The 57,671-nt window shown below is 43.7% G+C and carries 52 protein-coding genes (2 of these 52 only partly in view); 19 read left to right on the top strand and 33 right to left on the bottom strand.

Annotated elements, in window-relative coordinates; translation table 11 throughout:
* Positions 1–1,272, bottom strand: the 5' portion of a protein-coding gene (locus tag A5886_RS16150; RefSeq protein ID WP_086273799.1) for a metal ABC transporter permease subunit. Its footprint begins 489 nt before the window's first position; the window shows 1,272 of its 1,761 coding nt (coding positions 1–1,272); its start codon is at positions 1,270–1,272; its stop codon lies beyond the left edge, outside the window.
* 1 nt (position 1,273) lies between these two features.
* The gene (locus A5886_RS04300) at positions 1,274–1,996 is read right to left on the bottom strand and encodes a metal ABC transporter ATP-binding protein (protein ID WP_086273798.1); all 723 of its coding nucleotides are present in this window, start codon (positions 1,994–1,996) and stop codon (positions 1,274–1,276) included.
* Between the two features lie 227 nt (positions 1,997–2,223).
* Here A5886_RS04300 and A5886_RS04295 point away from each other — a divergent pair, with 227 nt between their 5' ends.
* Positions 2,224–3,741, top strand: a complete 1,518-nt coding sequence (locus A5886_RS04295) for a flavocytochrome c (RefSeq protein WP_086273797.1) — start codon at positions 2,224–2,226, stop codon at positions 3,739–3,741.
* 83 nt (positions 3,742–3,824) lie between these two features.
* Here the strand turns inward: A5886_RS04295 and A5886_RS04290 are convergent, their stop codons facing one another.
* From A5886_RS04290 to A5886_RS04225, 14 genes are all read right to left on the bottom strand, one after another.
* Positions 3,825–4,787, bottom strand: a complete 963-nt coding sequence (locus tag A5886_RS04290) for a D-2-hydroxyacid dehydrogenase (protein WP_086273796.1) — start codon at positions 4,785–4,787, stop codon at positions 3,825–3,827.
* Positions 4,784–6,103 (bottom strand): APC family permease, encoded by a 1,320-nt coding sequence (locus tag A5886_RS04285; RefSeq protein WP_086273795.1) that lies wholly within the window; start codon positions 6,101–6,103, stop codon positions 4,784–4,786. Before A5886_RS04285 ends, A5886_RS04290 begins: the two co-directional genes overlap by 4 nt.
* A 121-nt stretch (positions 6,104–6,224) precedes the next feature.
* A complete protein-coding gene (locus tag A5886_RS04280; protein WP_086273794.1) occupies positions 6,225–7,439 on the bottom strand; it encodes an MFS transporter in 1,215 nt (404 codons plus the stop codon).
* A gap of 209 nt (positions 7,440–7,648) precedes the next feature.
* Positions 7,649–8,248 (bottom strand): YczE/YyaS/YitT family protein, encoded by a 600-nt coding sequence (locus A5886_RS04275; protein ID WP_086275988.1) that lies wholly within the window; start codon positions 8,246–8,248, stop codon positions 7,649–7,651.
* A 119-nt stretch (positions 8,249–8,367) separates the two neighbouring features.
* Positions 8,368–9,852 carry a response regulator transcription factor gene (locus tag A5886_RS04270; protein WP_256926141.1) on the bottom strand — a complete coding sequence of 495 codons (1,485 nt, stop codon included), beginning with the start codon at positions 9,850–9,852 and terminating at the stop codon, positions 8,368–8,370.
* Entirely contained in the window at positions 9,842–11,587 is a 1,746-nt protein-coding gene (locus A5886_RS04265) for a sensor histidine kinase (protein ID WP_086273793.1), read from the bottom strand. The genes A5886_RS04270 and A5886_RS04265 overlap by 11 nt, the downstream gene beginning before the upstream one ends.
* Positions 11,580–12,200, bottom strand: coding sequence for a YesL family protein (locus A5886_RS04260; protein ID WP_086273792.1), 621 nt, complete (start codon positions 12,198–12,200; stop codon positions 11,580–11,582). The genes A5886_RS04265 and A5886_RS04260 overlap by 8 nt, the downstream gene beginning before the upstream one ends.
* Positions 12,201–12,455: 255 nt before the next feature.
* Positions 12,456–13,925 carry an ABC transporter substrate-binding protein gene (locus A5886_RS04255; RefSeq protein WP_086273791.1) on the bottom strand — a complete coding sequence of 490 codons (1,470 nt, stop codon included), beginning with the start codon at positions 13,923–13,925 and terminating at the stop codon, positions 12,456–12,458.
* Between the two features lie 23 nt (positions 13,926–13,948).
* Complete coding sequence (locus tag A5886_RS04250; RefSeq protein WP_086273790.1) at positions 13,949–14,869, bottom strand: carbohydrate ABC transporter permease; 921 nt, start codon at positions 14,867–14,869, stop codon at positions 13,949–13,951.
* Between the two features lie 13 nt (positions 14,870–14,882).
* Positions 14,883–15,764, bottom strand: a complete 882-nt coding sequence (locus A5886_RS04245) for an ABC transporter permease (protein WP_086275986.1) — start codon at positions 15,762–15,764, stop codon at positions 14,883–14,885.
* Between the two features lie 211 nt (positions 15,765–15,975).
* A complete protein-coding gene (gmuD, locus tag A5886_RS04240) occupies positions 15,976–17,364 on the bottom strand; it encodes a 6-phospho-beta-glucosidase GmuD (protein ID WP_086273789.1) in 1,389 nt (462 codons plus the stop codon).
* On the bottom strand, positions 17,361–18,230 hold the full coding sequence (locus tag A5886_RS04235) for an ROK family protein (RefSeq protein ID WP_086273788.1): 870 nt from the start codon (positions 18,228–18,230) through the stop codon (positions 17,361–17,363). Before A5886_RS04235 ends, gmuD begins: the two co-directional genes overlap by 4 nt.
* A gap of 4 nt (positions 18,231–18,234) precedes the next feature.
* Complete coding sequence (locus A5886_RS04230; RefSeq protein ID WP_086273787.1) at positions 18,235–20,916, bottom strand: alpha-mannosidase; 2,682 nt, start codon at positions 20,914–20,916, stop codon at positions 18,235–18,237.
* A 22-nt stretch (positions 20,917–20,938) separates the two neighbouring features.
* A complete protein-coding gene (locus A5886_RS04225; RefSeq protein ID WP_086273786.1) occupies positions 20,939–22,228 on the bottom strand; it encodes a glycoside hydrolase family 125 protein in 1,290 nt (429 codons plus the stop codon).
* Positions 22,229–22,384: 156 nt separating this feature from the next.
* Between A5886_RS04225 and A5886_RS04220 the strand changes: the two genes are divergently transcribed.
* Positions 22,385–23,446, top strand: a complete 1,062-nt coding sequence (locus A5886_RS04220) for a GntR family transcriptional regulator (RefSeq protein ID WP_086273785.1) — start codon at positions 22,385–22,387, stop codon at positions 23,444–23,446.
* Between the two features lie 5 nt (positions 23,447–23,451).
* A complete protein-coding gene (locus A5886_RS04215) occupies positions 23,452–25,599 on the top strand; it encodes a GH92 family glycosyl hydrolase (protein ID WP_086273784.1) in 2,148 nt (715 codons plus the stop codon).
* A gap of 47 nt (positions 25,600–25,646) precedes the next feature.
* Here the strand turns inward: A5886_RS04215 and A5886_RS04210 are convergent, their stop codons facing one another.
* Entirely contained in the window at positions 25,647–26,447 is an 801-nt protein-coding gene (locus tag A5886_RS04210) for an HAD-IIB family hydrolase (protein WP_086273783.1), read from the bottom strand.
* 153 nt (positions 26,448–26,600) lie between these two features.
* On the opposite strand from A5886_RS04210, the gene A5886_RS04205 reads away from it, so the two are divergent.
* From A5886_RS04205 to A5886_RS04185, 5 genes are all read left to right on the top strand, one after another.
* Positions 26,601–27,590: an ROK family protein gene (locus A5886_RS04205; RefSeq protein WP_086273782.1), complete on the top strand. Its 990-nt coding sequence runs from the start codon at positions 26,601–26,603 to the stop codon at positions 27,588–27,590.
* A 53-nt stretch (positions 27,591–27,643) separates the two neighbouring features.
* The gene (locus A5886_RS04200) at positions 27,644–29,470 is read left to right on the top strand and encodes an FAD/NAD(P)-binding protein (RefSeq protein WP_256926248.1); all 1,827 of its coding nucleotides are present in this window, start codon (positions 27,644–27,646) and stop codon (positions 29,468–29,470) included.
* A gap of 82 nt (positions 29,471–29,552) precedes the next feature.
* Positions 29,553–30,491: an AAA family ATPase gene (locus A5886_RS04195; protein ID WP_086273780.1), complete on the top strand. Its 939-nt coding sequence runs from the start codon at positions 29,553–29,555 to the stop codon at positions 30,489–30,491.
* Positions 30,492–30,493: 2 nt separating this feature from the next.
* Complete coding sequence (locus A5886_RS04190; RefSeq protein WP_086273779.1) at positions 30,494–31,528, top strand: DUF58 domain-containing protein; 1,035 nt, start codon at positions 30,494–30,496, stop codon at positions 31,526–31,528.
* On the top strand, positions 31,525–33,675 hold the full coding sequence (locus A5886_RS04185) for a DUF4129 domain-containing transglutaminase family protein (protein ID WP_086273778.1): 2,151 nt from the start codon (positions 31,525–31,527) through the stop codon (positions 33,673–33,675). The genes A5886_RS04190 and A5886_RS04185 overlap by 4 nt, the downstream gene beginning before the upstream one ends.
* 90 nt (positions 33,676–33,765) lie before the next feature.
* Here A5886_RS04185 and A5886_RS04180 read toward each other — a convergent pair whose 3' ends face one another.
* Positions 33,766–36,423 (bottom strand): cation-translocating P-type ATPase, encoded by a 2,658-nt coding sequence (locus tag A5886_RS04180; protein WP_306297894.1) that lies wholly within the window; start codon positions 36,421–36,423, stop codon positions 33,766–33,768.
* A gap of 338 nt (positions 36,424–36,761) precedes the next feature.
* Between A5886_RS04180 and A5886_RS04175 the strand changes: the two genes are divergently transcribed.
* Positions 36,762–37,505, top strand: coding sequence for an NADPH-dependent oxidoreductase (locus tag A5886_RS04175; protein ID WP_086273777.1), 744 nt, complete (start codon positions 36,762–36,764; stop codon positions 37,503–37,505).
* 68 nt (positions 37,506–37,573) lie between these two features.
* Here A5886_RS04175 and A5886_RS04170 read toward each other — a convergent pair whose 3' ends face one another.
* A complete protein-coding gene (locus A5886_RS04170) occupies positions 37,574–37,903 on the bottom strand; it encodes a hypothetical protein (RefSeq protein WP_086273776.1) in 330 nt (109 codons plus the stop codon).
* Positions 37,904–38,073: 170 nt separating this feature from the next.
* Between A5886_RS04170 and A5886_RS04165 the strand changes: the two genes are divergently transcribed.
* Positions 38,074–38,382 (top strand): DUF5960 family protein, encoded by a 309-nt coding sequence (locus A5886_RS04165; RefSeq protein WP_086273775.1) that lies wholly within the window; start codon positions 38,074–38,076, stop codon positions 38,380–38,382.
* Positions 38,383–38,495: 113 nt separating this feature from the next.
* Here A5886_RS04165 and A5886_RS04160 read toward each other — a convergent pair whose 3' ends face one another.
* The 4 genes from A5886_RS04160 to pepV all read right to left on the bottom strand — a co-directional run bounded on the left by A5886_RS04160 (position 38,496) and on the right by pepV (position 41,952).
* Positions 38,496–39,170 carry a hypothetical protein gene (locus tag A5886_RS04160; RefSeq protein WP_086273774.1) on the bottom strand — a complete coding sequence of 225 codons (675 nt, stop codon included), beginning with the start codon at positions 39,168–39,170 and terminating at the stop codon, positions 38,496–38,498.
* Positions 39,171–39,447: 277 nt separating this feature from the next.
* Positions 39,448–39,888, bottom strand: coding sequence for a GNAT family N-acetyltransferase (locus A5886_RS04155; protein WP_086273773.1), 441 nt, complete (start codon positions 39,886–39,888; stop codon positions 39,448–39,450).
* Positions 39,889–40,067: 179 nt separating this feature from the next.
* Positions 40,068–40,319 (bottom strand): DUF5316 family protein, encoded by a 252-nt coding sequence (locus tag A5886_RS04150; protein ID WP_086273772.1) that lies wholly within the window; start codon positions 40,317–40,319, stop codon positions 40,068–40,070.
* Between the two features lie 208 nt (positions 40,320–40,527).
* The gene (gene pepV / locus A5886_RS04145; RefSeq protein ID WP_086273771.1) at positions 40,528–41,952 is read right to left on the bottom strand and encodes a dipeptidase PepV; all 1,425 of its coding nucleotides are present in this window, start codon (positions 41,950–41,952) and stop codon (positions 40,528–40,530) included.
* A 157-nt stretch (positions 41,953–42,109) separates the two neighbouring features.
* Here pepV and A5886_RS04140 point away from each other — a divergent pair, with 157 nt between their 5' ends.
* The gene (locus A5886_RS04140) at positions 42,110–42,937 is read left to right on the top strand and encodes an NAD(P)H-hydrate dehydratase (RefSeq protein WP_086273770.1); all 828 of its coding nucleotides are present in this window, start codon (positions 42,110–42,112) and stop codon (positions 42,935–42,937) included.
* Between the two features lie 48 nt (positions 42,938–42,985).
* Here the strand turns inward: A5886_RS04140 and A5886_RS04135 are convergent, their stop codons facing one another.
* The 4 genes from A5886_RS04135 to A5886_RS04120 form a co-directional block, all read right to left on the bottom strand.
* On the bottom strand, positions 42,986–43,576 hold the full coding sequence (locus A5886_RS04135) for a hypothetical protein (RefSeq protein ID WP_086273769.1): 591 nt from the start codon (positions 43,574–43,576) through the stop codon (positions 42,986–42,988).
* Positions 43,573–44,427, bottom strand: coding sequence for a carbohydrate ABC transporter permease (locus A5886_RS04130; protein WP_086273768.1), 855 nt, complete (start codon positions 44,425–44,427; stop codon positions 43,573–43,575). The genes A5886_RS04135 and A5886_RS04130 overlap by 4 nt, the downstream gene beginning before the upstream one ends.
* The gene (locus A5886_RS04125) at positions 44,427–45,338 is read right to left on the bottom strand and encodes a carbohydrate ABC transporter permease (RefSeq protein WP_086273767.1); all 912 of its coding nucleotides are present in this window, start codon (positions 45,336–45,338) and stop codon (positions 44,427–44,429) included. Before A5886_RS04125 ends, A5886_RS04130 begins: the two co-directional genes overlap by 1 nt.
* A gap of 124 nt (positions 45,339–45,462) precedes the next feature.
* Positions 45,463–46,776: an ABC transporter substrate-binding protein gene (locus tag A5886_RS04120; RefSeq protein ID WP_086273766.1), complete on the bottom strand. Its 1,314-nt coding sequence runs from the start codon at positions 46,774–46,776 to the stop codon at positions 45,463–45,465.
* A gap of 216 nt (positions 46,777–46,992) precedes the next feature.
* Here A5886_RS04120 and A5886_RS04115 point away from each other — a divergent pair, with 216 nt between their 5' ends.
* Entirely contained in the window at positions 46,993–47,526 is a 534-nt protein-coding gene (locus A5886_RS04115) for a cysteine hydrolase family protein (RefSeq protein ID WP_086273765.1), read from the top strand.
* Positions 47,527–47,540: 14 nt separating this feature from the next.
* On the opposite strand, the gene A5886_RS04110 is transcribed toward A5886_RS04115, so the two are convergent.
* Positions 47,541–47,816 (bottom strand): hypothetical protein, encoded by a 276-nt coding sequence (locus A5886_RS04110; protein WP_086273764.1) that lies wholly within the window; start codon positions 47,814–47,816, stop codon positions 47,541–47,543.
* A gap of 290 nt (positions 47,817–48,106) precedes the next feature.
* Between A5886_RS04110 and A5886_RS04105 the strand changes: the two genes are divergently transcribed.
* The 4 genes from A5886_RS04105 to A5886_RS04090 all read left to right on the top strand — a co-directional run bounded on the left by A5886_RS04105 (position 48,107) and on the right by A5886_RS04090 (position 50,835).
* Entirely contained in the window at positions 48,107–49,240 is a 1,134-nt protein-coding gene (locus A5886_RS04105) for an alcohol dehydrogenase catalytic domain-containing protein (RefSeq protein WP_086273763.1), read from the top strand.
* Between the two features lie 25 nt (positions 49,241–49,265).
* Positions 49,266–49,601, top strand: coding sequence for a YrhK family protein (locus A5886_RS04100; RefSeq protein ID WP_086273762.1), 336 nt, complete (start codon positions 49,266–49,268; stop codon positions 49,599–49,601).
* A gap of 39 nt (positions 49,602–49,640) precedes the next feature.
* Positions 49,641–49,856, top strand: coding sequence for a DUF378 domain-containing protein (locus A5886_RS04095; RefSeq protein WP_086273761.1), 216 nt, complete (start codon positions 49,641–49,643; stop codon positions 49,854–49,856).
* A 133-nt stretch (positions 49,857–49,989) separates the two neighbouring features.
* A complete protein-coding gene (locus A5886_RS04090; RefSeq protein WP_086273760.1) occupies positions 49,990–50,835 on the top strand; it encodes a hypothetical protein in 846 nt (281 codons plus the stop codon).
* 73 nt (positions 50,836–50,908) lie between these two features.
* Here A5886_RS04090 and A5886_RS04085 read toward each other — a convergent pair whose 3' ends face one another.
* The 3 genes from A5886_RS04085 to A5886_RS04075 all read right to left on the bottom strand — a co-directional run bounded on the left by A5886_RS04085 (position 50,909) and on the right by A5886_RS04075 (position 53,248).
* Positions 50,909–51,685, bottom strand: a complete 777-nt coding sequence (locus A5886_RS04085) for a sulfite exporter TauE/SafE family protein (protein ID WP_086273759.1) — start codon at positions 51,683–51,685, stop codon at positions 50,909–50,911.
* Positions 51,686–51,806: 121 nt separating this feature from the next.
* Positions 51,807–52,538 carry an ABC transporter permease gene (locus A5886_RS04080; protein WP_086273758.1) on the bottom strand — a complete coding sequence of 244 codons (732 nt, stop codon included), beginning with the start codon at positions 52,536–52,538 and terminating at the stop codon, positions 51,807–51,809.
* Positions 52,535–53,248 carry an ABC transporter ATP-binding protein gene (locus tag A5886_RS04075; RefSeq protein WP_086273757.1) on the bottom strand — a complete coding sequence of 238 codons (714 nt, stop codon included), beginning with the start codon at positions 53,246–53,248 and terminating at the stop codon, positions 52,535–52,537. The genes A5886_RS04080 and A5886_RS04075 overlap by 4 nt, the downstream gene beginning before the upstream one ends.
* Positions 53,249–53,343: 95 nt before the next feature.
* Here A5886_RS04075 and A5886_RS04070 point away from each other — a divergent pair, with 95 nt between their 5' ends.
* Entirely contained in the window at positions 53,344–54,081 is a 738-nt protein-coding gene (locus A5886_RS04070) for a polysaccharide deacetylase family protein (RefSeq protein WP_086273756.1), read from the top strand.
* 10 nt (positions 54,082–54,091) lie between these two features.
* Entirely contained in the window at positions 54,092–55,066 is a 975-nt protein-coding gene (locus tag A5886_RS04065; protein ID WP_086273755.1) for an ABC transporter substrate-binding protein, read from the top strand.
* A gap of 378 nt (positions 55,067–55,444) precedes the next feature.
* On the opposite strand, the gene A5886_RS04060 is transcribed toward A5886_RS04065, so the two are convergent.
* Entirely contained in the window at positions 55,445–56,695 is a 1,251-nt protein-coding gene (locus A5886_RS04060; protein ID WP_179189964.1) for a PTS sugar transporter subunit IIC, read from the bottom strand.
* A gap of 91 nt (positions 56,696–56,786) precedes the next feature.
* Entirely contained in the window at positions 56,787–57,470 is a 684-nt protein-coding gene (locus A5886_RS04055) for a YczE/YyaS/YitT family protein (protein WP_086273754.1), read from the bottom strand.
* Positions 57,471–57,557: 87 nt separating this feature from the next.
* On the opposite strand from A5886_RS04055, the gene A5886_RS04050 reads away from it, so the two are divergent.
* Positions 57,558–57,671: the start of a cyclic nucleotide-binding domain-containing protein gene (locus tag A5886_RS04050; RefSeq protein WP_086273753.1), read on the top strand. 558 nt of this gene lie beyond the right edge of the window; only the first 114 of its 672 coding nucleotides appear in the window; it begins with the start codon at positions 57,558–57,560; the stop codon falls past the right edge of the window.

The following is a 57,671-nucleotide window of genomic DNA, read 5'->3' as shown; positions in this document are numbered from 1 at the left end:
CATCCCGTTTTCTAAATTCAACCACGCATGAGGATCGGCTTTAGTATGATCTTCATCATCTGAAAGGTACAATACATCCACGCCATCACTGACTGCATAATAGTCTTGATCGGCTACTTTATTGGCATTGTCCATCAATTTAGTGAACCAGCCATTGCCGCCAGTTTCCAAGTTCAGTCCATTATAGAAGAGCACGTCTGCATCTGTGGCCAACCGTACATCTTCTGCTAAAGGTTCGTACTCATGAGGGTCTCGTCCTACTGGTACGATACTGTGAAGATCGATTTTGTCGCCAGCAATATTTTTGGTGATATCAGCAATGATCGAATTGGTAACAACAACGGACAACTTGCCCTCGGTTTGACTTGCTGGACTGTTTTGCTGTGCCAAAAAGACACCGCCAACAATAGCAACTGTCGCCAAAGCCGCAGTCACGGACCAGCGTTTCACTGTACTTGTTTTTTGTTTTGGTGAAAATAGGAAACCAAGAACAAAGAAGGCCCCTGCTGTGAGGACAATACTTGAACCCGCAGCGATATTAAAGGTGTAGCCGATAAACAAGCCGACGAATGAAGCCAAACCACCTAATACGCCCGCAATCACCATCATTTTTTTCAACTCTTTGGTAAACAGATAGGCAGTTGCTGCTGGTGTCACCAACAAGGCAACGATCAAAATCGTTCCCACACTTTGCATCGCTGTTACAGCAACCAACGTTAATAGAAACATCAGCAAGTAATGGTATCGCTGTACTTTCATGCCAAAGGCTTTGGCCATCATTGGATCAAATGAAGTAATCAATAATGGCCGGAAGAATACAACGATCACAGCAATCACCACCAACGCAATCACGATGGTCAACCACTTGTCACTATCTTGCACGGCCAGAACATTCCCAAATAGAATATGAAATAGGTCCGTGGAGCTATTGGCCACACCGATCAAAATAACGCCTAGTGCTAAAAACGAACTGAAGGTGATCCCAATCGCGGTATCGCTTTTGATCAAACTATTATTTGAAATATAGGTAATGATCACGGATGCCAATAAGCCGAATAGGATGGCCCCCACAAAAAAGTGGATTCCAAAAATATATGACAATGCGACACCAGGCAAGACAGCATGGGATATGGCATCCCCCATCAAGGACATGCCCCGTAAAATGATAAAGCAGCCAATCACCCCTGCCACAATCCCAATCGCTACGGCTGTAATCAAAGCATTTTGCAAGAAGTGATACGTACCTAAACTCGTAAAGAATGTTGTGATCATCTTACAATCCCCCTTTCACAATGATTGCATCACCAAATGTTGCTTTGAGATTGGCATCTGTGAATACGTTACCTACCGAACCATAGGCAACCAGCCGTTGATTCAGCATCACCAATGCGTCAAAGTATTCAGTGATTTTTCCTAAATCGTGATGGACAATGAAAATCGTTTTGCCTTCATCACGGAGTTGTCTGAGTAAAGTGACAATGATCGCTTCGCTTGCGGCATCGATCCCGGCAAATGGTTCATCTAAGAAAATGAAATCTGCATGTTGCACCAATGTTCGTGCAATCAAGACCCGCTGGAATTGTCCTCCCGACAATTCGCCGATTTGACGATCACCAAAATCCTTCATCTCCACTGCAGCCAATGCGGCATCCACTTGCTGCCATTCTTTCGGACGAATGCGCTGCAGCAGCCGCATACTAGGATAAAGACCAAGGGAAACTACTTCTTTGACCGTAATCGGAAAGGTATAATCGATGGCCGCCTTTTGTTCGACATAGGCAATTCTTTTTTGAAATGTGCCCAATGCTTGACCGTCGGCTGTGACAGATCCAGACGCTGGTATCACTTGCAATGCTGCTTTGATAAATGTTGATTTCCCTGCACCATTTGGTCCGACAATCCCGACGATAGCGGGGTTTTCTGTGACAAAAGAAACATCCTCCACTGCGTGATGAACCCCATCATAGGTGGCCGTTATATTTGAAAAAGTAATCATATTCTCACTCCATTTCTATAGTTAAGGTTTATTTATTTTAATTTTTAGGCTTACCTAACTTATTTCCATTATACAAAACTGAACTGTTTTTGCAAGTAGGTTTTACTCATTCATTGAGTGAAACTAAAAAATTTCTCATTTTCATGTGATTTATTGAACAAAAACTAAAAATAACCGTCGTAATATGTTACCCTATTCTTTGGAAAAAAGTTTTAGGAGGAATAGAAATGAAGAAATTGGGCAAAACTTTGGCAGTATTAAGTACATTGGCGCTATTAAGCGCTTGTGGTGCTGATTCACAAACAAGTACTAGTGCAAGCAGCACGACTGCCAGCAGTGAAGAAACAGATGCGAATTCAGCTGCATCTGGGCAAGAATACACGGATCCTAGCACGTTGGCAGACAGCTATGATGTCGTGATCGTTGGTGCTGGTGGTGCTGGGATGGCGGCAGCGATTCAAGCAAAAGATGCCGGTGCCAATCCAGTCATTTTAGAAAAAATGCCAATCGCTGGAGGCAATACATTGAAATCTTCAGCCGGCATGAACGCATCAGAAACCAAATTCCAAGAAGCTGAAGGCATTGAAGACTCGAACGATTTGTTTTATGAAGAAACATTAGCTGGTGGCAAAGGCACCAACGACAAAGAATTGTTGCGTTATTTCGTGGATCATTCAGCCGAAGCCATCGATTGGTTGGACTCAATGGGCATCACTTTGGATAACCTTACCGTAACAGGCGGTATGAGCGAAAAAAGAACCCACCGACCAACAGATGGTTCGGCTGTGGGTGAATATCTAGTGGATGGCTTGATGCGCAATATCCATGATATGGAGATTCCAATTTTCGTGAATGCCGATGTGAAAGCAATCAATGAAACCGACGGTCAAGTCAATGGCGTAACGGTCAACGTCGAAGGCAGCGAAAAAACGATCGATGCCAAAGCTGTTGTTGTGACAACAGGCGGATTTGGTGCCAATATGGAGATGATCGAGGAATACAATCCCGCATTAGAAGGCTATGTAACAACAAACCAAGAAGGTTCTACTGGTGACGGAATCAAAATGATCGAAGCATTGGGTGGTCAAACCGTTGATTTGGACAAAATCCAAATCCACCCTACTGTTGATCAATCCAAATCATTGTTGATCACAGAAGCCGTTCGTGGAGAAGGAGCAATTCTTGTCAATGACGAGGGGGAACGTTTCTACAATGAAATGGATACCCGTGATAACGTGTCCGCTGCCATCATCGCATTACCTGAAAAATCAGCTACGTTGATTTTGGATGCCGGTGTGAAAGAGCGAGTTACAGCAATTGACTTTTATGAATCTCAAGGTCTAGTCAAATCCGCGGACACCATTGAAGGATTAGCGAAAGAATTGTCGATGCCAGAAGAGGCCTTAGCAGAAACAGTTGCGACTTGGAATGACAGTGTATCTGCTGGCAAGGATGCTGCTTTCGGTAGAGAAACTGGTATGGACCATGATCTTTCAACGGGTCCTTACTATGCAATCTCGATTGCCCCTGGGATCCACCATACAATGGGCGGTGTCAAAATCAACACCAATACAGAAGTCATCTCGACAGATGACAAAACGATCCCTGGCTTATTTGCAGCGGGTGAAGTGACTGGCGGCTTGCACGGCGACAATCGAATCGGCGGAAATGCAGTCGCTGATATCATTATCTTCGGTCGTCAAGCAGGAAACAAATCTGCAGCGTACGCGTCTGGACAAGAGTAAAAAAACAAAGACAGATACATTTCCGATCAATCAGAAATGTATCTGTCTTTTCATCTATTTGATTGGCATTTCGATGTCAAACTTTAGGAAACCACATTTCGCGGTGCATCATCAATGAACGCTACTAGATTGCCAACTGCGATTTCCATCAAGCGTTGACGGGTTTCAACTGGCGCCCATGCGATATGAGGTGTTAGGTAACAATTCGGTGCTTGCAGTAATGGATTGTCCGCTGCAATCGGTTCTGTCGATACCACATCCGCTGCCAATGCGGCGATTTTGCCTTCGGACAGCGCTTGGGCAACAGCTGATTCATCCAACAATCCTCCACGGGCTGTGTTGATCAAAATCGCTGTGTCTTTCATCTGTGCCAAAGCCGCATGATCGATCATTCCTTCTGTTTCAGGAAATTGAGGGACATGCAAGCTCATCACATCAGCTGTTTGATAAAGGGTTGCTAACGATACTTGCTTCGCCCACTCTGCTTGAGGTGCTTTGACCCGATGATTATAGTAAATGACCTCCATTTGGAAGGCATGGGCGATGGCCGCAACAGCTTGAGCAATTGCGCCATAACCAATCAAGCCCAATGTTTTGCCCGCCAACTCTGTCAAAGGCGTTTGCCAATAAGAAAAGTCCTTGCTGTTTTGCCAATCTCCTTGATGAACGGATTGGTTATGACGACCTACTTGATTGGTGACTTCCAGCAGCAATGCAAAGGTCGCTTGCGCCACAGCATGGGTACTGTAACTCGGAATATTGGTCACAATGATGCCTTGTTCTTTGGCTGCTGTGAGATCAACCACATTGTAGCCAGTCGCCAACACCCCTATATAACGCAGTTGTGGACAGGCTTCAAGTACTTCTTTGGTCAACGGGGTTTTATTGGTGAATATCGCCGTCGCTTCACCGATTCGTGTAATGATTTCGTCTTGATCTGTATAAGAGGTCCGATCATAGACCCTCAATTCACCTAATGCTTCCATTTTATGCCAATCCAGATCCCCTGGATTAAGGGCATAGCCATCTAAAACAACGATTTTCATTTGATTGCTCCTTTCGCTTTTGCAAAATACACAGGAATCCCCAATGCAGTGACACCCATCCCGATGATGGCCAGACCCGGTGCCGTGATCAGTGTCATCACTAAGATAAAGCAACCGCCCAACACAGCAATCAGCGGTGTGATTGGGTAAAGTGGGACACGATATGGGCGATGCATGCGGGGCGCACGTTTGCGCAACAATATCACGCCTATAAACAATAATACACTAAAGAACCACATCACGAAAACCAGCATATCTGTCAATAGATCAAAGGTACCAAGAAAAATCATGATACACGCAATACTGACTTGCAAGATAGCTGCCGCATAAGGCGCATTGGTCCTTTTACTGAGTTTGGCAAAGGTCTGACTAAAAGGGATCTCATTGGCCAAAGCCATCGCATACGGTACCCGCAAACCAGTCATGGTATAGCCGTTTAAGGCGCCATAGACGGAAATCAAAATACCGATAGTGACCAATTTCCCGCCAAAGGCCCCGAATAGAGCCATCGCTGTTTCTGAAGCACTATTCAAGTTCCCTGCAATGTGATCGATTGGCAATGTTTTTAGAAATGCAACATTGATCAAAACATAGACCAGCGTCACAAAACTCAAACCAAAAATAATTGCTTTGGGCAAATCTTTTTCCGGCTGTTTCATCTCTCCAGCTACATTTCCCACACCTAACCAGCCGTCATAGGCAAAGAGTGTCGCCAACAACGCACTGCTGATACCTGCCAAAACCGAATCTGGATTGTTCGAAGAAAAATCGACTAATGATACCTCGACCTGACCTGGCATGATCAAACCAGCCACAATGATCAATGCGATAGGAATCAATTTGATCGCCAATGTAAAAGACTGCACCCTCGCAGCGACTTTGGTCCCTAACAGATTAATTCCTGTCACACTGATAGCTGTCACAATCGATAATGGTATCAAATAATGGCTTGATAAATGAAATAAATTGATACATTGGGTGGCAAAAATAATACTCAAAGCTGCCACATTCGCAGGAAAATAAATAATACTTTGTGCCCAGCCTAATAAAAATGAGGGTAACTTGCCATAAATTTTTTCGATGTAGCGAATAGGTCCGCCAGTTTCTGGAATCGCTGTCGCCAACTCAGCTACAGTCAAACCGCCGCAAATCGTTAAGAATCCCGCCAACAACCACACCAATAAGGTCAAGCCCGTAGATTGCGTTTGCTGCACAACTGCCGCAGCTTTGAAGAAGACGCCAGCACCGATCACCGTACCCATTACGGTCGATAATGCACCGAAAAAGCTGATTTCTTTTTTTAATTGACTTTTCACACCTTCACTTCCTTCACGTTGAATTAGTCAAAGTATAGCGGATAGCTGCTGGCTTGACTAGCACTTTTTGCCAAATAAAAAAAGCAAATGCTTTCATCTGATAAGCACTTGCTACAGTCGATTACTCTTGATTTGATAGTATTTCTAGGGGAACTTGTTCGGTTTTGCTGACCCGCTGCAAGAAGGGCAATGTCAGCAATAACAGCATTGGAAATACGATTGCAGCTAAGATCCCCAACTGTAGACCCGCCCCTGACCACTCGACTACATTGCCGACAACAGCTGGGCCCAATGAACAACCCAAATCCCCCGCTAAAGCCAAATAAGCAAACAACGCTGTTCCGCCATTGCGGATATATTGCGCGGAAAAACTGAAGATCCCAGGCCATAATATACCTACTGCAAAGCCACTCAAACCACAGCCTAAGAATCCGATCAATGGCATTTTCGCTAAGCCGATCATGCCATAAGCAATCAAGCAAAGGCCTAAGCTAAAGAGCATAAATCGTTTGAGGTCGATGCGTTCGCCAAAACGCCCATAGAGCAAGCGAGATGCGCCCATCATAAGGGCAAAGACCAATGGACCAGATAAATCCCCCACCGTTTTTGAAACCCCTAATCCTTGTTCAGCAAATGTCGAGGCCCATTGACTGACGGCTTGCTCAGAAGCCCCCGCACAAACCATCATCACCAACAGCAGCCAAAAGGTTTTTAATTTGAACAATCCTTTGGTGGATAAGCCTTGCTCTCCTTCGGCAACGATTGGCGCCAAAGGCACCTTCAGAAAAACAAATAGATTGGCGATTGGCAATAAAGACCAGAGCAGAGCCAACAATTGCCAACGATCGATACCAAATACAGCGAAGAATAGCGTTGAGACCAGAACGACCCCGACATAGCCCCAACAATAGAATGAGTGCAGCAGACTCATGGCTTTTTCTTTATGAGCTGTTGGACTGGCTTCCACGATAGGACTCACCAATACTTCCAATAATCCCCCGCCAATTGCGTATAGTATGACTGCTGCCAGCAGACCAGTAAAAGGCGTCGGGAAAAGAGCTGGAAAAAGTGCCAGACCGATCAATCCAGCCGCAGCAAAGCCATGGGCCGCGACGATCGACGGGCGATAGCCAATCCGATCGACAAAAAAGATGGCCGCAAAATCTACCACTAATTGCGTTAAGAAATTGATACTCACCAAAAGCGTGATTTGCGTTATGGGCAATTGATACTGTGATTGAAAAGTGAGAAAAAGCAATGGTGCAAAATTGTTGATGATGGCTTGAACAATATACCCAACAAAGCAAGCCGTTAACGTTGCTTGAAAATGTTTCATTTTGTTCCTCCTTTATGAAGCCAATTATACCGAATGTTCATTTGTTTCCGCCATGGAATAAATGCGCTTTTTGGCTAGAATATCTTTAGGTATTTGTTAAATGGCTGGGATATTGGATCAAAAAAATGCAAAAAAAAAAATGACGATTGATCATCCATACGTCATTCTTTTAATATCTGATGCTATTTTTTGATAAGTTGCATCTTCACTCAAGCAGCAGGTGCATGTGCAGCTAGGAATTTCATCGTTGCTTCAAATATCGGTCCGATAAAGACGATACACAACAACGTACCTAAGCCCACACTTGCACCCAAGGCAAACCCGATCAAAACCATTGCTGCATCTAACCCAATGCGGATCGTTTTTTGAGTCAATTTTGTTCGTTTATAGATCAATGCAGTCAGTGCTTCTAACGCAGCTGATCCTTTATTGGATGAGACATAGATCCCTGCACCGATACCAAATAAAATCGGTGCGGCAATAATAGCCAACCAAGAATAAAATGGCAGATGAACCGAAACTTTGTCCAGCATCGGTTCAAAAATCCCAATCAATAAGCCCAGACCGACCCCATTGATGATACTGCCGATGCCAAGTTCCTCACGACCCAGCAAAGCCACGATCAACAAGACCACACAATTGAAACAAAGACTGGCGATCCAAAACGGCAGTTCGACAAAATTCAAAATACCTAAAAGGAAGGTACTGATTGTATCATATCCCTGATGGGCAGTGATCAATAAAGAAACAGCCAACGCAATCAAGCCAGTTCCTAAAAATACTTGTCCAATTTTTTTTGATTCTTTCACGACATCACTCTCTTTTCCTTCATTAATCATTGAATACGCTCTATTTAGTTTACCTTGAAAGCGGTCAAATTACTATCATTTATAGAAGATTTGTCGTGTTTTTTACAGATATTGTGCAATTAATCAAGGGATTCATACTGCTGGCTATATCTATCACGAAATTCTTTGGGGGTCAGCCCCGTTAGTTTCTTGAACATCTTCGAAAAGTAATTGGTGTTATTATAGCCAATCGAATCCCCAACTTCACTGACTGTCTGCGTGGTCTGCAACAGCAGTTTTTGGGCGTGTTTGATACGCATGCGGTTGACATATTGATTGAAGCTCATCTCGGTTTCTTTTTTGAAGAGTTGGCCCAAATAAACCACACTGACATGGAGATCTTCGGCAGCGGCTTTGACAGTCAAATCATGAGTGAACCCTTCTTCGATCAACTGGATCGTTTTTTGAACGATTTCTGAATAGCGTTTTTGGCTGGGCTGACTTTTGACCAACCGCAAGATATCGTCGAACAATTCCCGCAAATCTGCCAAGGATTGCGCTTCTTTGATTTTGTGCAAAATCACCTCATGGTTCTCGTCTGATAAGGCGGGCAATTGACGATACATATCATTGAATAAGAGAAAGGCCGTATAACGGACATGTTCCGGATCGGCTTGCGCTTGGGTCAATGTATCGAAAATATCGTCGAGTTCAGCCTGAACCGTTTTGCGATCACCAATGGTTAAGGCTTTATTGAAAGAAAGCAATGGCTGCTCTTCATTGCGTTCAAGGATCGACACTGGAATGATCGGTTCTGCCATGAATAAGTCAGGATAAAAGTTTTGCAGTGATTGCACTTGTTTGATCTTTTCGTAGGCGTGATAGACATCCTCCCAAGCAGCAGCCGTTTCACTGACGATCACTTGCCACGATCCCTGAATATCTTCGATGACTTGATTTAGCTGATCAATGACCTTTTGCCGCTCCCCCACAGCAATCACGGTCAGTTGCCCTTCTTCGATTTTGCCCGGCAATCTAAAGGGCTGCTTTTGTTTTTGGTACAGTTGATGGATTGCTGCAAGTTGCTTTGAGTCCCCCATAAACTGCAAAACGGTGTAAGGAGGTGCCACCGACACTTGTTGCACAGCCAATAAATGCTGATACTCAGATTCGTTTAATTCATCGTTAAGCCATAGCAATAAGCTTGATTCTTGGTACAGTTCTTTTTCTAGCGCCAGGTGCTCTTGTTGTGCCAATTCTTCGGCGATAGCGATCACACTTTTGCGCAATTCTTGCTTGTTGACCGGCTTGACCAAATAATTGCGCACACCAAGTGCCATACCTTGCTTTACATAGTTGAATTCTTGATAACCAGACAGTATGATCGAAAAGAAATGGTTGCCGGTGATTTGCGCCTGTTGGATCATCTCAATGCCATTCATCTCAGGCATTTGGATATCGGTGATCAATAAATCGACCGTATGATCGGTTAAATAGTCCAATGCTTCGGAAGCATTCTTGGCTGTATAAACCACTTCAAAGCCTAGTTCTTCCCAAGGCAAAATCATTTTCAGTCCTTGAAGGATCATATATTCATCATCCACGAACATTGCTTTATACACCATGCGTCATTCCCTTCTTGATGCCTGCTTCGGGCAAATAGATCATAATTATAAATCCTGCATCCTTTTGCGCAGTGATTTCTATGCGATACCCGTTGCCAAACATGCCCCGCAAGCGTTCATGGACGTTTTTGATGCCAATCGATGTTTGTTTCTCGATTTCTGCTATTTGCAACGTTTCATTGATTGCCATTACTTGTTCTTTGGTTGCCCCTTTACCATTGTCCTTGATTTGGATCACGATTTGCGCATCCTTTTTGTAAGCTTTGATACTGATCGCATTGTCATTGCGCTGATAATCGATCCCGTGGACAAAATAATTCTCCACTAGCGGTTGCAAGGTGAATTTGGGCAAGTACAATTGTGACAATTCCGGATCGACAGTGACGTGATAGGCAATCTTATCAGGGTAGCGCATTTGATATAAGTAGACATATTTTTCACAAAAGGCCACTTCTTCAGCAAGGGTTTTGACCTTTTCTTGGGTCGTATTGTTGCGTAATAATGCTGAGAAGGCATAAACGACGTCTGCGAGTTCTTCTTGATTGCGACTTAATGCATACATCCGAATATACTCCAATGTGTTATAAAGAAAATGAGGATTGATTTGTGCTTGCAATGCCCGCATATCCGCATCCCGCTGCTTGATCTCCAACGTGTAAATATCCTCAATATAATCGTTGATACTCACGGTCATTTGATTGATCGCTTCAGCAATCTCTTTCAATTCTTGCTGGACCTGATCGGTATCGATCTGGATTTTGAAATTTCCTTGGCTAACAGCGGTAGTCGCTGCCACGATGGTTTTGACCTGCGATGTGTAGCGCTTGAAAGTCCGCTGCAAGACCCATAGCAGCAAACCGATGATTGCTGCTCCGATAGCAAAAATGAACAAAGACTTCTGGATGATTTCCTGCCAAATCACTTTTTTCGACAGCAGCACCAAGGAGATTTCCCCACTGACGGTGGTTTGCTGCTGCACATAGTAGTCCTTTTGCAACAGATGGGCATTTTCTCCAGCCATGGCTGTATCAATCATTTGCACTTCACTTGATGATAAGCCAGTTGCACTTTGAAACAGTCGTTGTCCATTGGTGCTATACAAAAAACTATCGATACCATGAACCTCATTATCTGCAGCTTGATTGGCCATGACCGTGTCTGCTTGGAAGACAACGTAGACTTGCCCTAATGGTTGGGCATAATTGCTGGGTTGTGATATCGGACGGGCAAAATACAACCGATTCTTTAGATCCAGCTTAGTCCCGCGTTGTTTTTCACCATACGGTGCTCGGGGTGAGGCAACCAACAAATCGTCACTTTCATCTAATTGGATAATGATTTCTTCGATATCAGAATGTTCCCGCAGCAAACGATACAAAATATTCGGCAGATAGACGCTTTGCCCGGTTTGACGAAAAATCTCGTTGCTGTATGAAAAATATTCAGGCAATGACAACTGCAAATAGTTGCGCAATGATTCAAATGCCGTATCTGAATTGGTAAATTCGCCGAGAACCGTTGAAACGACAGTATTTCGTTCTTTGACATACGTATCTAACTGCATACTGCTGTTTTCCGCTAAGCGATTGCTGGTATGAAAACGCTCAAGTCCTGTGTACGCGCTTAATGCAAGCATGATCACGATCGACAGGATGATCAAGAGAAAACTATACAGTTGCATCAATTGATTGATCAAGAAATCATGTTTGAAAAAATTGACTCTTCTTTTACGCATCCGTCAAATCACGCTCGATCAATGTCCGTTCTTGTTTCACTGCGCCATGGACCCACAGCATCAGCAGACTAAAGCTGCCAAAAAGCAGCAAGCCTTTCATCGTCCAGGTGATCACAGCAATCCCTGCTAAGCCGAAAATCAGTTTGAGAAACGTTCCCATGCGCAAAAATAAGCAAATAAATGATAATTTCAAATTGTTTGCAAATGATATCTCATAACAGGCATCAAAGGTGACGGACAGTAAATACAGCAAGCCGCACAAGCCAATGATCACGATCAAAATAAAAGAGATCACCAACCATAGCAAGCCTTGAAATTGCGTGGCCAAATACAAGTTATATCCCAGAAAAGCAGTGACTGCGAAAAAGAGATAGAATTGTTTGTTTCCTCGCCAAAAACCATCCTTCCAGATGTCCCATCCTTTACGAAATGTTTGTTCTTCATACGCCAAACCAGACGCTTCGATTAAGCTGCTTATGGTGTAAAAGGCTGGACCAACACCGAAAATGATGCCGCCTGCCAGTGTATAAGCGACAAAAAGCAAGTTTAATTTTACAAGGCCCCAAATCATGCGAAAGCCTTTGACCAATCCTCCAGTTGCTGTTTCTTCCATTCACTTTTCCTCCCTTATTTATCCGACAAACAGAATGTAGCATGTTTTTCTATCTGAACTCAAGTTGGCTGAGAATCTTTTAATCAACCTATGTACAATTGTTATTCTTGTTTCCAATAAATATAGTCATCGTTATTTATAGTGGTATTTTTCAGAAACTATCAAGAAAAAAATGGTCAAAGAGGATTGCTTGAACCTATCGTTCTGGGCAATCACTCTTTGACCTGTCGTTCAATCAAGGATCAAAACTCTTGGTTATTCTTGACTCGCACGATACTCGTCAAATTGTTTTTGCATTTCATCACGGACTGTATCCCAACCTGCTGTTTTCAATTCTTCCACAAGTTTCGGTACATTTTCTTCAGGATCGATCGTACCAGTGGTCAAACTTGATTTGTAACGGTTCATCACGTTGGCGATATTGGTGATCTCCGTTTTGACATTGTCGGTTTTGAAGTTGAATCCTAAGATTGGTGACGCTTCGGCATTGGCGATATTTTCATCCCGCTCAGCGATCATTTCATCTGTGATCGATTCTTGTGTGTAAAGAATCATGTTGTTCCCAGTGTTCCAAGCAGACATCCGGGTATTTGGCAGATAGCCGTCTAACAAACGAATTTTGTTGTCTTGTCCTTCTACTTTTTCCCATGCATCGCCTTCAACACCCCAAACCAAACCGTTCAACAATTCAGCGTCGCTGTTCAATAGACCTAAAAATTCAACGGCTTTTTCTTTGTTTTTGGACACATTGGCTACGACAAAGTTGGCCATTTGTGTTTGTCCTGTAGATTTCAATTGTTTGGTGATTGGTTGAGAAACCAATTCTTGGCCAGCGGCATTGGTTAAGATCGTATCACCATAATCCATTGGTCCTTGGGTTTCTTCACGCATGAACCATGTATTGCCTTCCAATGGATAACCGGTTGTGTTGGTTGCGGCATCCGTTGGGATCAAGCCTTCGTTGTACCATTTGTGCATCAACTTCAAGTTGGCCATTTGCTCTTCGTCTTCATATTGATTGATGATTTCTGTAGATTCTCCATCTAACTTGATGGCAAAGGGATATTCTTTGCCGATCACGTAGTCATAATCACCGGAGATGTTGTAGGATTGTCCAATCGCAAATGCTGCGATATTTGGCTCATTTTCATGGAATGTTTTTAGGGCTGCTTCTGCATCTTGATACGTTTCGATGCCACTGATATCAATATCGTATTTGTCTAGGTACTGTTTGTTGAAAGTCAGTACTTGTTGTGCATAAATATTGCCGTTGACAGGGAAGGCATATAATTTGCCATCGATTGTATTGCCTTTGATATAAGACTCATCCAACATGTCATAGGCTTCTTTGGCATATTCAGGTGCCAGTTCAGTCAAATCTGCATAAGCGCCTTTTTGCGCATTGGCCACGTAATTCGATGCCAATGAGATATCATAATTTTCGCCAGAAGAGATAATGGTGCTCATCTTTTGATCCCAATCGCCCCAACCGATATATTGCAAATCGATTCTAGCATTGATTTTTTCTTCGATCCGCTTGTTGGCAATCTCCATCAACTCATCAAAGTTATCTGGTTTGTCCCCTACTTGATACATCAATAATGTTGTGACACCATCGGCATCCGTACTTGAATCAGACGTGTCTCCGCTGGTGCCGCATGCTGCCATCCCCAAAGCTGTCGCTGCAGCCATGCCGGCAAATGCTGTTTTCTTCCACAATTTCATTTTTGTTCCTCCCTCTACTTCTATTATTCTTTCACGCCGCCGATTGTCAAGCCACCTACGAAATAACGTTGGAAAAATGGATAGGTGACGGCAATTGGCAACGTTGCAACTACGACAATGGCCATGCGTGCTGTTTCGCTTGGCAAAGCGGCCAATCCCCCTTGGATCTGTGCAGCCATGCCTGAACTTTTGGCTAAGTAGTCCAAGTTGTTTTGAATCCGCATCAAAAGTGCTTGTAACGGCACTAAAGAATCTTTTTGGATATATAGCAATGCATTGAACCAATCATTCCAGTAGCCTAGCGCCGCAAACAAACTGATTGTGGCAATCCCTGGTACTGCTAATGGCAAAACGATCGACAGGAAGATTCTCATCTCACTGGCGCCATCGATTCGCGCCGATTCAATGATACTGTCTGGTACAGTTTTCTTAAAGAAGGTCCGCATCACCAAGATGTTGAATGGTCCTAAAGCCATTGGCAAGATCAATGCCCAAATGGTGTCTTTCAATTGCAGTAAATTGACCATCACCAAGTAATTGGCCACCATTCCTGGCGCAAACAACATGGTGAACAAAGCAAAGATCGTAAAGAAACGGCGGAATGGAAAGTTGGAACGAGAAATCACGTAAGCATATAACGAAGTCATCGTTGCATTGATGAACGTCCCGAAGACCGTAATGAAAATCGATACTCCAAATGCTTGGAAAATCTTTCCGCTCATGCGTCCGCTAAAGAGATAGCTAAACGCTGCAAATGAAAATTCTTGAGGCCAAAACCGATAGCCGTTTTCAGCCAGTGAGGTTTCACTTGTCAGGGAAATCGCGATGACAAAGATAAATGGAATGACACATGAGATGGCAAACAACGCAATCACAATGTTGAAAATTAAATTGACTGTTGGATTAAAGGAGCGAATCTCCACTTTCTTGACTTTTTTCTTCATTTGATTCACCCTCCTAGAATAGTGCTGAATCTGGTTCTAATTTACGAACAACCAAATTTGCAAAAAGTAGTAATAATGCACCGACAACTGATTGATATAAGCCGGCTGCAGCAGTCATTCCGAAGTCACCAGTAGCTGTCAATCCGTTGTAGATATATGTGTCCAATACCGTTGTTACTTGATATAACGCCCCCGAATTTCTTGGTACTTGATAGAATAATCCGAAATCGGCTCTGAAAATCCCGCCAATATTTAAAATCAATAGCACCGAAACCATTGGTAACAATTGCGGCAAGGTCACATTTCTGATTTGCTGCCATTTATTGGCTCCATCGACCATAGCTGCTTCATAATAGGATTGATCGATCCCTACTACCGATGCATAGTAGATAATACTGTTGTAACCTAAACTTTTCCAAACATTCATGAAGACAAAGATAAATGGCCACCATTTTGGATCTGCATACCAATTGATACTTTGTCCACCCATGTTGTTGATCCATTGATTGACGATTCCTTTATCAGGACTCAAAAAGGCATAGACAAAATAGGAAATAACCACCCATGAGAGAAAATATGGCAATAGAGACATCGTGTGATACACTTTGACTAATTTTTTGTTTCTTAACTCACTCATAATAATGGCAAACGCAATGGCAAAAAATAAGTTAAATGCCAGAAAGACAATATTATATAGCAATGTATTCTTCGTGATCAGCCACGCATCATTGGAGGCAAATAAAAATTTAAAGTTGTCAAACCCTACCCAAGGGCTTTCTTTTAAACTGGCAAAAAAGCCATCTGGTGAAATATGGAAGTCTTTAAAGGCCACCACATTTGCTAATACTGGTATGTAGAAAAAAAAGACAAACCAGATAGCGCCTGGCAAAGCCATCAAAATCAGTGCTTTATACTGCCAGACATTTTTCAAAAAACCCTTCTTCTTCACGTTTCATCATCTCCTTCTGGTATAAGAATAACGCTTTCATCAATGGAAATGAATGAACAAACTAAAGGTAAAATGCAACAAATTAAAGGTGTTTTTGTACAAAAAAAAGCGCTCACGTATCTTTAATGGATACGTAAGCGTTTTAACACTTCAGCGATTATGCGTCAAAGCCATTCTCGCGAATCACCTCTTTGAACCAATAGCCGGAGCGTTTTATCGTACGCTTTTGGGTATCTAGATCGATCGAAATAAAGCCATAACGATTTTTGAAGGCATTTAACCAAGACCAATTGTCAGTCGCCGCCCACATATGGTATCCCAAACAATGAGCCCCTTCTTGAATGGCTTGATGGACATAGGCCAAATGGTCCTTCACAAATTGGATGCGATACGCGTCTTCGATCACTCCCTCTTCATTTTTGAACCGCTCTTCATCTTCTACCCCCATGCCATTTTCAGAGATAAAGCAGGGGATGTTGTTATAGTTGTCACGAAGATTGATCAAGGTGTCATAAATGCCTTTTTCGTAGATTTCCCAGCCACGATATGGATTGATTTTTTTGTCTGGCCAATCATATGCATCGAAGTAATCTTCCGGCATTGGCTGCATCGCCTGTTTAGGCGAGTGTTTCTGCTGCACCCGTCGCGGTTGGTAATAGTTGACCCCCAGAAGATCGACAGTGTTGTTGCGAATCACCGCCAAGTCTTCTGCTGTTGTGACTGGACGGATCCCTAGGTCATCGACGATCTCTACTAGTTCCTTGGGAAATGTCCCTTTAACAGCCGGATCCAAAAAGGATCGATTGAAGAACGCATCGGCAATGACTGCTGCGGATTGGTCTGCAGGATTTTGCGGATCTTTTGGATAGGTCGGTGTCAGGTTTAAAATGATACCGATCGTCCCCTTACACCCAGATCGACGAAATTTCTGAATCGCCAAAGCGCTGGCTAAGGCTTCATGATAGCCCACTTGAACGGCTTGCGCCAAATCTACCACAGCCGGATAATGTTGCTGATACAAGTAGCCCATTTCTACGGGGACGATGGGTTCATTTTGGGTGAACCAATGGTTGACCTTGTCACCAAATAAATCGAAACAGACTTGCGCATATTCAGCAAAGGCTGTGACGGTCTCTCGGTTAAGCCATCCCCCTTCATTTTGCAGTGCCATCGGCATATCAAAATGATACAGATTGACAAACGGTTCGATCCCTCGAGCCAGCATCTCGTCAAAGTAACGATGATAGAATGCCACCGCTGCTTGATCGACAGCCCCGCGGCCCTCTGGCATCAAACGGCTCCATTGGATCGATGTCCGAAACGAATTGAACCCGATTTCTTCCATGCTATTTAAGTCTTCTTGAAAATGCGTGATCACTTGGGTTGTACGATTAGGTCCTTGTCCTTGAAAAAACTTCTCTGGATTGGTTTGATACCAATGATCCCAGATGGAAGCACCTTTGCTGTCATTGGGTAAACGACCTTCTGTTTGCGGTCCGCTGGCAGCGGCGCCCCACCAAAAATCCTTTGGAAATTGATGCTTCATTTTTCAGACATCCTCTCTTGTGCCAGCAACAAGCACCCTGTGATACCACTTTGATTCGGTAATGCCCAAGCAGATATATAGTCCTCAACGGGAGGTGTGTCCATGTAGCCAGCCATTTGTTCGACAAAAGCGGCTTGGATTTTGGCCAGTAAATGAGGCTGATTCATGACACCGCCACCTAAGATCAGTTTCTCAGGTGCCAACGTCAATGTGATATTGACCAGCGCTTGACCAATATAATACGCTTGCAGATCCCAAATAGCATGTGTGTCAGGCAAATCTTGTCCTTTGATGCCCGTCCGACCTTCCAACGAAGGCCCTGCGGCAAGACCTTCTAAACAATCGTGATGGTAAGGACACGTACCTGCATAGGTGTCATCTGGATGCCGTTTGACAAAGGTGTGGCCAATTTCTGGATGGCCGATCCCTTGAAAAAGTGCCCCGTCTCGAACGACCCCAGCACCAATACCAGTACCAACTGTCATATAGACGCAACTGTCTTTGCCTTGAGCTGCGCCTAAACGCAACTCGCCGTAAGCAGCTGCATTGACATCTGTTGTCCAGATGAGCTCAGTGTCAGGCCACTGCGCTTTCAAGGTTCCAACAACATCGAACTGTTGCCAGCCCGCTTTCGGTGTGGCCAAAATATGGCCATAGGTCGACTGTTGCGGATCAATACCGATTGGACCGAAAGAGCCCACGCCTACAGCTGCTAATGGATAGGGCGCAAAAAAGTCAAAGATTGCTGCCAGTGTGTCCGCCGGCGTTGTTGTGGGAATCGCCGTCTGTTCGACGATCGCCAATGATTCATCAGCGACGGCACAAATCATTTTTGTGCCGCCTGCTTCAATCCCGCCAATATACATAACGTTACATCTCCTTTAACCCAATCGTGCGAATTTCATAAGGCTTGATTGCTGGGGTCAGCCTTCCTTCCATTGGTTCTTCCAATAAATTCAGCAATTCTGCTGTTGTGTGATCTTTGGTTACGGCAAAGACAGTTTCTTGGTCTGCTAAATTGTAGCCCCGTAAAACGATCTTGTCTTGATAACGGCTGCGTTTCAAGGCGGTGATTGCCATCGTTTCTCCTTGGGCTTGGATATATTGTGCCCTTGGCGCCAATGTTCCTGCTTGTCGATGCATTTGTGCGGTCGTCCATGGTATTTGAGCAGCTTGGGCTTGCTTGTAGGTTTCGTATCTTTCCTCCGGTGCGCCATGGAAAGCTACCCCATACTCAAAGGTATGCTCTCCAAGACATTGGGCTTCAGGTGTTGGGAAATACCCCCAATCCCCTAATTCACCAGTGCAGCGCAACAAGGTCAAGCAAATCGTATCATCCACGATCTCATATTCATTCAACCCGAAGTTTGAAACGGTCACACCTTTATGACTATCGTGCAAATTGGCAAAAGCGTGCTGATGTTGCGGGTTGGTTGGATTTTCCCAGTGAGTAGATACTTGGTTTGGTCGTTTGACCACCTCATAAATACTATCTGCTTCATGGAAATCAACATGGATACCAGTTGGGAATAAAGCCCGCAGACGATGGTCTTTGCTTTGATTATTGACAGTCGTTTTAAAAGCTACTCGCTGGCTATCTCGTTCCAAACGAACCTGTGTCGTCATCGTGAATGGGACCAATTCTTGATTGCGTTTGGCCTTACGGAAACGAAAATCAACGACTGCTTTTTGTTCTTCAGCAAGTTGCTCGTCAGCGGCAGAAGGAATCATCAGCGTTTGACTGATTTCAACAACACCCACCAAGTCCGTGTTTTCAATGACCTTGATTTGATGCGGGAAAGTCGTGGAGAGAATCGCCTGATCCCCTTCAGGTTGTTTGAAGATATATTCATTGGCAATATCGCCAACATTTTCAAAGACCAGCAGATTTTCGAAGGTATCGCCAGTCTGTTGATTTGTCACAGCTAAACTGCCGTTATCCGCGATATCGATCGTTAAATGTGCATTGACCAATTGGCGCCCATCTTCTTTGACGATTGCATCCTTTGTTTCAACAGCGACATCAGCTTCTACCAATGCGAAGGTTTCCCATGAAAATTCCGCCATCTCTTCTACTGCGACTTGGACGGTCACGAACCGTTTCATGAATGGGATTCTAAAGGCATCTTTTGGCAATTCATAATCGAAAAGCACTTCTTCTTCACTGATCGTCGCAGCCACTGGCTGGCCCTTTGCATCAATGACTTGATAGTGACCTTTCGGGGCGTCTTTCAGTTCATGATAGAGTTTGCTTGGCAAACCTTCTCTAAATGTCTTGCGGGCCAATTCGACCGTGACCGAAACCAAACCTGAACGAGGGGTACCGGCTGTATTGAACACGATGAATGGTCGGCTGCCTTCCGGAAAGTCTGTCGTATCAATTGCCGCGGTCAAATGGCGCAGCGCTTCTTCAGCAACGTACTTGCCGATTTCATTGGCTTTTTCAAAACGTGGCATCATCTCTCTATGCACTTCATCGACGGAACAGCCGCAAATGCTGTCATGGGGATGATTTTGCATCAAGGTTTTCCACCCATGATCCAGCACATCATGAGGATACGCTTTGGTTAGGTCATAGGCCATTGTTGCTAACGGTTCCGCGACATTTTCCAATTGACGTGAGACACGGGTATTCCATTGCTTCAAATAGACACGAGCCGAAGCGGTGTTGGCCAATGTATACCAGCCGTCGGTTTCTTGGCTGGTCAATTCACCGGTGATCGTACCTAGATCACTAGGCAAATCTTCTTTGACTGCCGCCAAATATTCTGTAAAGCTGGCATGTTTGAATTCATATTCTGGATATAATTCATTGGCTAAGCGTATCGCCGCGGTAATATCTTTTTGGACTGGTTGATGATCGACACCATTCATCATCAAATAGTGGTTGGTGGCACCAAATTTTTCGACATCTGCTAATTTTTGGTCCCAGAAAGCTTTTGCTGCGGTTCTTTCAGCTGGGATCTCGTTGCCATTTGAATACCAGTTGGCAAATAACAAACCAAAGATTTGACTGCCGTCTGGACCTTCCCAATGCATTTCAGAGTATTGCGAAATAAATTGGTCATCTGGCAGCACTTCATTGTCAAAGCCGATTGGTTTGACACCCCGCCCAAATGCAGTACTTTCTAAATTGGCTTGCAACATCATTTGCGGTGTTTGCCCCATATTGCCGAAGGTATCGGGGAAATACCCCAACATGACTGGTGTGCCCCATTTTTTGCTTTCGGCCATACCAATCAGCATATTGCGGGTATTGGATTCAGCGCTGATCAAGAAATCATCTTGCAAGATATAAAAAGGGCCAATTTGCAGTTTTCCATCTTGAATTGCTTTTTGGACAGCTGCTCGTTTTTCTGGACGGACTTCCAAATAGTCATCTAAAATAATCGTTTGGCCATCTAAATGGAAACTATGGAATGCTGGATCTGTTTCGATCAATGCCAATAGGTCATCCATTAATTCTACTAAACGCATATGGTGTTGTTCATACGGCATGTACCATTCACGATCCCAATGGCTATGGGAAATGATATATACTTGTTTTTTCATCATTTATACTCCTTGCATTGCTTTATTTTTCTACCCGAATATCGAAATAGTCCATGACCAATTCACAAAACATCATATTGGCCCAAGAGAACCATTCCCTTGTGTATTGGTTAGGATCATCCACATCAAAGCCTTCATGCATCAGATTGGTCCCCGCATCAGTGGCAACCAATTGATCGAGGATGCGTTTTTTCTCCGACTTATCAGCTGTAGTCATGCCTTCCATCGCCATTGCGATTGGCCATACATAATTCTCTGGTGTATGAGAACTGCCAACTCCTTTGGCATACTTGCCTTCATAGAAGTATGGGTTTTCTAGACTTAACAGCGTCTTTCGTGTTGCTACATACATCGGATCGTCGATCGTGCCATAACCAAGATAAGGTCCAGCAATCAAATTGGGCACATTGCTGTCATCCATGATCGATGCATGGCCAAAGCCATCCACTTCATAGGCATAAATTGTTTCCCCTGCTTGATTGGTGGTCGATCCATAATGATCGATCCCCGTTTGAATCTCAGCTTGTAATGTTTTGGCTTGTGAGACAATCGCATCATCCGTCAGTACATGTGAGAAAATCTCTTGGATATAGCCTAAGATCACAACGGCAAACATATTGGAAGGCACCAAATAACCATACTTGCAGGCATCATCACTTGGGCGGAAGCCTGACCAAGTCATGCCTGTCGGTTTGACTGGTGTGCCTTTGCCATCATGCGTTAAGGTATCTTCTTTGCGCCAAGTATCACGCGCAAAGAGATACGGCGACGTCTCGTGGTCTTGCTCCGTTTGAAAGACTGTCAGTATGTTCTTGATACCGCTGACAAAATCGTCATTGAACTGATCTGTACGACCAGTATTTTTATACAGCAGGTAAGCAAGCTGTACAGGATAGCACAAGGAATCGATTTCATATTTGCGTTCCCAGATCCAATCATTCATTTCCGTGTGGTCATCTTGATGACCGGCGCCGTTGGCTGTTTCATTGAAGGCATTGGCGTAAGGGTCGATGTTGATGTAGAAAAACTGTTTCTTGACCAAGCCGCTGATCATCGCTGCCAAGTCTTCATCTTCTTTGGCAATCACCAGATAAGGCCGTACTTGGGCGGTTGAATCCCGCAGCCACATCGCCGGAATGTCTCCCGTTAATAAAAATGTTGTGCCGTCCTCATGACGTTTGACCGTCGTCAACAGCGTATTGGCGAAAGCCGCATTGAAGTTTTTTGCCCAATCTGCGTGTTCCTCTCCGCATTTCTCAGTAATCGTTTCCATAAATGTTGCCACAGAATTTGGTATTTGTTTGTAGACCATGAAGTCACCTTCCTAAATTTGATATATCATTTCACGAGTTCAGTATAACCATGTTTATCCGGGATGTCTAGCTAAAAATTAGAAAAATTAAAGGGTTTTCATTTTCATCTGTCTGTGCTATTCTATGAATATGATATATCAAAAAGGAGCCTATCTATGAAAGAGCCTTTATATAAACAAATTTATGATGCATTGCATGATGCGATTCAAACTGGCGAATTGGCACCTGGCAGTCGTGTGCCGACGGAAAAAGAATTGTCTGCGCAATATCAAGTCAGCCGCATTACCTCAAAACGCGCACTGACTGAACTAGAGCAGAATCATTTGATCTATCGTGTTCAAGGTAGCGGCAGCTTTGTCAGCCAACAAAACACACGCAAGGCAACTGAGAAGATTCTGTTTGTTTTGCCCTTTGCCAATGACCTATCTTTAGGGAACTTTACGGAAGGGATTTATCCAGTCATGCAAGAATTCGGCTACGAATTGTTGATGACTCCCGCCGATTATTTAGAAAAAACAACGCCACAAGATTTGATGCAAGCGTTTGATGGAATGATTTACTATGCCAGCAACACTAGTTCCTACTATGATTTGTTGTTTGCTTGCCAACAACATGATTTTCCAGTCGTCACACTGGATAAACAGCTCCACGACTTCCCTTTTCCGGCGATACTGCCAGATAACTTCGAAGGAGGACATTTGGCGGCCTCACATTTATTGGCCCTAGGTCATCAACGCATCGCTTATATTTTTGGTGACCGCCACCATCCCCAGTCCGTACGGAAACGGTATTTAGGCTATGTCGATGCATTGCAGCAATCCGCACCATTCTTGACCAAACTTGATGATGATCATGCGGTATTGAAGGAGGCTTTGTCCTACATCCGTGACCATCACATCACTGCAGCCGTTTGCGAAAATGATTTGGTCGCCATTGAATTGATGCGGCAATTGCGCCAAAATCAGCAAGATGTACCGGCGGATGTTTCGCTGATTGGCTTCGATAATATACAAGCTGCAGCGCTGGTCGATCCTGCTCTCACGACGATTGGACAAAACTTTGCGGAAATGGGGCGCTTGGCTGGTTTGAAAGTCATCACGCTGATCCAGCAAAGTGCGTCTGCCGCACCGGAACACACACACGTTTCAACAGAACCGACTGCCCAGCGCGTAGCGGTATCTTTGATCATAAGAGAATCAACCAAACCAAAGGAGTGACTAAAGTGAACGTTTCAATGATCGATACAAGACATGGCACTGACAATCAATATAGTTTTTCTCATGGCAATTGCTTGCCTTATACAGGCGTGCCTTTTGGGATGAATTTCTTTGCCCCACAAACCAGTAACCAGCGAGGCAGTTGGTGGTTTCACCCTGAAGACCGGACTTTCCAAGGGTTTCGTATCACCCATCAGCCAAGCCCTTGGATGGGTGACTTTAGCCATATGACGTTGCTGCCATTGAATGGCGCCGTCAGCGAACCTAGTCTGTTCCATGCCCAAAGTTCGTACCGTCCAGAAGAAAGCACCTTTAACCCCGCTTGCTTAACTATCAAAACCCAGCGCTATCAATCAACGGGCACTTTGGTACCTAGTATGTACGGCGGTATCTTAGCAATTGACAATTGTGGCAAAAATCCCGGATTAGGCTTATCATTCCCAGGAGAATATACTGTCAAACAATTGGATGACCACACAATAGCCGCCACTTTGATTCTTTTTTCTGGCTGTGAAGATGATCGATTTACCTTCCATTTTGTGTGCCGGTTTGCCAGCCCAATCGTTGCTTTAGAAGGCGACCTCACCGGCAAAGAAGGATTTGTGATCCTCCGATTTACGGATACTTCGCAAGAAAATATTCACTTTGCTACTTCATTTTTGAGCGCTGAACAAGCCTTGTTGAATCTGCAACGAGAAATGGATTGGACATTGGCTGACTTTAAAGCTTCCGCAACCAAACAATGGAACGATTACTTGTCACGCATCGAATTGACCCACCACGATCAAGGGCAAGTCAGCACGTTTTATCATAACTTCTATCGTCTGTTCTTGTTTCCGCAAACATTTTATGAAATTGACGAAGACGGACGCAAAATGCATTGGGATACATTGGCAAAAACCAGCAAACCGGGACCACTGTATACCAACAATGGCTTTTGGGATACTTACAAAACAGTGTATCCAATGTTCTCATTGATTGCTGTTGAACAATTAGAAGATATGTTGGAAGGTTTTTTGACTAGTTATCGTGAAAGCGGCTTTCTGCCTAAATGGTTGTCGCCAGATGAACGGGGATTAATGCCGGGCACCTTGATTGACGCAGTCATCGCCGATGCCGCTGTCAAAGGTATCCGCCCTGATTTGATGCCTGAATTACTAACAGCTATGAAAAAAGCTGCTACCCAGCAAAGCGATAACAGCAATTATGGCCGCCAAGGCACCCTTGATTATTTAACATATGGCTATGTCCCTCTTGATTATCACGAGTCCGTCAACCATACATTGGATTATTGTTATAGTGACTTTTGTATCAGCCAAGTAGCCAAGCAACTGGCTGATCCTGAAACAGCCCATTACCAAGCGCAAAGCCTCAATTATCAACATATTTTTGACCCAGAAACCGGCTTTATGCGGGCCAAAGACAAAGATGGACACTTCCGTCCAGACTTTAACGATCATCGTTGGGGCAAAGATTATGCAGAAGGTAGTGCTTGGCAGAGCAGTTTTGCTGTCTATCATGACTTTGACGGTTTGATCAACGCCCATGGCGGTACCGACCGTTTCGAAGAAAAATTGATCGATTTATGCAACCAAGATCCTTTATATACAACGGAAGGATACGGCTTTGAGATTCATGAAATGAGTGAAATGGCTGCCATTGACTTTGGTCAATTGGCGATCTCCAACCAGCCAAGTTTCCACTATCCGTATCTCTTTAGTTATATTGGCAAGCCTGAAATGGCGCAGCCGCTGATCAAACAATTGCTGACACAATGTTTCAATGACGGCGCCAAAGGTTTCCCCGGTGATGAGGATAACGGCAGCATGGCCGGCTGGTATCTCTTCAATGCATTAGGCTTTTATCCTGTCACACCAGGCACAGGCGAGTATGTGATTGGGATGCCTTTGTTTGATCAGGCAAGGATCCACTTATCTTCAGGCGAAACGCTAACGATCACCAGCACGCCAAATAAACCGCAGCAATTATTTGTCGATGCTGTCACGTTGAATAATGCCTCTGTCGAAAAAATGTTCTTTACCCATCAAGAGTTGATGGCTGGCGGAACCATTGATTTCAAACTAGGTATTGTCCCCCGCAGCCGAAAATGGGCAGCGGATGCGTATCCATTTAGTTTAAGCAAAAAACAATAGCATAGAAAGAAACAGCAGAATCCTATGGAAGGCTTCTGCTGTTTCTTTTACTGTTGCAAATCCAAAAGCAATTCAATTGTGCGCAACACGCCATTTTCATCATTTGAGGTAGTGATAAATTGTGCTGCCTCCTTGACTTGATCAAAGGCATTCCGCATGGCAAAACTGTATTTACCTGCAGCCATCAACTCAAGGTCGTTCAGTCCATCACCAAAAACCATGGTTTCTTCGGGCGTGACATGCAAGATATCCTGTAAACGAGCCACCGTAGTGCCTTTATGGACCCCTTGATTGGTGATATCGATCCAAGCTGCTTCTGATGCAACGATATAGGCTTGACCTTTGAAGCTGTCTAACTGGCTGACATGCTCGAAACAACGCAATTTCGGATCATAAACGGTGATTTTTACAAAGTCTTCTTTGATGTCTCCATAGGAAGAGAGCGTATCCAATACGCGATAAGAACCGCGGACTTTTGTGGCATCTTCATCGTTGACTGAGGTATGAATGTACGCAGCCGTCGGCGTACAAGCAATGATGACATGGTCGTTGGCGATTTGCTCCAGCGTATCAATCATCGCTAACCCCAATTGATTCGGCAGTAATGATTCATAGATATAGTCTCCTTGGTGCTTGATCCGTGTCGCACTATCCCCCAAAATCCATACATCTGCTGCAGCTTCTTGAAATAATTCTTCTACCCGCTCACATTGTTTGCCGGTACAAGCTGCAAAAGAAACACCGGCATCCTTCATTTTTTGACTGACTTTTTGATAATAATCGTAATCAAAGCTGTTTGCACTATTCAAAAATGTCCCATCTAAGTCTGTAATCACTAATTTTATCATCTTATCCCTCTTTCAACACCATTTAATTAACGACCTTTATTAAGTATACTTTTTTCTTGTGTATAGGTCAAGAAGGCTTTTCATGTTTCTTTACATTGGCAACAACCCTCGTTATACTGAATAAAATCACTTCTTTAAGGAGCACTAAATAGAATGGCTTCCAATAATCATCTTGTACGATCACAAAATAAACAATTGGTCTTAAAACAGCTCTTTCAACATGAGTCGCTTTTTGCTGCGGACATTGTTAAAGCAACTGGCATTAGTATGGTGACTGTCAATTCTTTGATTAGAGAATTACTTGCAGAAGACACCATTATCAAAGGCCCTTTGCAGCAAAAAAATATGGGGCGGCCGGCGGTCACTTATCAACTAAATGTCTTAAAACAACAACCACTTCTCCTCTGTCTGATCGACATTGAAGGGGAATTGTTCTTGCATACGCTTTTGGTCGATATAAAAGGTCGTATTTTAGGTGAAAATCAACGCATTGCGCCTCGTACACCTGCTGATTTCCAAAAAGCCGTGACACAACAATTGCACAATTATCCACAAGCAACCCAAATCGCACTATGTATTCCAGGAAAGATCAACCAAGGCATTGTCACTTCCAGTTGGTATGAAGTGTTTGATCTTTGGCCCCTCAATGAATTGATGGCTGCCATCACAACGTTGCCCTTTTATTGTCAAAATGACGCCCACTTGCTGACTATTGGTGCTTGTATCCATCAAGGGTTGTCATTGAGACAAACAATTGTCGGCATCTATAATCCAGAACAAAGTATGCCCGGGATTACTTTATTGGTGAACGAAACACTGCTGGAAGGACAACGATCGTTAGCTGGAGAAGCAAAGTTTCTGCCTGGTTATCTCGACCAAGGAGTCCCGAAAACACGAACAACGCTTGTCAATCGACTCGCGGAGGTTATCCCGTTTTATAATGCAGCATTCGCGCCCCATTGCTTGATTGTGGCGAGCACTTTTCCGATTGAATCTTCATTAAGGCTAGCATTAGCCCAACAGCCCATATTACAGAAACAACCCAATCAACCAGCTATTTATTTCGTAAACGATCTAAAACAAGCGTTGATTTTTGGTCTGCACTGGCTCATCTTTCATAATACGCCTTATTCACTTGCTTAATGACAGATAGGCTGCACTCACTTATAGATAAAGGAGATGTTTTTTTGCACATTGTGATTATCGGGGCGGGTCCTCGGGGCTTGTCTTTATGCGAGCGCCTGATTGCCCATGGAAAAAAAGAGCAGCTGTCAACTGCCATTACATTGATTGATCCCTACCTTCCCGGCGCTGTATGGCGGACCGAGCAAAACCAAGACTTGCTGATCAATTCTGTTACCAGTCAGGTCACCCTTTTTACTGATGATACCTTGACCAGCGGCGGACCTGTGGTGAAAGGCCCGACCCTATATGAGTGGGCAGCTACTCATGGCAAGGCATTTGCCCAACAGCACGCCCCTTGGTTGTCAGCATTCTTTGACCAGATCGATTCGAATGGCCATTGTCCGCGTGCCGTATACGGATTGTATCAGCAATGGTTTTATCAAGAGTTACGACTACATTGTCCGGCTTCCATCTCTTTGACTTATCTTCCAGCCGAAGTTCTCTCTATAACCAAAGAATCAGACCGTTTTTGCGTGAAAACAGCCGCGAAATCTTTGATTGCTGATCAAGTCATTTTGGCGACTGGCCACGGTGCTGCTCGCTTATCACAAGAAGAGGCAGCATTGGCTGCATTTGCCCAACAAAAACAGCTATTTTATGCACCGCCAGCCAATGCAGCAGATGTTGATTTCACCGACATCCAAGCCAAGAAACCTGTGATTCTCCGCGGATTGGGCTTGGCCTTCTTTGACTATGTGACTTTGCTGACAAAAGGTCGAGGCGGCCGCTTTATTGAAGAAAATGGGCAATTGTCCTATCAGCCTTCTGGACAAGAACCGCTGATCATCGCTGGTTCTCATCGCGGGGTACCCTATCACCCTCGGGGGAAAAATCAAAAACAGCCAACGCAGCAGCGGCAACCCGCGTTTTTGACAGCCAAGCGTTTGTCTGCGTGGCGTCAAGAAAAGCAAGTCGACGCTGACATCGTCTTTTATTTTTTGGCGAAAGAAGTTGAATTGGTCTACTATCAGCAATATCTGGTATCCATGAAGCGATCAAATGCAGATGTCACAGCCTTCACCGAGGCCTTCATCTGCCAAGAGGGACAATTGTCTGTGGTCCATGATTTTGCTATCCCCTCGGCTGCTGTGTGGGATTGGTCTTTCTTCGAACAGCCCTTTCGCAAAAAGCCAGCTGAACAATCGCCTCAGGAATTTTTGCTGCACTACCTAAAGTGGGACCTAAAAGAAGCATCCCTAGGTAATTTGACTGGTCCTGTTAGCAGCGGGTTAGAAGTATTGAAAGATCTGCGTGAACCCTTGCGGCTGATTTTGGCCGAGGGCTTGCTCTCCACCAAAGCATTGAAAGAAACATTTTGGCACTCATTTGTACCCTTGAACAGCTTTTTGTCGATTGGTCCGCCATTACAGCGCACACGAGAACTGGTTGCCTTGATGGAAGCTGGTATCGTTACGCTTTTAGGGCCAGAAATGGTCGTGGAAACAACCGAAGTTTTCTTGACCTATGCCAAACAATCTCCTGACCATACCTTTCAAGCCACGCAAATGATGGAAGCCAGAATTCCGACAACAGCTGTTGAAGCAACGGCTAATCCGTTGATCCGCAATCTATTGACGCAAGGGTTGATTCATCCAGCGATTTTGCCTATCCCAGATCAAACTGATTTCTCTACTGGTGCGATCGCCATTGACCCCGCGACCAATCTTTGTTTGGATAAACAAAACCGGCCGCAATCAGGTCTTTATTGCTTTGGGATTCCAACCGAAGGCATCCATTGGTTGACAGCTGGAACTGCCCAACCTGGAACGGATGCTTGGAACTTGCGGCAAGCCGATCAACTGGCTGCCCATATCTATGCACATAGGCTGTCAAAATAAGCTGCTGATTCTTTTGCAAGAAAATTGCGTAAGCTTTTGAAAACCGATACAATAAAAGAAAAGGCTATAAGGAGGTTGTTCCATGACCGCTGAATTACAAAAAATCAATGCCTTGATTGCTGAAGTTGAAAAGGTGATTTTGGGCAAACACGACGTGATCCAGATGACCGTTGCCGCATTATTGGCAGGCGGACACGTTTTATTTGAAGATATTCCCGGTGTCGGTAAAACGATGCTGGTCAAGTCATTGGCCAAAGCGATCCAAAGTGATTACAAACGGGTCCAATTTACCCCAGATCTATTACCCAACGATATTTTGGGGGTGTCTATTTTCAATGCCCAAAGTCAGCAATTTGAATTTCGACCAGGACCGATTTTCACTTCTGTTTTGCTTGCAGATGAAATCAATCGAACGACACCTAGAACCCAAGCCTCCCTGTTAGAAGCCATGTCAGAAAATCACGTCACCATCGACAATCAAACGTATCCGCTTAGTCCGCATTTCTTTGTTTTAGCAACCCAAAATCCCAACGAATATGAAGGAACCTATCCTTTACCAGAAGCCCAATTGGACCGTTTTTTGTTCCGTTTGCATATCGGTTATCCTGATTTTCAAGATGAATTGGCCCTCTTGACTGGGCAGCGTCAACAAAGTTTGGATCAGATCCAAACGATTTTGCAGGCGGAAGAATTAACGACACTCAAAGCAATGGTAGATGATGTCTATGTCGATGACCAAGTGGCGCGCTATGCCCTGCAATTGGTGCAAGCCAGCCGCCAACATCATGGTATTGAACTGGGCATTAGTCCACGGGGCGGGATCGCCTTCTTGAAAGGCGCCAAAGCCTTGGCACTCACTGAGGGACGGACCTATGTAACGCCACAAGATCTGCAACGGATATTGCCCGCTGTATTTGGTCATCGATTGTTAGTCAAAGGCGGCATCCATGCCAATGCCGAAACAATGGCCGAGCTCATGAAGCAAATGATTCAACGGGTACCCGTTCCTACGAGGAAATGATTATGCATAGACATTTAGCAAGTCGCCTGATTCGTCTCTTTGTGTCTGTTCTCGCCTATTTGGTGTTATTGGCCTATTGCTTCATCTTCAACAACGATGCAGGCTGGAGCTTATGGTTTTTGCTGACACTGATTTTACTCTTTGATCTGTTGAGTCTGATCCCTTCTTTGAAGAAAGTCCATGTCGCCAGTGAGGAATCTTTGCACAGTGAAGAAGGAACAACCATTACGTTACCAATTGAGATATTTTGCTACCGGCCCTTGTTTTTTCCCTTTGTCGAACTTTCATTGTCTTTCGATAGCGGATTCCACCAACAAAGCTTATCTTTTTATCGAGGTGCGGCCATTCGCACGCAAGTCCAGTGGCTCCCACCGAAAAGAGGAATCTACGAGTCTTTCTCAGCTACGTTGCGTAGTCGTGATCTATTTGGTCTCCTTGAAAAAAAACGTCGACTTACCATCCAACAGTCCTTGCTGGTCTTGCCTGCGTATCGGACAGAGGCGACCGCATTGCTGCCTTTGATCACGGAACAAGCGCAACGCTACACCTATGGAGAACCCACATTTTCAATCAAGCAATTTCGTGCTTACCGACCAGGTGACTCATTGAAACAGATCGATTGGAAACTCTCCGGCAAACAGCAAGAGCTGGTGTATCGTGAACATGAAAACCAGCAAACACAGCCGCTGGCTTTGGTATTTTGGGGCGAAACAGATGAAGCATTTGAACCGACGTTGGCGCTCTTTTATTCGTTGCAGCAGCTTATCCAAAAGCACCATGCTGTCCAAACGCTTTTGTTTGGCGCAGCGATCGATTCTCCCTATCACACAGATGCTGCGGCTTACGCGCAGATCACACCTTTTGATCAGTTGCCCGCTGGCATTCCACTTCTTACTGGCAGACATGTGCTCGTGATTGCGCCAGCTATGACGGATCAAGTCCAAGCCTACATGGCTCAATTGCAGCAGCACAATAGTTGCCAACTTTTGTCTTACGCGGATTTGCTTGGTTTTATCGCAGAGGAGGACGGCCAATGAAAGATGATTTGATCAAAAAATGGCTGCTGGGTATCCTGACTTTTGTCAGCTTGACATTGATGATTCTGCCCTTTGTTGCGGTCTATGATTTAGGCAATGAATCAACATTGCTGCTTTATACTGCTTTTGTTTGTCTTGTATTGGTGTTACTGCCGAAAGTCCGCTATAGTCTGCCGCTTTTATTGATTGCTTGGTTTGTTGTGTTGTATCGGATTTTCCCATATGGTACACGCTTTTCATTTGAGTGGTTGGCGCGCTTTGGCGATGACTTTATGCGGGCTGTCAGGGAAATCATTGTCGGGGATGTTGGCTATATCACCGAACTTGCTGCCGTCACATTGATCGTGACTTGGGTCTTGTTTTTAGCGATTTTGCCGATTGTATTCCGTTGGTTCTTTTTCACCTATGCCATGATGCTGACTTATTTACTGACTGTCGTGATTTTCAATCGCTTTGATTTGACTTGGCATATCGTCGGGATCCTGATCTGCGGCATCGTCTCAGCTCTCATTGAACAAGTAGAGGAATGGCAAAAACGTAAAGCTGGCGAATGGGCATTGGTCTTTCTGGTGTTTGCAGCTTTCACGTTTGTAGCGGTCTATTTGCCTAGAACTGCTGTGAGGGATCAATTGGTCAGTCAATCAACCATGATTCGTACGAATTTGAATCAACTTGGGTTTTATCGATTCATCGAAGAACACGGTACCCCCTCAGGTTCCCGCACAGGATTCAGTGAGAACGATCGCCAGTTGGGCGGTCCTTTATTAGACGACACGACGATTCTATTTGAAGCACAACAAAAGACGCGTCATTATTGGCGCGTTGAAAGCAAAGACTTTTATTCGGGCAAAGGATGGATCAATACGATCCGGGAAGAAGATTTCCGAACCGACCCAATCTCACTAACCGTCGCCGATGAACAATACCGACAACCTTATACGGAGACTGAAGAGATCAGCATTGATTTCATGAACCATGGTGATTATGTGCCATTGCCTTATGGGCGCAGCCAGCTGAACTTGGCCACCGGTGCACAAGGATTACAAGTAGACGATTCGATTCGCAGAGTTGATTTGCTTGCACCTGAAAGCCTGACACAAGTATCGATCACGTGGGATCAGCCAGACTATGCGGCCGAAAACTTGCAGACGATCACGTTGCAGCAACCAGATACGACTGTCAACTATATCCAGCTGCCGGATACACTGCCCGATAGGATTCCGGCATTGGCAGAGGAGATCACGGCCGAATCCACTACGCTCTTTGACCAAGTGACAGCGATTGAAAGTTACTTAAAAAACACGATCAATTTTCGCTATTCAAAAACGGATGCTGTTTATCCTGAAGAGGAGCAAGATTATGTCGATCAGTTTCTGTTTGAAAGTCAAGTCGGCTATTGTGACAACTTTTCTAGTGCCATGGTGGTTTTACTGAGAACCTTGGATATCCCTGCACGTTGGGCCAAAGGCTTTGCACCTGGTGATGCTGTTAGCGCTGAAGGAACAACGACCTATACGGTACGCAACCAGAATGCCCATTCATGGGTGGAAGTGTTTTTTGAGGGATACGGTTGGATCCCTTTCGAACCAACACCTAGTTTCCAGAACCCAGATCGTCCAGTCCTGCAGACCGATACCACAACGGATGAAACAACACCAAGTGAAAGCACTGCTCAGACCAGCGAAAGCAGTGTTAGCAGCAGCACAGCCGAAACCTCGAGCAGCAGCAGTACCGCTGCGACGGAAGCAACGGATGACCCTTGGTTGTCGGCTGAATGGATACGGCTTTTGTGCAATGGTCTGATGTGGCTCGCTGCGCTGCTTGTGGCCGGTTTGTTCTATATGTATCGTCATAAACTCTTTCGCATACGGATCTGGCTGATTTGTCGCTTGTCCAAAGCACCACTCACACAAGCCTATCCCCTTTTATTAAAACAAACGACCCGGATCCTGTATCGCCACGATGCCGAAACCTTGCCGGATTATGCCCAGCGACTAGAAAAGATGTATCCATTGTTCCACGGCAGCTTCATCCAACTGACCGCTGCCTACGAAGCCTATCTCTATGGCGGAAGCCAAGACCAAGGCTATCAGCAATTGATTTTGCACACCGCAGAGCAAATCGGTCAGTTGAAGCAGGTCAAATGACAAAAAACCTATTTAGGACCATATTTCCATGGTTCCTAAATAGGTTTATTTTTATGTCTACTTTATATTTGATATTTGAAAAGATAGTCCTTATTTCTGACGTTTTTGTACAGCGATGATGATCAATTTGGTGATTTCCATCAATAAGACTGCACCTGCTGCCATTGCCATTGAAAGACCGACATGGCTGAATGTAAAGGTTGTTGGAATCGCAAATACTTCACGAATTCCTGGTACCAATGTAATACTGTATAATCCTCCACAAACCACGATGGCCAACCACACCATTTTATTGGCGAATAAACCAGCTTGCCATGCTGTTTCCGTATTAGAACGCGCAGGCAATGTTTGCAGTGTCCGGCTCCAGATCAATGTTGAGAAGGCCATCGCTACCCCTAGTTCAGGGGATTGGTTCATCCCTAACCATTGCGCCAAGATCACGACTGCAGCAATCAAGATTCCGCGATACGTAACGGAAATCAACGTTTTTCCAGTAAAAATACCGGCATTTGGATCACGAGGTGCTCGATCCATAATGGTCGGCTCCGCTTTCTCCATGCCTAACGCAATGGCTGGCAGTGAATCATTGACCAAGTTGATGAACAGCAATTGCAGCGCAGTGAAGGGATTGTCCCATCCCATGACTAAAGCAAAGACAATGGCGATGATTGCACCTAAGTTTCCGGCAAACAAATACGAAATCGCCTTTTTGATATTATCAAAGACATTGCGTCCTACTTCTACGGCCCGAATGATCGACGCAAAGTTATCATCTGTCAAGACCATTGCTGCCGCATCTTTCGCAACATCCGTTCCAGTTCCCATAGCAATCCCGATGTCAGCCTGTTTCAACGCGGGGGCATCATTGACCCCATCACCCGTCATGGCAGAAATTTTGCCTTTGTCTTGCCATGCGCGAACGATTCGAATTTTGTTTTCTGGAGAAACACGGGCGTAGACGGTTATTTTTTCTAATTGATCAGCTAGTTCTTGTTCAGAGAGATTATCCAATTCTGTTCCTGTTAAAGCCAAATCACCTGCAGCAGCAATCCCGATTTCTTGGGCGATCGCTACAGCTGTTGTTTTGTGGTCTCCCGTGATCATCACTGTTTTGATTCCTGCAGCTTTGGCATCGGCTACCGCTTGTTTGACTTCTTTACGCGGCGGATCGATCATCGCCATTAAGCCGACCAAAATCAATTCTTCTTCATCTGCCAACGTCAACTCACGATCTGTTGCGTCTGTTAAAGGACGGTAGGCAAAAGCGAGAACTCGTAACGCTCTTTTTGAGAACTCTTCGTTTTGATGTAGCAATTGTTGTTTGATGTCTTCTGTCAATGGTACGACTTGATCGTCGATCAGCACTTTGGTACTGCGGCCAAAGACGATATCTGGACCGCCTTTGGTCAATAGCAATGACTCCCCATCGATTTCATGAAGTGTGGACATCAACTTACGGTCTGAATCAAAAGGCAATTCTTGTATTCGCGGATACTGTTGGCGAATCGCGCGATAAGGTTGTTGCAAGGTTTCGCTATAATCAAGAAAGGCAATCTCTGTTGGATCTCCTAATTTGGTGCCATCTTCACTGATTGCCGCATCATTGGCTAAGACACTGATGTCGATCAAACGTTTTTCCGGCAACGTCCAATTTGCCGGGTCATCAGAAAATGTGCCTGTTTGGCCATTTGGCAAGTAATAATCAACAACAGTCATTTTGTTCTGTGTCAAAGTCCCAGTTTTGTCTGTACAAACAATACTTGTTGAACCCAATGTTTCAACGGCTGGTAATTTACGAATGATGGCATGTTGCTTGGCCATTTGTTTCGTACCAATCGACAAAACGATCGTTACGATCGATTGCAGTGCCTCTGGAATAGCGGCTACCGCAACTGCCACCGCAAACATAAAGGCATTGACCAAGTCTTGCGTCATATCACCGGTACCATCACCTAAGAACAAACGGGCAACTTGAACACCAAGAATAATCAGCGATAGGACCAAAATTGCTAAACTCAATTTCTTACTAAAGGAATCCAGCCCTCGTTGCAACGGCGTCTTGTGTTCCACTGTGTTTTCCAACAAACCAGCAACCTGACCAATCTCGGTCACGTTACCGGTAGCCGTCACAATAAAGCGACCACGCCCGTAAGTCACGATCGTACCACTAAAGACCATATTGTCGCGATCGCCAATCGGCGCTGTCCGATCAATGATCCCGAGTTCTTTTTCAGCCGGTGTCGACTCACCTGTCAACATCCCTTCATCGACTTTCAAAGAGCCTTCTTCGATCAAACGACCATCGGCTGGCACATAATCGCCGGCTTCTAAAATCACGATATCGCCAACAACCAATTCTTTCGCTAAAACACTTTGTTCTTTGCCATCGCGAATCACAGTTGCATCGGGTGCGGATAAACTCTTTAATGCATCCAGTGAGCCCTCCGCTTTCTTGGTTTGAACAACGCTGACAACGGAATTTAACAGCAATACTGCGAAAATAACGATGGATTCAACATGTGCCCCCATGATCATTTGAATGATTGCTACGATCAGCAGCACGATCACCATCGCATCTTTGAAGGTCTCCAAAAATAAAGCCAAGCTAGATTTTTTCGGTGCTTCCTTCAGTTGATTCAAGCCGTTTTCTAAACGTTTGGTGACTTCCTCTTGCGTCAACCCTTCCGGTCGGCTCTGGACCTCTTCCATAATTTCTGACATTTCCTTTTGATACATTTCTTTTGCCAATGTGTTTGCCCCTTTATCTGTATTTTTACCCGCTTAGGTCTCTTTCGGAAAAAAAGAGACCTAAGACAAGCATGCACTTGTCTTAGGTCTCACCGTTTAAAATAATACCAGAAAGCTGCCACCAGCTTACTTACTGTTGATATTACCGCGGCTTGCGCCACCAGTTACTCCCCTAAGGAATATTGATAATGTACATTTATCATAACGGAAAAATTCTGACTTGGCAAGGCTAAATTCTTACCTGAAATCATTTTTTGAAAATATTCTCTTTGGAAAGTCGCCTTTTTTTCTGCTACACTAAGATTACACAAAGATTTTTTCCTTTAGGAGGTAAGCTTATGGACATCTTCAATCAATTGATCAACCACACATCCGTCAGACATTTCAAACCCGAACCCTTGTCAGACAAATGCAAAGCAGAACTGGTCAAAGTCGCACAAAGTGGTGCCAGTTCAAATTTCGTACAAGCTTACTCAATCATCGAAATCAAAGATCCGCAAAAGTTAGCCGCGATTGAGCACATTGCAGGTGCGCCCAACTATATTACCCAAACAGGCGTCTTTTACTTGTTTGTGGCAGACTTATATAAGCATCAACAACTGCTGGAACAAGCGGACTTATCCAATCATGCATTGACTACGATGGAGCCCTTTATCGTATCGGTCGTTGATACGACCATTGCGGCCCAAAACATGGTCGCTTATGCGGAAACCCAAGGCTTGGGCATCTGCTATATCGGTGGTATCCGCAACGACTTGCCGGCTATCGCCCAATTGGTGGGTTTGCCGAAACTGACATTCCCCCTCTTTGGCTTAACGATCGGTTATCCTGAAAGCCGCAATGAAGTCAAAGCGCGCTTGCCTCAAGCAGCCATTTTGAGCACAGATCACTATCAGCCATTGACCAAGCAAATCGTCGATCAATACAATCAAACAACCGCTGCATACTACGCCCACCGTGGTAGTAACCAGCAAGAAACCAATTGGCAAACCAAAATGACCGAGTTTTTCCGTGAACCTCGCCGCCCAGATGTTGCCGACTTCATGAAAAGCCAAGGCTTTACTGGTGATTTCCCCGATTAGACAACATAACCGCTCCTTTCATCCACTTGTTGAAAGGAGCGGTCTATTTAGGTTCACTTTGATGCCGGCTATCTAGAAATAGCCAAATCTTGATAAAACTGTGCAACCAACAAGCCCAACGCTTGATCTAAAGCAGCCGCATCATCAGTCGAAGTTCGTTGCAAATGCTGTATTGGCTGGGCTTCTAAATCAAGCAAGTAATAAGGAATTGCTGCGTCAGCTTCCCGTCGCACCTTGATCAACGGCTGATACACTGACTCTCCGCAAGGACCCGTCTTGGAAAAAGCCAATTGGCATACCCCTTCGCTTTCTTGACGTATCTGATAATAACCGCTATTACCCGCTGTTTTTTTGCCTTCAAGTTGCTTCTTCAAATTTTCTATCTCACGCCACTGCATGACTTCACATCCTCTGACTGTCGCTTACTATTTTGAACCTAGTGTATCATAAGACAATTGTCTATAGGCTGAAAATAAAAACAGTACTTCAAATTTTTTTGCTTAGACGCAGATTTCTCTCTTTACAAAAAGAACAAACGTTCGTATACTTTCAGTAAGGAGTGATTGCTATGACCGCTGCACAAATCGCTTATGCAACGCAAGAAACCTATGCTTTAGAGAAGCATTATTATGAATTGGTCACATTACCGACACCCGTTCACTTTTTATTCGATAGCTTTGCCCGCACAATGGAACAGACTGGCAAAAATTATATTCTGATTCCCGCTGCATATTCTGTATTGCATCGGCCCTTGTTTTTTGTTTTCCGTATTGAAGAAGGCGAAGTACCGGTTTATCATTATCAGCATGTGATGGCCAATCGGAAAATCGTCCGGCGCTATGATCCCAACCGAGAGTATTGGCCGGATGGTCGGTGATTGCCACCCGTTGTTTTTGTCCGCCTGATGGCTTGTTGGCAATTTTTTTAAGGAAAACAAATAGAGGAATGCAAATCAAACAAAAAAAGTCATAAATAAAGATTCATATTTTTTCATTGATTGGCATCCTCCGTACATGTATAAGTCAATACTTCCTGACCAATACGTATCTGACAATCGATGACGGGGTTAGATCCATCAATGTCATCGGCAGGAATATAGAAACCGGCGGTCCATTCATTGAAACCTGCTTGCACCCCACGCTGCTTGACAGTTTCCTCAACAGCGTCGATTTCTTTCTTGTTGACACGCACCGTCAAGTCAGAGGGCACGCTTGCTATCTCTTCGGGAACAAATAAGGTGATCATATAGAAGTAGGTGTCTGTTTCTGCTACGTCAAATACCAAGTCTGGTTTGGTGACTACGGTTTGCACGATCCCGTTCTCTAGCGTCTCACTGGTACTATTCTCTTCTGTGACATCTTTGGTGAATGATGTATCCCCAATCAGAGTTACTGTATCTGTGACATAGATCGTTTGATCAGCAACTGTTCCCATGGCTACAATAGGCGCTTCTTCCAAAGACTGGATACCGCTATCATAAAGCAGGTCAGGTAATTGCGTGTAGATTTTATTGGCATTGGCTAGTGGCGTGACGGATAAAGGAGGATCATCGCGTTCTGAAACGGCAGTTTTTCGCCAAGGATGATTGCTTTCGGTGAGATGATAAAAAACGCCTATGCATATACCACAAAGTAGAATGAAAAAGAATACTTTATTTTTCCGCATAATGCCCTCCCTTTGTTCTATAGTGTCTATCCAGTAAATTGATTGATATAGCGTAGTGATTAACTCATAATATACAATTGATCACTATCATATATACATTATTCTATCAGCGGAAAACAAAAATTCCAACAAAATATTCAAATGAACATTATTTTTTTAACTAAAAAGAACATTTTTGATAAAAAAATACAAAGAGTCCCATTTTTGCATAGCAAAAATGAGACTCTTTGTATTTGGTCTTCTTTCATTCAATGGATGTATGTCGAACCATCACCAACTAAATGGATTTCTTCAAAATTCTCATGTCTCTTCCAAATTGGTCAGGTGCTTGATCTATCTGCTGATAGCCGGATTTTTCATACAATCCTTGGTGTTGGGTCGCGATGTATACTTTTTCGAATCCATTTTTTGCCAATTGTTCTTCTGCGATCCGCACCAATTGTTGACTGATATGTTTGCCTCGATATGTTGGATCAACGTAGACGATGGCGATATACGGTGTATATGGAACATTGTCGATGATATCCTTTTCGACGAAAGAACAAAACCCGACAATCTTCCCATTATCTACGGCTGCTACAACACCTTCCCATGACAAAAATTCATGATTTCTCATTTTTTTTGCTAAAAAATGGGCCGCTTTCCAATCTGCCTTATCTATTTCTTCAGCCGCAGACAGCCATTGGTCGTCCTGTATTTGCAATACTTGATAGTCCATACGATTACCTCCATTATCGCTTTATTCACCTAGATTGTTATCAACAGCTTACCATTTATGTATGGGGAAACGAACTGAAATGCTGTTTTGTTTTCACAACTATCGCTACTATCAATACTACCACTACTATCACTACTATCGATTCTTTCCATTTATTTTTCCCCCCACCTATGTCCCCTCTAACCAAAGAGCATCAACAGCAAAAAAGGTATCGCAAATACGAATAGATACCAGACATACGCTTCTTTAGCCCCAGTATCTGATTGCGCATTGGCTCTCATTCGATCGCCACTGACCAGCGTACCAGACAAAATCAAGCCAAGTATCAGTGCCCCACTCCCGACATAGGTCATCCATTGATTCATATGGAGCGATTTGAAAAGTAAACCAATTATGGTTGCAAGTGCAAATATACTTACATAATATTTCATTTCAATTCCCATTCCTTTCTATCTCAAACAACTATTGCCAACAATTATACCGATAGATGATAGTGGAACATAGAGGGAACTAATATGATATAGCTACACCATGCGACGAATAAACAAAAAAAACTGCGTGAATCCAGCAAGCTATCGATAAGACAGCTTTTCTGGATCACACACAGTTTGATTGATCAATTTAAATGGTCGAAGGCATTTATTTCGCCAAACGGTAGATTGCATCTGCATAGATGACAGCTGCATTGAATAAATCGTCTAAGCTCATGAATTCGTTGGCTTGGTGCATGGTGTCCACATAACCTGGGAACATTGCGCCGTAAGCTACACCGCGTTTCAATAAACGGCCATACGTTCCGCCGCCAATGATTTGTTCGAAGCCTTTTTCGCCAGTATGTTCTTCATAGACAGCCAATAGTGTTTCCACCAATGGATCATCTGCCGGTACATAGTGAGGTTCCATATTGCGTTCATTGCGGGTCACTGTTGCACCTTCCATGCCAACAGTTTTTTCGATCCCGATTTCTAAACCTTCAGCAGTCACACCTTTAGGGTAACGGAAGTTTAGCGCGATAAAGTTATCCGCTTGTGTACCTGCTTGATTGGCTTTGAAAGCAAATAGGCCAGCATTCATTGTTAATTTGCCCATTTTTTCATCTTCATATGCCACACCTAATTTTTCACCATAGAAATCTTCATGGACATAAGCTGCTGCGGTATGGATGAATTGTTTCGCTCCGCCGCCAAACGCGTAATTATCAAGAAAGACGGCTAAGAAAGTCCCAGCATTGATCCCTGATTGTGGGCTTGCGCCATGGGCACCTTTACCAACAAGTTCAATCTTCACTTGTTCGTTTTCTGTTTCGATCGTCCCAGTAACAGGTTGTGCTTCCACATAATCAAAGAAGGCTTTTTCCAATGCCAATGCTGCATCTGTTGAAGGTGCAATAAAGGTTGCAGTTGCTGTACCTGGTACCATGTTTTCTCTTAAGCCAGCTGTAAATTGTTGTAATTGATAGTCACCTTCGTTATTGCCTTGGAAGTGCAGGCCTAATGTGACATTCCCTTTTTCGCCATTGATGATTGGGAAATTGGCATCTGGTGAGAAACCAAAATCAGGTTTTTCTTCATGTTCAAAGTAGTAATCCATATCTGCCCAGCCGCTTTCTTCATCAGAACCGACAACGAAACGGATTTTTTTGGACAATGGCAAACCTAATTCTTTGATGATCTTCATGCCGTAATAAGCAGCCATTGAAGGGCCTTTGTCATCAGATGAGCCGCGGGCATAGATTTTGTTATCATTGATCACTGGATCATATGGATCAGTTGACCAACCGTCTCCAGCAGGTACAACATCCATGTGGCCGAAGATCCCTAAAGTTTCGTCCCCTTCGCCAAATTCGATGTGACCAGCATAATTGTCCACGTTTTTGACTGTGAAGCCATCGCGTTCACCATACGCTAGCATATGCAGCAAAGCATCGCGAGGTCCAGGTCCGAAAGGCGCGTCGGCAGTGACTTTGTCATCTTCCCGTTCACTTTTCACTTTTAATAGATCGATCAAGTCGTTCAGCAAATCATCTTTGCGGGCTTCGACTTCTTTTTTCCAATCGATTGTCATTTGATTCCCTCCATTTCTTTTCTCGCCTTTTATGATAACACTCTTAAGCCAAAAATGGAAAAAAATTTGGTCATCTTAGTCGGTCTTTTTTGGATTAATCGGTATAATAGAATCAATCACCTACCGATGCCGATCTTGGCATGAAAGGAGTCAAGCAATGGAACGATTAAACGAAACAGTATTAAAAGAGGTCATCCGCCAACGACCAGCAAAAAGCCATAAGGGTACCTTTGGCCGGGCGGTCCTCATTGGTGGCAATCAGCAGTTTGGCGGTGCGATCCTGATGGCGGCTCAAGCATGTGTCTATGGTGGTACTGGCCTCACTACGGTGATTTCTGACCCGGTCAACCGCTCGGCATTGCATGCCAGATTACCAGAAGCGATGTTTGTCGATTGGCACCGCTCAGACTGGATCGATTCCGTCACAGAATCTGCCGACGTCCTCTTGATTGGTCCTGGACTTGGAGAAAGCAAAGATAACTTTGATTTGCTGCAACGCATCGTTACCAATCAAAAAGAACACCAGTGGTTGGTGATCGACGGATCCGCCATTACATTGACAGCCAAATACCCAGTGACATTTCCGTATCCTGACCAAGTCGTTTTTACCCCACATCAAATGGAATGGCAACGACTGAGCGGATTAACAATCGCGGAACAAACCACCGCCCACAATCAACAAGCCCAAGAAAAACTGGGCAGCCTGGTTGTGCTAAAAAGTCACCGGACGCAAGTCTATGGCAAACAGATCGTCGAAAACTCGCTAGGCACACCGGCCATGGCGACTGGCGGCATGGGGGATACATTGGCGGGGATCATCACCAGTTTTTTGGCCCAATTCAAAGGCTCTGAAGCAGCCGTTCACGGGGCCGTCTTTCTCCACAGTTTGATTGGTGAAGATTTAGCAAAGGACCAATATGTTGTCTTGCCGACCCAAATCAGCGAAGCATTGCCCCGTTATATGAAACAATATAGCCAGCAGTAACCACAATCTTAGACAGCCAAGGAAGCTTAACGACACTTCCTTGGCTGTCTATTTGTGATAAATATATATATTTCCTAAGATCCACCCGCTAACACCGAGAACTAGCAGATAGACCGGACCAAACAGGACCAGTATAAAGGTGAAACAGGCAGTCCACAAAAGATATGCGATGACTTTTTTTGGCTGACGACCGAATAGATAGAAACTCACCCACAATTTTGGGAAAGTCTCAGCATTATGCCCACCTGCCAGCGTCTGATAAAACAACACGAACATACATAATACAAAGACCACCAGTAAAGTGGCAGAAAGCAACTGAAAGAATGATTGCTGGATACGACCAAGAATCAAAGAATCAAGGAGGATCAACCCCATTGCACCACTGAAAAACCAATCTGATTTTCGCTTACGCAACTGGTGAAACCGTTGACGAAACAGCTGTCCACTCGTGGCTTCTTGCTGCGGATCCTTCCGCAGCAAGTCCAAGACTTCAATCAAGGCCCTTGTCGCAGCAACGCTCGTTACAAGAGGGACCGTATACAACAGCCACCACCCCTGCAAGACAACCAGTTGTGGTAGCCATTGGATCCCCTGCAGCAATCCTTGGTTGAGGCGTTGCGGTGCTGTCCGTAATTTCATCCTTTTGACCCTCCTGTTAAATCCATTCCTTCAATAAAGTAGCGTTGGGCAATAAAGAACAATACGATCGTGGGCAACAAGACCAATGTGGCACCTGCCATCAAATAATTCCATTGCGTCGTCGATTGATTCTGAAACACTTGCAAACCAATCTGCAATGTATACTGCTCTTGATTTTGGATATAAAGTAGTGGGCCCAAAAAATCATTCCATGCGCCATTAAAGGCGTTGATGGCAATCGTGATCAACGCTGGTTTGGTCAAAGGAATCATTAGCCGACTCCAAATGTATAAATGGTTTGCCCCATCCATTTTGGCAGCTTCGATCAACTCATTATTGACAGACAGATAAAATTGCCGCATCAAAAAAATATTAAAGGCACTGCCAAAGAAGGACGGTACGATCAATGGCAGATAGGTTCCGACCCAACCGATTTTTGAAAATAGTACGTATTGCGGAATCATCGTCACAAAACCTGGAATCATCATGGTAGACAAAACCAAGGCGAACATCAAATTTTTGGCTGGGAATGTTAACTTAGCGAAGCCATATGCAATAAATGAATTAGACAATACATTGCCGATCACTACCAAGATGGTAATAAACAATGTGTTTTTGGCATACTGCCAGAACGGAAAGGCATTGATTGTTTCCCAATAGTTGGCGATATTGATTTCTTCTGGAAAAAATGTGGGCGGATAGCGAACGATCTCTTCCATCGGCTTCAAAGAAGTAAAAACCATCCAGAGCAATGGAATCAATAAGACGATCCCGATCAGGCTCATCACCAGATAGCTGAGGATTTTTTTGAAACGGACTTGGCTTGATTGACTGGTTTGACGCATCTGCATTAGTTTTCACCCCCGGTATAATGAACCCAACGAGGAGCCAGCTTCAAATTGACAAAGGTCAATACCATGACGATCAAGAATAGAATCATCGACATGGCCATTGCATACCCCATATCGAAGGCAACAAAGGCTTTATTCCACATATGCAAATTGTAAAATAGCAGTGAATTGGCTGGTCCCCCTGTCCCGTTCTTCGTCATGACATAGGCTTCTTGGAAGATTTGGAACGAGCCGATAGTTGACGTGATCACATCATAGAAAATAATCGGTGTGATCAACGGTACAGTAATATGTCTAAATTTCGACCAAACGCCGGCACCATCGATCTCCGCTGACTCATATAATGCAGGGGAAATATTTTGCAATGTCGCCAAGTAGAGCAGCATCGCCCCACCTGAACTCCAGATTTTCATTAAAATCAAAGCTGGTTTTGTCCATTCCGGATCGAAGAGCCACGCCGGACCTTTGATATTGAACCAACTCAAAAAGGTATTGATTAGCCCTGCTGACGGCGACAACAGTTGCATCCACAAGACATAGACTGCCACGCCAGATAAAATTGCCGGCAAATAAAAGGTGGTTCGGAAGAAACTGATCCCGCGTATTTTTTGATTCAACAAAGTGGCCAAAAAGACGCTAAACATAGTCGTCAATGGCACATTGAATAATACAAAATACGCCGTATTATATAATGATTTCCAAAATAAGGTATCTTGTGTGAACATTCTCGTAAAATTGCGGAATCCTATAAAATTCATTTTCGAGGTCAAATTATAATCAGTAAAACTGCCGATGAAAGAAAACACCATCGGTCCTAGCATAAATACAACAAAGCCAATCAGAAATGGGGCAATGAAAAAGTAGCCCCAAAGCGCTTCTTGTCGTTTGCTTTTCGACATTTTGTTTGCCATTGCTCCTGCTCCATTCCATAAACCAATCAACCAATAGACATCAAGAAAGAAAAGGAAGCACCTGCTCTATTCATCAACAAGGATGCTTCCTCTCAGATCATTTGACAGATAGTAAAATTGGTATTTATTTATTTTGTTCTACTAGATCTTCAACGGCTTTTTGGGCATCCGCCAAACCATCAGCTGCTGATTTATTTCCCAGCAGGATCTGGTCGATCTGCTCATTGACCAAACTATTGTAGTCAGGAGCCGTCAATGGCACAGGGGTGATCACTGTGTTGGCAAAGTTTTCATCGGCCATTTGATAGATCATTTGCCCTTTCTCATCTAGATTGTCGTTGTTGACCAAGTTTTCGTTGGCGGTTTTATTGGCCATGATGTCAAAACTTTTTTCACCGAATTTTTCTTGCACTTCTGGTGTCGACAAGTATTTGATAAATGCATAGGACGCTTCAGGATTCTTAGCGCCTTGCGGTACTTCTAAGACAAATCCGCCACCCCATGACCAGTGACCTGAACCAGTTTCTTTTTCGGGGATTTGGATTACCCCAAAGTCAAAATCTTCCGGTGCATTTTCCATTAAACTAGAATAGTAATTGATATTTTGGGCCCGCATTGCAACCAAACCAGAGATGAATGGATCAGCTACCCCAGAACCAAATTCAGCTTCTAAACGATTGATCGTATCTTGACCATAATATTCTTGCCATTCTAGGATCCAGTCTAACGCCTCCACCTTATTGTCAGTATCGATGGTGACATTTTCTTGATCATCAAACCAGCTCACACCATCATCGGCATTCAGTGCCCAGACATCCGCACCTAGATTCCATAATGGATAGAATCCGATCCGTTCGAAATCATCGCCGCTTTTAACGTCTAATTGATGGGCAACCGTTTCCAATTCATCCCACGTTTGCGGCAAATCCTCTTCCCCGATACCCGCTTCTTCAAAAATTTGCTTATTATAAAAAATCACTTGCGTATCCGTATTGAAAGGTACAGCATACGGTTTGTCCTCATATTCCACGGTTTCCCATAGTTGCGGATAAAATTCATCTGAAAAACCGTCTTCCACATATTCACTCAAATCAGTTGCTTGCTGAGCTTCAGCGCGCTGTGCCACAGAATTGATATCCTGCACGATCACATCCGGCGGATTCCCCGCGGTGATCGCTGACAATGATTTCGTCCAGATATCTCCCCATGGCTGGTAACTGTACTTAACCTCGATCTCATCTTGTGAAGCATTGAAATCAGCAATGATTTCTTCAATCACTTCTTGTCGTGCCCCCGAACCCCAAAATGACCAAAAATCTAATGTTGTTTTGCCATCGGGCGACTCGTTATCCGATGAATCTGTATTACTGCTGCCACACCCTGCTGCCAGTAAACCCACTGAGAAAAGCAGTGTCCCCATATAAAAAATTTTTTTCATTTTATTCCAACCCACTCTCCTATTTTTTTTACTGTTACAAGTAGAAGCTACCATGGGAAAATTGAATCAGCAAATATAATGACTCCATTTTCACTAAAAAAAACTATCGTTGTTCAAACGTGTAATCGAAAGAGCGTTTTCTTTGATTTGGCACGCTTTTTCCCTCATCATAGAGCATAGAGAACAGCGAATGAATTCGGAAAGGAAAGATGACGAATGCTAGTTATTATTGATATGCAAAATCAAATTTTAGATCCAACAAATGATGCCTATGTACCTGAAAGTCACGAACTGGTGACGCGCATTGCCCAGCGGCTAAAAAGCGCCCGCGAAAACCAAGAATATATTCTGCATACACGAGATATTCCCATTGATCTCAAAGATACGCCCGAAGAAGAGAGCATCTCATTACAAATCATCCCTGAACTAGCGCCTCTCGAAAATGAAAAAGTTGTCAAAAAGTATTATTACAGTATTCCCCCTGAAGTATTGATCGATATCAAAGAAACTATATTTCATGACAAAGAAGAAAAACATATCGAGATCACAGGTGTTGAGACCAATATTTGTGTCCTCTCCAATACCATCGAGATTCAGAGTGCCTTCCCAGACGCCAATTTTATGATCCAAAAAGAATTGGTTGCAGGAAAAAGCCATGAATCAGAAGGCCTTGATATTTTGACAGACTTCAATGTGAAAATCGTTGGCGCAGACGAAAAACAGGAACTGCGTAATGACAGTTCCTGTTAAATAATAAACGCATATTATAGTGGCGGATCAAGCACTTCCGCTGGTATTTCGATGCGTACAGCATTTTCTGTTTGGCAATTTGGACAAGTAAACGTCCCTTCAATGGCTTCAGTAACAGGACCGTATGCATAGTGGATAGCAATTTCATCTTCTTGCAGTTCATTGCCTTCTAATGGCGGAACTGTTTGTAATTGACCATCAAGATCTTCCTGTAAATGAATCATCATTTTCCCTTCAAAATTTTGATTACAATGTGTACAAGAAGCTTCTCCGCGAATCGTTAAATCCATGATTACTCCTCCTTCAATAGGTCCAATCAACGTTTGATTCCGTTTATGTTAACGAACAGGCTACGTTTCTATACTGTCATGAATGGGGCATTTTCGCAAATTATTTGTTCTCGTGTGCCCAAAATCAGCTATAAGACGCCTTTTTTTTCCGTTTGAGCATTATCTTTGTCAAAACACCAAAATCACTGCAAAATAAAAGTATAATCGATTTTTGGAAAAACAGTCTCAATGTAATGTTCCCTTAGTCCCCTTGTTTGTCGGTTCGTCAGAAATCAAAAGGAGGAAAAAAAATGCATGCAGTAACTTGGCAAGGAAATCAAAAAATGGAGGTTCGCCGCGTGGATGATCCAATCATCCAAGAACCCACCGATGCCATCATCCGTATCACCGCAACCGCTATTTGCGGTTCGGATCTACACCTGTACCACCATGGTGGCCCTGTGCTTGAAGAAGGATATGTTGTTGGCCATGAACCGATGGGCATCGTTGAAGAAGTCGGGAGTCAAGTCCACAACCTAAAGAAAGGCGATCGGGTAGTCATTCCTTTTAATATCGGGTGTGGGCACTGTCATTTTTGTCAGAATGAGATGGAAAGTCAGTGTGACAATTCTTCCACAGAATCCCTTTATGGCGGCTTGTTTGGCTTTGGTAAGCTAAATGGCAATCATTGGGGCGGTCAAGCTGAATTCCTGCGGGTTCCATTTGCTGACTTCACATCGTTTATCGTACCTGAATCGTCGATCCCTGATGAGAAAGTCTTGTTCTTATCAGATATTTTGCCTACTGCTTATTGGAGTGTCCAAAATGCAGGTGTCAAAAAAGATGATACCGTGATTATCTTAGGCTCTGGCCCAGTTGGTCTTTTTGCCCAAAAATTCGCTGTCATGGCTGGTGCCAAACGAGTTATCGCTGTCGACCCTGTGGCCCATCGCTTGGATAAAGCCCACAGCTATAATCAAGTAGAAACCTTCCAATTAGATGATTTGGCAACGAGCGGTGACGATTTGTATGAACTGACCAAAGGCGGCGCCGATGTGATCATCGATTGTGTCGGTATGGATGGTTTAGAGCCTGTGAAAGAAAAAGCCAAAAACTTGGTCAGTTTACAAAGCGGCACCATCTCCCCCATCCAAATGGCGGCCAAAGCAGTTAAAAAATTCGGTACAGTGCAGATCACTGGGGTCTACATGACACCAGCATCTTCTTATCCATTGCAAGAATTCTTTATGCGCAATGTAGATGTAAAACATGGACAAGCCCCTGTGATCCATTTAATGCCGAAAATTTATGAGATGATTGCCAACGATGAGATCGATCCAACGCAAATCATCACTCATACGATGGCGCTAGCTGACGCAACGAAAGCCTATGAGATTTTTGATCAAAAAGCAGACAACAACATCAAAGTCGTTTTGAAACCTTAACGTTTAGAAGGATCGGTGATGGAACGTGCCAAAAATCAAGCGGAATGAGCATCAATTCGATCCCGGGAAAGAAGAGGATATCATTATCAAAGGTGGCCGCTTTCGTATTTATTTCGAAAATCGCTACATGTTGATTTCTCTGACAAACGATATCTTAACAGGATTGTTCTATATCTTCGGCAGTATTGTCTCGTTGACACCACTGCCTGCAATTTATGGCACGGTTGCATATCTGATTGGCGGTATCTTCTTAACGATTCGTCCGTTGATCAAGATCGTCCGCCACGTCTTTATTTACAATGAACGCAATCAAGATGGCGACAAGCAAAAAGATGTGACCATCAGTGATGATGGAGGGTAATCCTTCTACTTATTGATTCAAGACAGAAAGGAGAATACCATGCTAAAAACATTTGATTGCATTGCATTAGCAATCTTGATCATCGGCGGCATCAACTGGCTGCTGGTTGGCTTATTTGAGTTTGACTTAGTGGCTACGATCACCGGCAGTCAAACCTCGATCGTAGCAAAAGTGATTTATGTGCTCGTTGGGATTAGCGCCTTATACTGTCTCAAACTTTTCCCGGGTATTGCGCAACAACAAACCCTCGATTAAACATAAGATGAAGCCTGTATCGATTTGATGCAGGCTTTTTTTGTACATAATGATTGAAAAAAAACTTTGATTGTACTACGCTTGAATAAATAGGCTGACTATATTCAATAAAACGCCGCAAAGGATGTGCAGGATGGACAAACATAACTCCTCGTTCAATCGAGATAGAATCATCATAAGACGACTTATTCTATTTCTGGTAGTCATTCTTCTCATTGTAATCGCTGGTGGGTGGATTTTCTTGAACAATTTGACGATTGCTGAAAACTGGTTTGGTTTATCAGAATATGACGTCGTTGAGAACAGACACCAATGGTTGCGGTTGATTCCCTATATATTGATATCAGGCATCATTGTATGGCTGATTGTCAGTCTTATGTTCGGTCTCAAAAAACAAAAGAAGTCAATTATTTACTGGCTAACCACTATGGTTTTGCTCCCATTGATTGCGGTTTTTGTGGGGATTGTCAGCACATGGCTGCCAGTGGATCGTCACTTGTTTCGTGAAGCCGATAGTGCCGAAAACATTATGGCTGCACTTCCCAATCAAGCGTCATTCAAAGGGAAAGACATTCAATTGATCAGTTATAGCTTCCATGTTCGCAATGTTCCGCTAAAGAGCGGCATCTACGCAGTAGCCCGTATCATCAACCCAAACACCAATCTGCAAGATGAATATTGGTATTACCCCACCAACCTATTGAGCAAATGGAAAAAAGAAGCAGACACGATCACGCTTGCGCAAGACGAGACGATTGACTATGACGCGATTGATTGGGGGATCATCCCCACCATCATCAAAGACGCAGAAAAACGCGCAGCACAACTGGATCATTATCTCCCCGGTGTCAGTATCGTTATTTTGAATGGCAGTCAAGGTGAATGGACATGGACGGTTGGTGTCAATGGTATTCGGGATCGAACGGAAATCAATTATGTATATGCGTTGAATGGTGATTATTTGTCTGAATGGAAATAAAAAAAGACACGCTTTACGAGATCCATTTTCAGATGGTTTCTGTAAAGTGTGCCTATTTTTTGAGCCAATTCATTTATAACAATTGAAAGCCATTATAAATATTGATCAACAATACAAGAAAAATAACGAACTGAAAAACGACAGTCACTCTTTCAGGAGAAAGCAATTGGCTAGCCTTGGCACCTAAAAGACCACCTATAATGGCTGCTGGAATGATAAACCCAAGCATCGATAAATCGAATTGGTTAAAGCCTGTTCCTATAGCCATTGATCCTATTTTTGCCAATTGCGAAAAGAAAATGGTACAAATCGAATAGACCGTTGCTTCTTTGATCGGTATGCCAAAAAGAAGCATCAACAAAGAAACATTGATTGGGCCGCCACCGATCCCTAATAAACTGGCTAAAAAACCAAGAATCAAGCCACATAACAGATACCATAATACATGTTTTAAATGAAACCCTCGCCACTGATACCTTGTATAAAAGAATGCAAAAAGCAACATGACAATGGTCAAGATGATTTGGATCATTTGAACCATATCATCATTTTTAAAAACATTCAGCAAGAAATCAAATACTGTATTTCCGATGAAACCACCAACGATTGCCCCAATCGAAACCCCCATAACGACTTGCCACTCTAATTTTTGACCAGACTTTAATTGTCTAACTGTAGAAACGAGGGACATCGTTAACACAGCTGTTGCTGAGTAAAAAGAAATGGCAGCAACTGAATGGGCGCCAACCAAGTCTAAAACGGGTTTGATCAAAACCCCGCCACCCATTCCGGATACAGTGCCCAGTGTATTGGCTATGATAATCACGATAAAATAGATGAAACCTGTCATATCTTTCCCCCACTCAAAATTAAACACTACCTAGTCTATTTTTACGTATCTAATTGATTAAAACAAGCTTTTTCTCTTCGAAAAAATAAGGTCAGGTAAATAGAAACTCATTAAGTCCTACTCATTTTCTCCCCTGACAAGCCTTCTGCTCCAGCCAATCGATCACAGCAAACAAGCCATAGCCTATCAGGGCGATCATCACGATCCCCACCATCATTTGGCGATAATCCATTTTGGCCCAGGCACTTAAAATCAGATAGCCAACACCATAGACAGTATTATAGTTTTCAGCAAAAAACAGTGAAGCCAAAGAAATACCAATACTGACTCGCAAACTGGCAAATAACGCCGGCAGTAATGCGGGCCAAATCACATAATATAGGCGATGCCGCCATTTGGCAGTATAATTGCTCAATACTTCTTCATAGATTACCGGAATCTCATTGACTGCATCGCGAATCGAAACAATCACTTGGATGACGATCACAGAAAAAATCAACAGCACTTTTGATTGATTGCCCAAACCAAAGAAAAGCATAAAGATCGGCAGAAAAGCCACTTTAGGAATGGGGTACAAAAAATAAAGCAGCGGACCAAACAATCTCCCGCCAATAGACGAGCGTCCCAAATAGATGCCCAGTGGAATCCCAACCATCAGTGCCAGCAATAAGGCAGTTAAGACACGGAATAAACTCGCACCGGCATGCAGAAAGATGACCTCCCGCAAGGCCCAGAAACGCGCTGCCGTTTCCCACGGGTTTGGCAAGGAACGATTATTCGTCAGCCAACTCAGCCCCCACCAACAGCATACAAAACTGAGTAAGCCCCACAAAAATTTCCGTCCTGTGGTCATTGGGCACCTCCTCTTAGCCTTTGCTTCAACATAAGAGCGAACCGATCAAATGCAGGCGTATCTCGACGCTGTTTGGAAAAATCCAAAGGACTGTCAATGACCTCCACTCCCTTACTTGTCATCAACAAAATCGTTTGACCCAAGCAAGCCGCTTCTTCCGCATCATGGGTCACAAAGATCAAGCCGTTTTGATTGTGTTGATGCGCTTGATAAATCAAATCTTGCGCCTGTTCTTTGGTTTCTTGATCCAGTGAAGAAGTCGGCTCATCCAATAAAAGAAAATCAGGCGCTGTGATCAATCCTCTTGCCATCGCCACCCGCTGTTTCTGACCACCGCTCAATTGGCGGGGATAGTGATTTTTGACCGACGTAAGTGACAATGTGGATAAACACTCCATCACCCTTTTTTGACGCTGTGCTTTGTTGACTTTTTGGATTTTTAATGGCATTTCTACTGCTTGATACACCGTTTGCCATGGGAACAAGCGGTACTCTTGAAACACCAACTCAATCACCGATGGTGCAGTATAGCGGATCGTACCTGCTTGCGGCAGCTGATTGCCTTTGATCAAAGTGAGCAACGTACTTTTGCCGATGCCAGATTTGCCCAACAAAGCATAAGAACGTCCTTGTTCAAATACGAGCGATAGATCCTTGAAAATAAGCGTTGAATGATAAGAAAAAGTGACAGAATCAAATATAACAGCCACAAAAAGCCTTCTTTCTATTAAAAATTATTTGTGTTACATTTCACATTTCGTGCTATACTATGTTTTGTTTCAAGAACAAGAAAGGAAGGATTTGTATGTTTCGGACTCTCGTATTTCACGAAATACGCCCTGAACAAGAGCTGCTTGACCAAACAAGACCGATCTTAGTCGCAGACGGTTATCAAGATGCGATGCCATTGCCCTTATTCAATAGTACAACTCATTTTAAACAACAATTGGCCTTTTTGAAAGCAGAAAATTATCACACCCTGACTCTGGCTGAAGTGAAAGGGTATCTTTTGGCTCAACAACCGTTGCCTGAAAAATCAGTGTTACTGACCTTCGATGATTGCTACCAATCATTGAAAGAGTATGCCTATCCACTTTTAAAAGAATTCGGCTTCAAAGCCAGTGTGTTTGTCGTCACAGGTTGGCTGTTCGATACGCTCTATTCCTATGATCCCAATCATTCGCGGACTTTAAGTGCATCTGAATTATTGACAATGACAGATGTTTTTGAATATGCCAATCATACCCACCATTTTCATGAACGAAAAGGGTCCAAAGGTCGTTCGATGTGGGAAACAGCCGCTGATTTTGCTGCTGATCTGCGTCTTTGCAATCAATTCGTTGCCATCAAAGACGTCTTCGCCTATCCCTTTGGTTTCTACGACGAGGCAACTATGGCTACGCTAACTGATGGTGGCTTCAAATTGGCTTTTACCACAAAACCTGGGGTCAATACGACAAATACTGCACCACTAGAATTGCATCGAGATGTGATTCCTTTCAATATGCCCATCACGGCATTTAAAGAGTTATTTACGAAATGAGGAGAAAAAAATGAAAAAATGGTTTTTAATGAGTTTGTTGACTTTCGCTGCCTTGGGGATGACGGCTTGCGGGAACAATGGGGAAACTAGCACTTCATCTAGCACTGATTCAACTACAACAGCGGCCGTGACTGATGAACCCTTGACGATTGGTATCTTGCCAGCGGAGTCCGCGATTCCGATTATTTTGGCACAAGAAGAAGGCTATTTTTCAGACCAAGGATTGAATGTTGCAATCAAATCTTTTACTTCCCCGAATGACCGCAATGTGGCGATTCAAGCAGGAGAATTACAAGGAACTATCAGCGATGTCATGACTGAAGCAACGTTCAAACAAAACGGTATCGATATGACCGTTACTTCTGATATTCTGGAAGATTTCAAAATTTTGGCTTCACCCAATTCAGGAATCACCGACATCAGTGGCTTAGCCGATAAAAAAGTAACATTGGTTCCGAACTTTATCCTAGAATATATCATGGATCAATTTGCGGAGGAAGAAAATTTCTCTTATGAAATCGTAGATATCGCTTCATTTTCCGCACGGTCAGAAGCGTTATTGAGTGATCAAGTCGACGGCGCTGTTTATACAGAACCGCAAGCGAGTATGCTGGCAGCACAAGGGGCAATCGTCTTAGGCAGTTCAAAAGAAGCGGGTATCAAAGGTGGGACGTTACAATTTATGACGGATATCGTCAATGATCGCCCCCAAGATATCCAAGCATTTTATACTGCTTACAACCAAGCAATCGACTATATGAATGACCATAGTGCCAAAGACTATGCCGATATCCTTGCTGATTATCAATTCCCTGATGCCATGAGCACCTATCTGGATAGTCAAACGGATACCTATCCTTATGCCCAAGCAGTACCCCAAGATCAATTCGCGGATATCATCGCTTGGACCAAAGACAAAGGTCAAATCGATCAAAGTTATACCTACGATGAATTGGTCAACGTTGACTTTCTGACAGATAAATAAAAAAGCCGCTGCAACCAACGACTTTTTAGTGTAAGACAAAGGACGATACCACGTGCTTTGTCTTTTTTGATGCGAAAGAATGGATCATCACATAACTTTTTGTTTGAACTTCGGACACTTAAATCACCTTATAGCTCATCTAACAGGTTCTCCATATCCATTTGAGAAATACCTACTTCATCATTTTCTTTAGCATACTAAAGCACCATTTCTTTTTCATCATCCGGAATACGAAATGTGATGATAGATTGCACCATCATTCATTCCTTCGTTCTTTTGACTATACTATCATTGTACTAAACTGAAAAATAATTGCCACTGTCAATAACCAATAGAATTCCCTTGAATCACCCTACACATCTTAGTAATACTCGATTTCTACTCAGCCAACGATGCTGTATGTTCGCTGCTTTCTTCTTGCAGCTGGCGTTCACTGATTTTGAAGAAAGGATAATAAATAGCGACACTGATGCCTAAAGAAACCACACTCCAAATCACAGCTGGCAGATTGCCGCCAGTTGCTAAGTAGGTATTGATGATTGGCGGGGTCGTCCAAGGTGGATTGAACATGATTCGTCCAATGATATTGGTGACAGACAGCAGATATGTGCCGGTACATAAAACCAGTGGCGTCAAAATGAATGGAATCATCATGATTGGATTCATCACAATTGGAAAGCCAAAAATAATCGGTTCATTGATACAGAATATCGCTGAGGGCAATGCCATTTTTCCTAGAGAGCGGTACGCTTTTTTCTTAGAAAACAACATATTTATGATCAAGCCCATCGTCGACCCAGTTCCGCCATAACACAAAAACATGATATAAAAGCCGCCGGCGAAGATATTCGGCAACGGTTCTCCTGCGGTATAGGCTTCGGTATTTGCCGCTAACAAAGCCAAGAAAATAGGATCACCAATACTGCCCATCACATTACTGCCATGAATCCCCAAACACCATAACAATAAAATCAAGAACGTATACAGCAGCATACCGGGCAATGTATTCAAGCCGACAGCCAGCGGTGAAAATAACAATTGGACAAATTGGTTGACATGAAAGGCAAATAAAACCCGGATCACCCAAGCACCGGTAATAATCACAGCCCCTGGAATCAATGTCTCGAAGCTTTTGGCAACAGCTGGCGGGACCCCCGCTGGCATCCGAATCACCAAGCGATGTTTGAGAAAAAAGCGATGAATCAAGACAGTCAAAATAGCAGTTACGATGCCAGTGAATAAACCCGTAGCACCTAATGAAGAGACATCAAGCCCCCAGTCATCTCCCGCCTGCAAAAGCAAAAATGCACACACCGCCAAAACGATTGAACCAATCGTATCGATTTCATAGGACAACGCTAAATAATACGCGATCCCAATACAAGCGACCAAGCCCAAAATGCCAAACGTAAAATTGCTGACGGCACCTAATTTGAGCCCAAAGTCCCCAATAAAATCATTCCAGCCACTAAAGGGTAAATTGGCTAAGATCAAAAACAAACTGCCAATGATCGTCAAAGGCATGGTGACAGCAACCCCATTTCGCACTGCCATCAAAAACCGATTTTCACTGATTGCCAATAATTTAGGCGCAACCCGCTCTTGAAATACTTGCATCATTTGATTCATCCTCTAAAACCTCCCAACAATTGTTTGTCACAAACCCCTTTCTAATAGCGTAGCCTAAAATTGGATTTCTAGCATGTCTAAAGCCTTCTAATTAGCGATTTTCTTTCTCAATCCGCTGTGCAGGTATTTTCTTACTCCCTCCTTTGATAACAATCAAGTTGCGTTCTTTGGACCAAGCGATCGCCCCTGACAGCAAAAAGAAACTAATGATCGTGCCTTCACGAATCACAAGAGGCAACGCTAAGCCAGTTGCTACAATAAAAGCCAAAGCGATACAGACGAAATCGATCCCATAACGCAATTGTTTGAAGGACCAACGACTTTTTTGCGCGATTAACTGACAAAAATGTTCAATCGGAAATTTGAGTAAATGCAAGCGCAGCACTTGTCCTGTGCCAATCCCAGATATCGTTGTGCCTAAAACAAAACAGAGCAAACGCAGACTGTAACTGGTCAATTGAACTGGTGCAAATAGCGTATAAACAAAGCCATTGATCAAATAACCAAAAAACAGTAAAGAGCTGCCCATCACCAGATATTCTTGTCGCTTCACTCGGGCATTCACCTGATTGCCTTCTATGATCCAGCACAGCAACAAAAACAATAGATTGATGATTGTTGTGACTGTCCCGGCTTTGATGATAAATGCTGAAGCCAGTGTCACATTTAAAGCGTTGAAACTACTGACACCTACACCGGCCTTAATGGTCATACTGATGCCTAATGCGCTCAAACTATAAAACAAAAGCGATGCGGCTAGTTTTTTGGTATTCATTGTCTTTCCTTCTTTCTTTTTCTGCCCTTATTATGTGGTATACTACATCATAAACGATAGGAGAAATCTCCTATTTAGGAGGATAAAATGGATAAGAGACCTTACAATGACCACATCGATCTCCAACAATTCGACTATTTGCCCCTCGCATCAGAAGTATTGGCAAAAAGCGACTATCTCACTTTCGACAACAATGAAACG

The organism is Candidatus Enterococcus testudinis (assembly GCF_002140915.1).
GTDB classification, from domain to species: Bacteria; Bacillota; Bacilli; order Lactobacillales; family Enterococcaceae; genus Enterococcus_D; species Enterococcus_D testudinis.
Note: the sequence above shows the minus strand (reverse complement) of the source record. Positions and strands in the feature narration are given on the sequence as shown.

Coding starts and splice junctions, on each gene's coding strand:
- A5886_RS04265 (WP_086273793.1), bottom strand. CDS start 11,587: ATGCGTAAAAGAAGAGTCAATTTTTTCAAACATGATTTCTTGATCAAT.
- A5886_RS04230 (WP_086273787.1), bottom strand. CDS start 20,916: ATGAAAAAACAAGTATATATCATTTCCCATAGCCATTGGGATCGTGAA.
- A5886_RS04065 (WP_086273755.1), top strand. CDS start 54,092: ATGAAAAAATGGTTTTTAATGAGTTTGTTGACTTTCGCTGCCTTGGGG.
- A5886_RS04095 (WP_086273761.1), top strand. CDS start 49,641: ATGCTAAAAACATTTGATTGCATTGCATTAGCAATCTTGATCATCGGC.
- A5886_RS04170 (WP_086273776.1), bottom strand. CDS start 37,903: ATGCAGTGGCGTGAGATAGAAAATTTGAAGAAGCAACTTGAAGGCAAA.
- A5886_RS04115 (WP_086273765.1), top strand. CDS start 46,993: ATGCTAGTTATTATTGATATGCAAAATCAAATTTTAGATCCAACAAAT.
- A5886_RS04055 (WP_086273754.1), bottom strand. CDS start 57,470: ATGAATACCAAAAAACTAGCCGCATCGCTTTTGTTTTATAGTTTGAGC.
- A5886_RS04160 (WP_086273774.1), bottom strand. CDS start 39,170: ATGCGGAAAAATAAAGTATTCTTTTTCATTCTACTTTGTGGTATATGC.
- A5886_RS04140 (WP_086273770.1), top strand. CDS start 42,110: ATGGAACGATTAAACGAAACAGTATTAAAAGAGGTCATCCGCCAACGA.
- A5886_RS04225 (WP_086273786.1), bottom strand. CDS start 22,228: ATGGTCTACAAACAAATACCAAATTCTGTGGCAACATTTATGGAAACG.
- A5886_RS04280 (WP_086273794.1), bottom strand. CDS start 7,439: ATGAAACATTTTCAAGCAACGTTAACGGCTTGCTTTGTTGGGTATATT.
- A5886_RS04135 (WP_086273769.1), bottom strand. CDS start 43,576: ATGAAATTACGGACAGCACCGCAACGCCTCAACCAAGGATTGCTGCAG.
- gmuD (WP_086273789.1), bottom strand. CDS start 17,364: ATGAAGCATCAATTTCCAAAGGATTTTTGGTGGGGCGCCGCTGCCAGC.
- A5886_RS04060 (WP_179189964.1), bottom strand. CDS start 56,695: ATGAATCAAATGATGCAAGTATTTCAAGAGCGGGTTGCGCCTAAATTA.
- A5886_RS04090 (WP_086273760.1), top strand. CDS start 49,990: ATGGACAAACATAACTCCTCGTTCAATCGAGATAGAATCATCATAAGA.
- A5886_RS04105 (WP_086273763.1), top strand. CDS start 48,107: ATGCATGCAGTAACTTGGCAAGGAAATCAAAAAATGGAGGTTCGCCGC.
- A5886_RS04235 (WP_086273788.1), bottom strand. CDS start 18,230: ATGTATATTGGCGGGATTGAAGCAGGCGGCACAAAAATGATTTGTGCC.
- A5886_RS04195 (WP_086273780.1), top strand. CDS start 29,553: ATGACCGCTGAATTACAAAAAATCAATGCCTTGATTGCTGAAGTTGAA.
- A5886_RS04085 (WP_086273759.1), bottom strand. CDS start 51,685: ATGACAGGTTTCATCTATTTTATCGTGATTATCATAGCCAATACACTG.
- A5886_RS04070 (WP_086273756.1), top strand. CDS start 53,344: ATGTTTCGGACTCTCGTATTTCACGAAATACGCCCTGAACAAGAGCTG.
- A5886_RS04130 (WP_086273768.1), bottom strand. CDS start 44,427: ATGCAGATGCGTCAAACCAGTCAATCAAGCCAAGTCCGTTTCAAAAAA.
- A5886_RS04210 (WP_086273783.1), bottom strand. CDS start 26,447: ATGATAAAATTAGTGATTACAGACTTAGATGGGACATTTTTGAATAGT.
- A5886_RS04175 (WP_086273777.1), top strand. CDS start 36,762: ATGGACATCTTCAATCAATTGATCAACCACACATCCGTCAGACATTTC.
- A5886_RS04080 (WP_086273758.1), bottom strand. CDS start 52,538: ATGACCACAGGACGGAAATTTTTGTGGGGCTTACTCAGTTTTGTATGC.
- A5886_RS04125 (WP_086273767.1), bottom strand. CDS start 45,338: ATGGCAAACAAAATGTCGAAAAGCAAACGACAAGAAGCGCTTTGGGGC.
- A5886_RS04300 (WP_086273798.1), bottom strand. CDS start 1,996: ATGATTACTTTTTCAAATATAACGGCCACCTATGATGGGGTTCATCAC.
- A5886_RS04110 (WP_086273764.1), bottom strand. CDS start 47,816: ATGGATTTAACGATTCGCGGAGAAGCTTCTTGTACACATTGTAATCAA.
- A5886_RS04270 (WP_256926141.1), bottom strand. CDS start 9,852: ATGGTGTATAAAGCAATGTTCGTGGATGATGAATATATGATCCTTCAA.
- A5886_RS04250 (WP_086273790.1), bottom strand. CDS start 14,869: ATGAAGAAAAAAGTCAAGAAAGTGGAGATTCGCTCCTTTAATCCAACA.
- A5886_RS04245 (WP_086275986.1), bottom strand. CDS start 15,764: ATGGCTTTGCCAGGCGCTATCTGGTTTGTCTTTTTTTTCTACATACCA.
- A5886_RS04205 (WP_086273782.1), top strand. CDS start 26,601: ATGGCTTCCAATAATCATCTTGTACGATCACAAAATAAACAATTGGTC.
- A5886_RS04165 (WP_086273775.1), top strand. CDS start 38,074: ATGACCGCTGCACAAATCGCTTATGCAACGCAAGAAACCTATGCTTTA.
- A5886_RS04150 (WP_086273772.1), bottom strand. CDS start 40,319: ATGAAATATTATGTAAGTATATTTGCACTTGCAACCATAATTGGTTTA.
- A5886_RS04255 (WP_086273791.1), bottom strand. CDS start 13,925: ATGAAATTGTGGAAGAAAACAGCATTTGCCGGCATGGCTGCAGCGACA.
- A5886_RS04220 (WP_086273785.1), top strand. CDS start 22,385: ATGAAAGAGCCTTTATATAAACAAATTTATGATGCATTGCATGATGCG.
- pepV (WP_086273771.1), bottom strand. CDS start 41,952: ATGACAATCGATTGGAAAAAAGAAGTCGAAGCCCGCAAAGATGATTTG.
- A5886_RS04295 (WP_086273797.1), top strand. CDS start 2,224: ATGAAGAAATTGGGCAAAACTTTGGCAGTATTAAGTACATTGGCGCTA.
- A5886_RS04120 (WP_086273766.1), bottom strand. CDS start 46,776: ATGAAAAAAATTTTTTATATGGGGACACTGCTTTTCTCAGTGGGTTTA.
- A5886_RS04260 (WP_086273792.1), bottom strand. CDS start 12,200: ATGGAAGAAACAGCAACTGGAGGATTGGTCAAAGGCTTTCGCATGATT.
- A5886_RS04155 (WP_086273773.1), bottom strand. CDS start 39,888: ATGGACTATCAAGTATTGCAAATACAGGACGACCAATGGCTGTCTGCG.
- A5886_RS04190 (WP_086273779.1), top strand. CDS start 30,494: ATGCATAGACATTTAGCAAGTCGCCTGATTCGTCTCTTTGTGTCTGTT.
- A5886_RS04290 (WP_086273796.1), bottom strand. CDS start 4,787: ATGAAAATCGTTGTTTTAGATGGCTATGCCCTTAATCCAGGGGATCTG.
- A5886_RS04185 (WP_086273778.1), top strand. CDS start 31,525: ATGAAAGATGATTTGATCAAAAAATGGCTGCTGGGTATCCTGACTTTT.